The organism is Acinetobacter gerneri DSM 14967 = CIP 107464 = MTCC 9824 (assembly GCF_000368565.1).
Lineage (GTDB): Bacteria > Pseudomonadota > Gammaproteobacteria > Pseudomonadales > Moraxellaceae > Acinetobacter > Acinetobacter gerneri.
In genome coordinates this window covers 367994-425664 of sequence record NZ_KB849544.1, presented here as the reverse complement: position 1 = coordinate 425664, position 57671 = coordinate 367994, and the positions used below count along the sequence as shown (strand labels likewise).

Genomic DNA, 57671 nt, shown 5'->3' with positions numbered 1-57671 from the left:
AAACAAGTTCGAAAACGGCAGGGCAAAATCCAGCAATTGATAAACAAAAGTCTGAAGAGGAACTTTTTGTTGAAGGAAATTTGATCAAAGCACAGAAGAACCTAGAAGCAAATAGTAAGAAGGGTGAAAAATACCCCGGCACAATTCCAAATTCTTGGCAGTTGATGAAACGATCTCGTGATGGTCAAGTAACGCTGGTTAAAAAAGGCGTGATGAGTTTTGCGGTTAAAGATGATTCTATTTTATATTCAAATGGGAAATATCTGATTGAATTAAAATCAGATTTATCTGAAGAAAAACTGGTTGAAGCAAAATTAATTTCAAAAATTATTGTATAAACATCTGAGAGAGATCATTTTTAATTCAATGAGAGCTAAAGTATAGCTCTCATTTTTTTGAGTCTATTATTTTTTAACGACATTAAAACCATTAAAACTTTGCATCACTGGCATGAGTTCGATGCGGTTAACATTGACATGCTCAGGAAGCGCTAAAATCCAGTCTACGGTATTGGCAATATCTTCTGGTGATAACGCTTTAACGCCATCATAGACATTATCAGCCTTATTTTGGTCGCCGTGGAAACGTACCAAGGAGAATTCTGTACCACCACAAAGTCCCGGTTCAATATTGGTCACGCGAATATTATATCCAGCCAAGTCAGCACGTAAATTTAGACTAAATTGTTCAACGAAGGCTTTGGTTCCACCATAAACATTTGCACCTGGGTAAGGATAATTACCAGCAACCGAGCCCATGTTGATGATCGTTCCTTTATTGTTTTTTACAAAATAAGGCAAAAGAACATGGGTGATGGTCACTAGGCCTTTAATATTGGTGTCAATCATACGATACCAATCATCAAGGCTGGCTTTATCAGCACTAGCTAAACCTAGTGCTAAGCCGGCATTGTTGACCAATGCATCAATTTTATCAATTTTGAAATCTTCTGGAAGTGATTCAAGTTTTGTCGCGATCGAATCAAGCTCAGTCATATCGATTACGAGAGGATAAAATTGGTCTTTTAACTCATTTTTTAGTTCAGCTAGTTTATCTTCACGGCGCGCGACACCAATGACTTTGTGACCATGTTCCACTAACAATTTACTGATATGGTAACCAAAACCTGTTGATGCACCTGTAACAACCACTAACATGATGAATTCCTTTTGAAATTTTTATATCAAGATTATAAATCAAGTCTTAGACTAACATAAGAGCAGTTCAAAAAAGTGCTGATTTTTCGTATTTTGAGCTGCTTTTTAGTTGATTTTTACCTTGTTTTTCAATGTTTATTTGTACTTGGTGATGGCTTATTTTTTATTGAGTAATTTAAGTGATTTAAAGAAATATAGCTTCTCATTTTCAGCCGGACCGACGATACGTCCTTTATTTACTTCTAGTTTAAAATCAGCGAGAACTTTGCGTCCGACGTATTTGGGATCTATTTGTTCGCCACCACTATTTGGATCTTCTAAAAACCAATTTCCGCAAAGTTCTTGGCAATAGACATTATAGATTCTTTTCTGATCTTTGATTTCTAAGAAAGTATCATCGATACCGCCACCATGTACGATGGTGTATTCAGCAGGTTTGGCATAAGTCAGCGTTGAGCAAAGACCAAGTGATAAGGCTAGACTGATGAATTTAGTTTTCATTGTTTTCTCTATTTAGGTGGATTAAAGGAGTTTCATATATTTAATAAAATAGAATTTTTCATCATCCGAAGGACCGGCAACACGACCCTTATTCTGTTCAAATTTAATTTCTGCTTGAACTTTTTTACCAATATATTGTTTTTTTAGCGTTGATATTTCATCGTCTGGCTCAAAGCAATCACCGCATTTTGTATTGCAATATGCTGTATATTTTTTGGAATTTTGGTTTTGGAGGGTTAATTGCATATCATCATTTCCACCTCCAGATATGATTTTATAGGTCTCAATTTTGGCAAAACTTTGTGTTGAAATCAGCACAATGAATGTGCTGATTAATATGTTTTTTATCATTTTGGTTCCTCATTTATTATTAAATAATAAAAATATAGCTATCAATTAGATTTATAAGTTTTTAACGAGATAGAAGAAAATTTAACATAAAAAATCCCCACTGAGGTGAGGATTTTTATAACGATTTGATGTTTATTGCTGATCTAATACAGATTATGCAGAAATAAAATTGTCCAATGCCACGTTGAAATCATTTGGCAATTCAACATTTGAAATATGAGAAGCATTAATTTCAAACATTTCTGCATTTTCAATGCGATCAAGCATATATTGACCATCGACCACTGTTGTTACAGGATCTTGTTGACCTGCAACGATGAGCACTGGTACTGGGATCGTTTTAAGTTGTTCGCGTAAATCCGCTTTAGCCAAAGCTTCACAGCAACTTGCATAACCTTCGGAGCTGCCAGCTGCCAAATCGTTACTCATCGCGTCCACAACTGCTGCGTGGCTTTGGATAAAGGGTTCGGTAAACCAACGTAATGCTGCGGTTTCTGCAATCGGTTTTAGACCTTGTTCGCGCACAAGTTTTGCACGATCAAGCCAAGCTTGTTCTTGTCCGATTTTAGCTGCTGTATTGCATACAGTTACATGGTTAAAACGTTCTGGCTTGTTGATTGCAAGCCATTGTCCAGTTAATCCACCCATTGAAATACCACAAAAGTCAGCTTTTGCAATATTGAGATGATCTAATAAATTTACAACATCTTGACCAAGCTGATCAATACTATAAGGGCCTTTTGGAGCAGATGATTGACCATGACCACGTGTGTCATAACAGATCACAAAATGGTTTGTCTTAAAATAATCAATCTGTGTTTGCCACATACTAAATTTAGTGCCCAAAGAATTTGAAAATATTAGGGCAGGGTTGTGAGCATCACCAAAAGTTTGATAATTGATTTCGGCATCATTGGATGTAAATGTTGGCATCAGTATTCCTTTATATTTGATTCTTTAGTCATTCCCTTCTTTATGTAGAAGGGAATGACAGATAGGCTTTATACACGTTCAATAATCAAGGCAATCCCTTGACCTACACCGATACACATTGAACAAAGCGCATATTTTCCTTGAATCTCTTCAAGTTGATTTAATGCTGTAGTCACCAAACGAGCACCTGATGCGCCAAGTGGATGACCAATCGCAATCGCGCCACCATTTGGATTGACACGTGCTTCGCCATCTTGCAGTCCAAGATCACGTGTAACGGCTAGCGCCTGCGCCGCAAATGCTTCATTGAGTTCAATGACATCCATTTGCTCCAGTGTTAAACCTGTTTGTTTAAGTAGTTTTTTAATCGCAGGTGCAGGACCAAAGCCCATGATACGTGGCTCAACACCAACTGTAGTCGCACCGATGATTTTGGCACGGGCTTTTAAACCATAAGCTTGAACTGCATCATCAGAAGCAATCAATACGGCACAAGCACCATCATTGATTCCTGAAGCATTTCCAGCAGTCACTGTACCATCAGCCTTAACAACAGGTTTGAGCTTGGTTAAGCCTTCTAAAGTCGTTGAGGCACGTGGATGTTCATCTTGTGCAACAACGACAGCATCGCCTTTACGCTGTGGGATCGTAACTGGAATAATTTCCTTATCGAAAAAGCCACGTGCTTGAGCAGCTGCAGTACGTTGCTGGCTTGTCAATGCAAATGCATCTTGATCAGCACGATTGACATTGAACTGTTCTGCGACATTTTCAGCAGTTTGCGGCATGCTTTCCACGCCATACATTTCTTTCATTTTTGGGTTGATGAAACGCCAACCCATCGTGGTATCTTCGATTTTTTGTGTACGGCCAAAAGCGCCTTCAGACTTGCCCATCACATAAGGTGCACGTGACATCGATTCAACCCCACCTGCAATGATGAGATTTGCTTCACCGACTTTAATGGCACGAGCCGCCATCGCAACAGCATCAAGCGATGAACCGCATAAACGATTGACTGTGGTTGCTGGTGCTTGAAATGGTACACCCGCTAAAAGTGCTGACATACGCGCAACGTTACGGTTATCTTCGCCTGCTTGGTTTGCACAGCCATAAATCACATCGTCGACTTGTTCCCAGTTGACTGATGGATTGCGTTCGATCAAGGCTTTGATGGGTAATGCGCCCAAATCATCAGCACGTACAGGAGCTAGACCACCTGCATAGCGGCCAAATGGAGTGCGAATAGCATCGATGATATATGCGTTTTTCATTTCATATGTTCCATTTTATATATTTAAAGCTCCTCCCTTTTCTAAAGGGAGGTTGGGAGGGATTTTAAAATCTCCCTAAATCCGCCTTGACTTCCCCCTTTTTCAAAGGGAGACTTGCTCATTTGTGAGAAATGAGCTTTCCGATACATTTTGCATAAAGCCTCCCTTTCTAAAGGGAGCTTGGGGGATAATCCCCCTAAATCCATCTTTACTTCCCCCTTTATCAAAGGGGTTTTTAATCCCCCTAAATCCCCCTTTAAAAAAGGGGGACTTTGATATCTTCTAAAAGGAGGGACGATCCCTTATACTGTAGCGTCAGTCAATTTTGCACCTGTTAAGCTTTGCAATTCTTCAAAGCTTAAACCATCCACTTTTTCAATCACTTTTAAGCCATCAGCAGTCACATCAATCACACATAAATCTGTATAAATGCGGTCTACGCAATTTTTACCCGTAACGGGGTAGCTCAATTCCGCTACGATTTTAGGTTCACCTTTTTTAGTGACATGGTCTGTGGTGATAAATACTTTTTTAGCACCTACAGCCAAATCCATCGCACCACCAACCGCAGGAATCGCATCAGGCGCACCTGTATGCCAGTTCGCAAGGTCACCATTTTCAGCAACTTGGAATGCACCAAGCACTGCTATATCAAGGTGTCCGCCACGCATCATGGCAAATGAATCACCGTGATGGAAAAATGCACCGCCGGTAAGCATGGTGACAAATTCTTTACCCGCATTGATCAATTCTGGATCTTCTTGTCCTTTTTCTGGTGGTGGACCAAAAGCCAATAAACCATTTTCAGAGTGTAAAAATACGTCTTTGTCTGAAGGTAAATAGCTGGCAATTTTGGTTGGTAATCCAATACCTAAATTGACATAAGCACCATCTGGAATATCTTGGGCAACACGTTCTGCAATTTGATCGCGAGTCAGTTTGTTATAGCTCATTATGAATCTCCCAATCCAAATTATTGTGCAGGTTTTACAGCAACAACATGCTGAACGAAAATACCAGGAGTGATGATGTGTTCTGGGTCTAATGCACCGAGTTCAACCACTTCAGCCACTTGTGCAATGGTGCAATCGGCAGCCATCGCCATAATTGGTCCAAAGTTTCGTGCCGCTTTACGATAAACGAGGTTGCCCCAACGATCACCTTGCTCTGCTTTAATCAAAGCAAAATCTGCGCGAATTGGATTTTCCAAAACGTAATCTTTACCTTCAAAATTCAGCGTTGCCTTGCCTTCCGCCAATAAAGTTCCAAATCCAGTTGGAGTATAAATAGGACCTAAACCCATACCTGCAGCTTGGATACGGCAAGCAAGGTTTCCTTGTGGCACCAATTCCAATTCAATTTCGCCAGCGCGATAAGCTTCATCAAAAATATAAGAATCAGACTGACGTGGGAATGAACAGATAATTTTACGGACAGCACCAGCTTTAATCAGTTTAGCCAATCCATAATCGCCATTGCCTGCGTTGTTGTTGATAATGACCAAATCTTTTTTGCCCAGTTCAATCAACCCATCAATCAGTTCAGCAGGCTGTCCTGCTGTTCCAAACCCGCCAATCATGATGGTTGAACCATCCTTAATTTTTGAAAGCACTTCTGTTAATGAAGCTGAACTTTTATCAATCATAATCTTTCCTAATTAAACAGCGACCACATTTACGCTTCGTTAGAAGTGGATTGTGGTAATGGAATTGCTTGAGCTTTACGCTTGGTTAAAATTAAATGCGCAATGATCCCAATGCAAATTCCCCAGAAAACAGAACTTAAACCTAGAAAATGCATACCAGATGCAGTTGCTAAAAACGTGATCAATGCTGAATCACGCTGTTCATCACTTTTCATTGCCACGGTAATGTTGGTTGCAATCGCACCGAGTAGGGCAAGCCCTGCTAGTGCTGCGACCAGTTCCTTTGGTAGCATGCTAAATAGCATAACAATACTACCTGCAAAGATTCCGCCTAAAATATAGAACACACCGTTCGCGATTCCCGCAATATAGCGTTTCTCTTTAAGCTCATGTGCATGTTCGCCTGTACAAAGCGCAGCAGTAATCGAAGCCAAAACAATGGTAATCCCGCCAACACAAGCAACAGCTAAAGACGCAATACTGGTAATACTAATAATCGGTTTGGCAGGTACGTCATAACCGCTCAATTTGAAAATAGCCATACCCGGCAAAAACTGACCTGTTAAACTCACTAAAATCAGTGGAATTGCCAAGTTTAAAGTCGAACTCCATGTCCATTCAGGCATGATGAACTGTGGAATGGCTATACTGAAATCAACATTGACCGGATTCATTTTTCCAAAAATCAGGCTTAGAGCAACACCGCATACCAACACCCAAACCATGCTGTAGCGAGGTGAAAAGCGTTTTGCGATCAGAAAACACAACAACATGCCAAATACGATCATTGGCATGGTATCTGTGGCTTTAAAGAGTCCTAAACCAAATTGCACCAATATCCCAGCCATCATTCCCGCTGCAATATCATGTGGAATCCATTTCAATAATTTATCAAAATATCCAGAAATGCCGACTAAGAAAATAACAATAGCAGAGGTGATGTAAGCGCCCACAACTTCATTAAGGGAAATATGCGGAAATAATGTGACCAAAAGTGCCGTACCGGGTGCAGACCATGCGGTGATCACGGGCACTTTAAACTTGATCGAAAGGAAGATACCTGCGACAGTAGCACCGATTGAAATGCCCCAAATCCATGAGATCATCATGGCATTGGATACATTAGCTTTTTGTGCTGCTTGGAAAAAGATGATCAGTGGTCCTGAATATGAAATCAAAACCGCCAAAAAACCGGCCACTGTTGCTGAAAATGACCAGTCATCTTTTAATGTTTTTATCAGGTTTGCCATCTATTGCCTCCTTGCAAAGTCACCTGTTGTAACATAAAACCTTTAATGACTAAAAATCGAGGATTAACCTCGATCTCCGCCACCAACAGGAACAACAGTTCCAGTCATATATGAGGATTCATCTGAAGCCAAGAATGCAATCGCATTGACTTGTTCTTGGATGGTTCCATATCGTCCAAGGAATGTACTGTCAATGGTTTGATCAACAACATCTTGCATCCATTGTTTTTCATTTTCAGAAAGTGGGTTGTTATTTCTTTGCACTTTTCTTGGAGGAGCTTCTGTTCCACCAGTGGCAATGGCATTTACGCGGATATTGTCTTTGGCGTGTTCAAATGCCAATGAAACAGTCAGTGCATTTACGCCGCCTTTTGATGCGGAGTATGGGATTCTATTGATCCCTCGAGTTGCAATCGACGAAACATTTACAATCGTACCTTTCTGATTTTTGATCATTTCAGGTAGGACTGCATGGCAACACCAAAGTGTAGGGAAGAGTGAACGGTTAACTTCTTTGATGATTTCTTCTTCAGTAAATTCCTGAAAAGGTTTCATCCAAATTGCGCCACCGACATTGTTGATCAAAACATCAACTCGACCATAGCATTCTAGGGCTTTTGCAACGACAGCTTGTGCGCCTGCATAGGTTTCTAGGTCTGCATTTATCGTGTAGCCAGAGCCACCGTTTGCTTTAATTTCTGCAAGGACTTCTTCTACATAGTCTGAGCGATCAGCGAGGATGACTTGTGCGCCTTCTGATGCGACTTGTAGTGCAACGCCACGGCCGATTCCTTGGGCGCTACCTGTTACGATGATGATTTTGTCTTTAAATCTTTGGCGATCTGACATTTGTTCTCCATACTGTTATTTTAAGTCTATGGAATTTAACTCTACATAAACTTAAATAACGATGAGCAAGACGGTGTCTTAATAAGATATATTTTGATGTAGGTTTAACCTTCGGTTCGACCTACTTTTGTTTAAGTAAAATTAAACAAAACGCTTGTTGGACAGATGGACTACATCCTTGTAGCCCCTGTCCAACTTATCGGCATCCTGCCTTGTCGCGATAGTTTTTGATTGATCTAAGCTAATTAGTTAGCAGAGAATTTCTCAAATAAGAAGTTTTTCGGTTTCACGCCAGCGTTATCTAACCAACCACGTACAGCTTCTACCATTGGAACTGGTCCGCAAAGATAGATGTCAACTTCACCTGCATTTAACCATTCGTTATCGACATGACCAGTGACATAGCCTTTACGTTGATGTTGGCTGTCTTCATGTGCAACAACTGTGCGGTATTCAAACCACGGGAATTTGTCTTGAAGTTCGTTAAGTTTTTCAAGTGCAACCAAGTCAAAATCATTGGTCACGCCAAAGACTAAACGTACAGGATGTTCTGAACCTTTTTCTTCTAATACCTGCAGCATGGACATGAATGGAGCAATTCCTGTACCACCTGCAAGCATGAGAACTGGGCGAGTAACATCACGTAAGTAGAAGCTACCAAAAGGACCTGTAAATGTCATTTTGTCGCCAGCTTTGGCGTTTTTGCTTAAAAAATCACTCATTTTGCCGTTTGGAACATTACGAACCACAAAGCCAGTCAAGCGATTGCCTGGTTTTGAGCTAAATGAATAAGAGCGAGTTTCTTCTAAACCTGGGATTCCAACATTGACATATTGTCCTGCAAGGAAATGAATATCAGGTTGACCTTCATCTAACTGGATATCAAATGTAATGGTTGAATCAGATAAGTTTTCTACACGAGAAAGCGTACCTTCAAATTTGTGAATTTGAGTTTTACATACATCTGATGACGCTGCGATTTTAAATACAGCATCAGAAGTCGGTTTACATTGGCAAGCCAAAATAAAACCTTCTTCAGCTTCTTCAGGTGTTAAGGCATCTTCAATATAATTTTCTTCTGGCATATCATAACTACCAGATTCGCAGAAAGCACGACACGTACCACATGCACCATCGCGGCAATCAAGAGGAATATTGATTTTCTGGCGATATGCTGCATCTGAAAGTGATTCACCATCAGTAACTGATATAAAACGAGTAACGCCATCTTCAAATTGAAGTGCAACATTGTGGTTTGACATGGCTTTGTGTCCTACTAAAAAATTTGAAACTATATTTTGAGCTTCAGCACATATTCCTTATGCTGAAGCGTTTGCCTTTTTTGGGTTTATAAGTGATAAATATCAATAACTTGGTTGATATAATCGTTTTTAAGTACTACATACTTACTTAAAATTTTAGGTTGATCACCTGAAAAATCAATTTCATAGCGTGACATACCAAAATAGTTGTAAGTTGTTTTATAACGGAAGCTGAGTGTGCTCCAGTTAAAACGAACAGTTGCTTTGTCACCATTGATTTCAATGATTTCGATATTTGCAATATTGTGACTGGTACGTGTATCAGGCATAGTTGCTGATGAGCGTTCAGTTTTAATACGGAAAATACGATCTTCCAGACCTTGGCGGTCAGGGTAGTAAATCAATGAGATTTCAGCTTGTGGATCTTCAGTCAAACGATCATCATCATCCCAAGCAGGCATCCAAAAAGGTGCGCTTGGTGCATAACAATCTAACCAATCATCCCATTGTTCATCATCTAAAAAACGTGCTTCGCGGTAGAGAAACTGGCTAACTTTTTCGATGCTGATTTTGTCAGTTTGTACGACAGCATTCATGCAGTTTCTCCTGATTCAGCGACAGCTTGTGCAAGTTCTTTCTCTTGTGCGATGCCTTTTTTCACTGCTTTTAACCAGTATTGATGTTGAGCCAAATAAAGCCCTTCATCTTCTGTTTTGATACAGCTAATCAATGGTTTTAAACCGATTTCATTTGCAACATCGTCAGGACCTTGTACCCAGTGTTTTGAACCACGGCACATATCATTCCATTCGAGTTCGATACCAGCATAACCCGCTTGGCAAGCACGAAATTCTTCTAAATCATCAGGAGTTGCCATACCAGAAGCATTAAAGAAATCTTCGTATTGGCGAATACGACGAGCACGTGCTTCAGGTGCTTCACCTACAGGAGCGATGCAATAAATCGTCACTTCTGATTTGCTTGGTGAAATAGGGCGTACTACACGGATTTGTGAACCAAATTGATCCATGAGATATACGCTCGGATAAATACACAAATTACGTGAGCGCTCAATCATCCATTTAGACATTGCTGCACCATATTTTTCTGTATATTCATCTGCTTTAGGGAAGTTTGGACGGTCTTCTGGATTGCCCCATTGAGTCCAAAGGAGCATATGACCATTTTCAAAACCGTATGATCCACCACCTTGTTTACCCCAAGAACCTGCACTCATTGCGCGAACATTGTCACCAGCTTCTTTTTCTTTACGCTGTTGAGTTGTTGCTGCATAGTTCCAGTGAACTTGAGAAACGTGGTAACCATCTGCACCATTTTCTGCAGTAAGTTTCCAGTTGCCTTCAAATGTATAAGTTGAAGCACCGCGTAACACTTCTAAACCTTGATCAGACTGATCTACGATCATGTCGATAATTTTAGTGGTTTCACCTAAAAATTCTTCAAGTGAAGGTACGTCTGGATTTAAGCTACCAAATAAAAAGCCTTTGTAGCTTTCAAATCGAGCAACTTTTTTCAGGTCATGTGAACCGTCTTTATTGAAGCAGTCCGAATATCCGGCATCTGCTGGATCTTTAACTTTAAGTAATTTTCCAGAGTTGTTAAATGTCCAACCATGGAAAGGGCAAGTATAAGTTGCTTTGTTGCCACGTTTATAACGACAGAGCTGTGCTCCGCGGTGCGAACAGGCATTGATCATTGCATTGAGTTCACCATTACGGTTACGAGCAATGACAATCGGCTGACGACCCATATAAGTGGTGTAGTAATCGTTATTATTTGGAATTTGGCTTTCGTGAGCAAGGTAAACCCAGTTGCCCTCGAAGATATATTTCATTTCAAGATCAAATAAAGCTTGATCGGTAAATACTGAGCGATGAAGTTTAAATTCACCAGTTTCATAATCATCTACAAGTAATTCGTCAATACGATCTAAATGGCTTGTATTAATCACAGGAATTCGAGGCATGTCCGTTCTCCGAGTTTCCAATGTTTGGGGAAGTCCCCAAGACTTACGTGACTAAGTCTTGGTTCCTAAAATGTACTGACTTTACAATTATGCGCTAGCGCGACGGCGGTCTACTTCGCTTGTTGGCGCAGCAGTTTTGTCTTTAACAAGCTCAACATTGAATGTGATGTGTTTGAATGCTTTATCTACACCACGACGTGCAATTTCAGCTTCATCAGCAACATCAACAGCAGTAGCAACTAAGCCATCACGAGTTGCGAATGCAAAATCGTCCCAAAGGTATTTGTCACCTTCGATATTGAACTGAGTTGTCAATTTACGATAGCCAGGCGCTGAAACGAAGTAATGAACGTGAGAAGGACGGTTACCGTGACGACCCAATAAGTTAAGAACAAATTGAGTTGTGCCTTCAGGAGGGCAACCATAACCTACAGGCATCGTTGTTTGAGCAACATATTGACCATTTTCATCGCTTAAAATCGTGCGGCGAAGGTTAAAATCAGATTGTGATTTATCAAAGAAAGAGTAGTTGCCTAGGCTGTTTGCATGCCAAACTTCAACTTTTGCGTTTGGAATGATGTTGCCATCAGTATCTGTTACTTTACCTTCGATGAATAAAGTATCAACGTGGTCAGATTCAGAACCATCATCCATACGAGCGAAACCTACTGATTCAGGTGCGCCAGCTACATATAATGGACCTTCGATGGTACGTGGAGTACCGCCAGTGATACCTGCTTTAGCGTCAGCTTCATCAGCACGAAGATCAAGATAATGCTCTAAGCCAAGACCAGCAGCTAACAGACCAAGCTCATTTGCTTTACCCGCATCAGCAAAATACTCAAGACCTTTCCAAACTTCAGTAGAAGAAAGATCTAGATCTTCGATTGCTTGAAATAAATCCCCAAGTAAACGTACTACAACTTGTTGGATACGTGGATTTACTTCACCTGTAGCGGTGTCCACGTTCATTTGTTTTACTAATTTATCGATTTCTTGACGGTTCATACTATTGCTCCTTAAGTATGAGAGGTTTTGTACATGGTGGACTATGCTTGCGTTTGCTAGCTCCCGCGCCCACCCGTTTCCTTGTTTCAAATGTCCAAAGTCATTTTGGACAATTTGTCGATTTACAATTACAAAAAGAAAATTTACTGCTTAATGATCAACTGTCATCTTCACGAACAGAAGAAGGGTGACGGTTGAGTGCCATTACTTCCATATTCATATATGGATAAAGTGGCAGTCCTTGCAAAATGTTGTGCAATTCTTCATTACTTTCTACGTCGAAAATACTGATATTTGAATATTGACCAGTGATACGCCAAATGTGACGCCATTTGCCTTGACGCTGTAATTCCTGTGAATATGCTTTTTCACGAGCTTTGATCTCGGTAGCAGTTTCTACTGGCATATCCAGTGGAATGTTGACGTCCATGCGAACTTGGAAAAGCATGACTTGCTCCTTGTTTATTTACGGCGTAAGTTGTCGATTTTATCTTCGTCTAATTCGATCCCTAGACCAGCTCCAGTTGGGAGTACTAGTTCAAAGTTTTCGTAACGAAGAGGCGTTTTTAAAATTTCTTGAGTCAGCAATAATGGTCCGAACAACTCAGTGCCATACGCTAGGTTTTCAAAGGTTGAGAATGCATGTGCAGATGCGATCGTTCCAACAGGACCTTCGAGCATCGTACCGCCATACAAATCAATCCCTGCAAGTTTTGCGATATTGGCAACTTCACACGCTTCATGTAGACCAGCAGATTGCGCAATTTTGATTGCGAAAACTGATGCAGCACTACGTTTTGCGAGCTGGTATGCACTTTGAGGGCCGGATAATGACTCATCAGCCATAATTGCGATATCAAACTTTCGTGTAAGACGTTCCATTGCATCAATGTTGTCTAGGGCACAAGGCTGTTCAATCAGGTCAATACCACCGTCTTGCAACATTTGAATGCCACGAATCGCTTCAAGTTCAGACCAAGCACGGTTGACATCAACACGAATTGAAATGTCATTGCCTAAAGCTTTTTTGATCGCCAATACATGTTCAACATCTGCTTCTACAGGGTTAGAACCGATTTTGAGTTTAAATACGTTGTGGCGTTTTAACTCGATCATCTTTTTCGCTTCAGCGATATCTTTTTCTGTATCACCAGAAGCCAGTACCCAAAGAACTGGGACACCTGTGCGTAGACGACCACCTAGCAATTCACTGAGTGGTAGACCCAAACGCTGCGCTTGAATATCAAGAAGAGCCGTTTGAATTGCACATTTTGCAAAACGGTTGCCATTGATCGTTTTACGAATCAATTTTAACGTTTGTGCAACGTTTAGATTTTTAACAGAAGTGAGCAGTGGTGCGAAATACGTATCGATGTTAGTCTTTACGCTTTCTGGGCTTTCTTCGCCATAACTTAAACCACCGATCGTGGTTGCTTCGCCCCAACCAACGATGCCATCCTCTGTTGTCACTTTAATCAGAACAACAGTTTGCGTTTGCATCGTCGCAACAGATAGTTTGTGCGGGCGAATCGTAGGAATATCTACGAGTATAGTTTCAACTGATTTATACATATTGATGCTTTGCAGTCTTGATTTCCGTTTCTCTTACCTATACCTTAAAAGAATGATTGGACGCTGTCTAAGATCAAATTAGCATTTTTTTATACTTTTAAGGTATGGTGTGGTCATGGAACTCAGACATTTAAGATACTTTGTTGCCGTCGTGGAAGAGCAAAGCTTTACCAAAGCGGCAGAAAAGTTGTTTATTGCACAACCACCATTAAGTCGCCAAATTCAAAATCTAGAAAATGAACTAGGAATTCAATTATTTGAGCGCGGAAGTCGACCACTGCAAACAACGCAAGCAGGACAATTTTTTTATCAACACGCTGTTAAACTTTTGTCGAATGCCGAAGAAATCAAAGCTATGACAAAACGTGTCGGTACAACTGATCGTGTCATGCGGATGGGCTTTGTTGCTTCACTTTTATACGGTTTATTACCCCGTATTACTTATTTATTTCGTCAACAACAACCCAATTTAAAAGTTGAATTGATTGAAATGAGTACAAAAGATCAGATTCAAGCATTAAAAGAAGGGCGTATAGATGTAGGATTTGGACGATTACGAATTTCAGATGCTGCTGTACGGCGGGTTTTACTTCGTGAAGAACCTTTGATGGTCGCAGTGCATAGTAGTCATCCATTTTCCAATAAAACAGAAGGCGTATATTTGGCAGAGATCGCCGAAGAAAACATGTTCTTCTATCCGACGACATCAAAACCTAACTTTTCGACGCAAATGCAAAGTATATTTTCAGAGCATGGTTTAGAGCCTCGATACTCTAAAGAAGTCCGTGAAATACAGTTAGCACTAGGTTTGGTTGCCGCAGGAGAAGGGATTTGTGTCGTGCCAGATAGTGCGAGAACGATTCAATTTCCACATTTAAAATATATCCCATTGCTAGATGCCGATGCCTTTAGTCCAATTTTCTTGGCAACACGAAATCTGGATGAAAGCGAGGATATTCATGCTTTATTTGATTGTATTTATCAAATCTATGATTTAGAAGCGATTAAATATGACCGTGCAGGCTTCTAGCTGAGTATTTTTAATGTGAAAAGCTAATGTAAATGTATGGACTAAACACAGTACAAACAATTTACAATAGCTTTAAAAATAAATGAGTTATTCGTTAACTCATTTATTTTTTTAACGAATTTTTTCAAATTGCAAAGAGTGTGGTTTTCTCTAAAAAATGTTGAATTTCACGGCTAAATTTAACTGGTTCAGTCAATAATGGCGTATGACCAGATCGCTTAAATATAATGGTTTCAGCATTTTTTAAACTTTTAGCAATCTTTTTTTGCCCCTTAGATGGGTACAAGCTGGATTGTTTACCGATAAAAAAAGTCGTAGCACATTCAAGCTCACTAATGGCTTGGCGGTAGTCTTCGTTGTGATTTAGATAATTGTCGATATACCACGTAAGATAATCTAAGCGATAAATTGGCAGGATATGTTTTTGTAATTTAGGCTGTTTTAAAGCCAATTTAAATAAAATCGGAGTAATTTTATTGCTGCCTTGTAAGCGAATAAAGTCTAACCAAAGATTAACTAATTTTTCGCGTGAATCTTCTGGTAAATCTTCAACTAAATTGTAATCAGAATATTGATGTAAAAAAGTCGATAATTTATTTAATAATCCTTTGAATCTTTCATATTTTGATCCAAATAATCCATAGTCCCAAGTATCGTCTGTCGCGATTTTAGGTGTTTGATCAATATGCAAATAGGCTTTCAATTTATCTTTTAGATTTGAATATTGCATACCATGCATGGAAGTGGTCGCACCCATAGAATACCCAATAAGTATAAAATCATTGAGCTCTAATTGATCAATCAAACTTTCTACATCATTCCAGTGGCTGTGTATGGCATCCATATTTTCAGGAATTTTACAGCGACGTGAACCACCAAAACCACGCCAATCAGGGATAATGAACTTATATTTTTTAAAATTTGGAAATAGAAAAGGGATCCATTGCCAGCTTTGCATGCCAAGACCGGATAACACTAATACAGGTTCACCTTGACCTATTTCACGAACAAATAATTGTTCACCATCTGGCATCGTATATCGTGGCATAATTTTTTACCTTTTATTCTTTAAATTTTTTAAATTGGGGAATCGCAGCTTCTAACCAGTTAATCCAGCCGATTTCCAAATCTATACCCAATTGTAAAACCATTTTATGAATAATTAATGTTCTATCATTGTTATCTTTTTCATTAAAATCTTTTGAGTAAATTTCTTGATAAGTTGCGAGATTTTGACGATGAATTTCAAGATGTTTTTCCAATTCATCTATGATCTTATTGCCCCCCAATTGTGCCTCCGCCCGCATTTTTACCATCAATTCAGAGCGAAAATCAGAAGGTGGTTGTTGCGTGCTCATCCATTGGGCAAGTTCCTGTCGTCCTAGGGCTTCAACTTGATAGGTTTTTTTTCGACTTGATGAATCAGCGTCTTCAAGTGTTGAAACCCAGCCTTTTTTGAGCATGGCGGCCAATTCACGATAAATTTGTTGATGTGTCGCTGACCAGAAAAATCCCATTGAACGGTCAAAACGACGAGCCAAATCGAAACCTGTACTTGGTTTTTCTAGTAGGCTGGTCAAAAGTACATGAGATAAAGACATCTCGATTCCATTTAATTTTGTTTGAATGATTTATTATGCAACATGTTGCATTAATTTCAAAATTGAATTATAAAACTATGCAACAAGTTGCACTAACTTTAAAAATAACAGCAAGCAGTCGCGAGCTCAGGAGCAAGTATGTCTAACTATCCACATTTGTTAGCACCTTTAGATTTAGGATTTACTACATTAAAAAATCGCGTTTTGATGGGTTCAATGCATATTGGGCTTGAAGAAGTTGAAAATGGCTATCAACGTATGGCTGCTTTTTATGCTGAACGAGCCAAAGGGGGTGTTGGACTGATCGTAACAGGTGGTATTTCTCCTAATGATGCCGGTCTCACTTTTATGGGGGGAGCGAAACTCGATACGCTTGCTGAAGCTGAAAAACATAAAGTTGTAACGCAAGCTGTGCATGATGCAGGCGGCAAAATTGCTTTACAAATTTTACATACAGGCCGTTATTCTTTTCAGCCAAATAATGTTGCACCTTCGGCGATACAAGCTCCAATCAATCCAACCAAACCGCATGCTTTAACTTCTGCAGAAGTCATGCAAACCATTAGCGATTTTGCAAATTGTGCGAAACTTGCTCAGCATGCTGGCTATGATGGTGTGGAAATCATGGGCTCGGAAGGTTATCTGATCAATGAGTTTATCGCACAGCGTACCAATCATCGTGACGATGAGTGGGGTGGTAGTTATGAAAATCGTATTCGTTTACCGATTGAAATTGTAAAAAGAACCCGTGAAGAAGTAGGTGAAAATTTCATTATCATCTATCGACTTTCGATGTTGGATTTGGTTGAAGGGGGCTCTACTTTTGAAGAAGTCGTACAACTTGCCAAAGCCATAGAAAAAGCAGGGGCAACGATTATTAATACAGGGATTGGCTGGCATGAAGCTCGTATCCCGACGATTGCGACCAAAGTTCCTCGTGCTGCTTTTACTTGGGTGACTAAAAAACTCAAAGGTTTGGTCAATATACCTTTGGTCACATCAAATCGTATCAATACGCCAGAAATGGCTGACAATGTCATTGCAAAAGGCGATGCTGATATCGTATCTATGGCTAGACCGATGCTTGCAGATGCACATTTTGTTCAAAAGGCAATCGAAGGACGCAGTGATGAGATCAATACCTGTATTGGTTGTAATCAAGCCTGTCTAGATCAGATTTTTTCTATGCAAATCGCCAGTTGTTTGGTCAACCCTCAAGCATGTTATGAAACTGAATTGATCTTTAAGCAAGCAACGCAAAAGAAAAATATCGCTGTGATTGGTGCTGGACCTGCAGGTTTAAGTTTTGCGACTTATGCAGCAGAACGTGGACATCAAGTGACTATATTTGAAGCTTCAAATCAAATCGGCGGTCAATTTAATATCGCAAAAACCATTCCTGGAAAAGAAGAGTTTTATGAAACATTGCGCTATTTTAAACGTCAAATCGATTTACAACCCAATATCACTCTACAACTCAATCATGCTGCAACTTATCAAGAATTGTCATTACAAAAATATGATGACATTGTAATTGCAACTGGGGTAACACCACGTAAATTAGACATTCAAGGGATTGATCATCCGAAAGTTTTATCTTATATCGACGTGTTGCGTGATCGTAAAACAGTAGGTAAAAAAGTTGCAATCATAGGTGCTGGTGGTATTGGTTTTGATACAGCAGAGTTCCTTTCTCATGAAGGTGAAAGTGGTAGTCTAAATCCAGAAAAATTCTATGCAGAATGGGGAATTGATACTGAGTTTGATCATGCCGGTGGTTTAAAACAGCCAAGCCTAGAGTCATCAACACGTGAAATTTATCTACTACAACGTAAAGCAAGTTCAGTCGGTGCGGGTTTAGGAAAAACTACAGGCTGGATACACCGTACTGGCTTAAAACATCGCGACGTCAAAATGATCGCAGGCGCGACATACGACAAAATTGATGATCAAGGCCTACACATCACTGTGGCAGATCAAAGCTCTATTTTAGATGTTGATCATGTCGTCGTGTGTGCAGGGCAAGAATCTTTTACTGCCTTTTATGAGCAGCTCAAAGCCGATGGAAAAAATGTCCATTTGATCGGTGGTGCCAAAGAAGCAGGTGAATTGGATGCCAAACGTGCGATACGTCAAGGTGCAGAGTTGGCAGCAGTACTTTAAGTAAATCTCATGTTTAAGGAAATGTTGTATTTATTTTAGGAAAAGGTTTGATGAGTTTTGTTGACAATCCATTCAGATCTTTTCTTAGGATGAACATAAATGTTCATAGTAAAAATATTTTAAAAGGATACTCAAATGAGCTATAGCAATACTGAGGCAGCGCTTCAAAAATGGCATGATATGATTGAATCACGTGATATGTCTATTTTAAATGACTTATTGGCAGATGATGTTGTATTTCGTTCGCCTGTTGCGTTTAAAGCCTATGAGGGTAAGCCAGTTGTCACATTTATTTTGTCTAATGTGATTCAGGTTTTTGAAAATTTTACCTATCACCGTCAGTTTTCGACTGAAGATCAACAAAGCATTGTTCTAGAATTTTCTGCCAATGTTTCAGAAAAGCAACTAAAAGGAATCGATATGATTCGTTTTAATGAAGAAGGTAAAATTGTTGATTTTGAAGTGATGATTCGTCCATTGAGTGGGTTAAATGCTTTGGCTGCACAAATGGGTGAGAGAATTAAACTGTTTAATGCAGGTTAATATTTTCTATTGCTTAAGTGTTATGGCTAAAAGGGATATTCATTAGAACCATCTTATTTTAGCCATATCCTAACTCAGTTCTCAGATGCACATGATCTTTTATAGAGGATCAACTCATGTTTTTAAAACTCTCAACTTTGGCTTTGCTTCCAGTACTGATCGTGCAAGGCAATAAAGTGAAAAAGAACACACTTCGTTTAGCCGAACCTGTTGGAGAGCGGACAGGACAAATAGGTCAGGGGCAAGCGCTTTCACTTTTGATCCTCGGTGATTCATCTGCTGCAGGTGTGGGAGTGGATTCTCAAGATGATGCTTTGTCTGGTGCGATTATTACAGAGTTGAAAGATCAATATCATCTCGATTGGACACTTCAAGCAAAATCTGGTGATACGACGAAACAAGTGCTTCACGCTGTCAAAAGTTTAGATGCTCGAAATTATGATGTTGTCATTACCTCTATGGGGGTCAATGATGTAACCAAACTGAGTTCGGCTCAGTCTTGGATGAAATTGCAAACGCAATTATTTGAACAGATTCAACAAAAATTCCAGCCGAAATTGATCATTGTTTCAGGTGTACCGCCTATGCAACATTTTCCAGCATTGCCAAATCCTTTGACTTGGTTATTTGGAAAATATGCAGCGCAAATGAATCGCCATTTAGAACACTGGGTTACAACTCAAGATCAATTTAGATTTATCCAATATGATATAAAAACATTTCAGGCACTCAATTTGCCTATGGCTCGTGATGGTTTTCATCCGAGTAAAGAGATTTATGCAATATGGGGAGAAAAGGTTGCCAGCTTCATTAGAGCGGCATTTAAGAGTGAGTAATGTGTGGAGATGTTAATGAATATGAAAGCCTTAAATAAAATTAAAGCATTAAGTTCACAAGTATTTGATTCGGTTATTGGTGCTGAAAAGCCAAAGCTATATTTTAATCGTTCTGGCACATTTGCGGATATTCAAAATCAATTGTTGCTCTTACAAGATAAATATCGCCCTACGCCTTATCTCAGCAATACCCATGCACATTTATTGTATTTTGATTTGATTAAAAAACGCAGTGTAAAACTGCAATATGATCATGTTGATCAAATCACAATGCAAGATGGCGGTATTACAGCGATTAGTTGGTATGGTTATGATCTTCCAGAAGATACCCCGACCATTGTTGTTATGCATACGATTAAAGGCACACCACAAAGTATGCGTGAAATCGTACGAGATTTGCATGCATATACGGGCTGGCGCATTGCATTATGTGTAAGACGTGGGCATGCAGGACTGCCAATGCCAGTACCCCAAATGTCAATTTTTGGTTCAGTCGCTGACTTACGTGAACAAATCAATTTTATTCAAACTCAATTTCCTTTATCGAGTTTATACGCGGTAGGCAGTTCGGCGGGTACGGGTTTGTTGGTCAGATATTTGGGCGAGCAAGGTGAAAATACCCCATTTAAAGCAGCTTTTGCACTTTGTCCGGGCTATGACACAGAGTTGGGTTTTAAAAATGTGCACCCTTTTTATAGCAAAGTCATGACCAAGCAACTCTTTAAAGCCTTTGTCTATCCGTATCAAGAAACATGGAAATCTGTGGATTCAGTGCAAGCGGTATTATCCAGTAAAACTTTGACTGAGTTTCAAGAGCGTTATTATGAAATGGCGGGCTTTCAAGATTATCAGTCTTATACTGAAGCAACCAATCCAGTTTATGTGTTTGAAAATATTAAAATTCCACTCATGATTTTAAATGCTGAGGATGATCCAGTTTGTCATATCCGCAATTTTGAACCTTTTAAAGAGAGCATTGAGCAGATGCAAAATGTCATTGTGGTCACGACCAAAAAAGGCAGTCATTGTGGTTTTTATGAGGGATGGAAAACTGAATCGTGGTCTGCAAAATTAATATCTGACTTTCTAAAACTTTATTAGATGCTTGGAAATATTTTACATTAAATAAAAAAATGCCAGTCTAAAACTGGCATTTTTTTATTTGGATGAAAGCATAGGCTTAGTTTTTAAGTGCAGGGGTTGCAGCAGCAATCGCAGCAGCGACAGCATCATCTTCTGACTGAGCAGATTTAGGCTTTGCTGGTCTAGACTGTGCGCTATCACCATTATTTTGCAATGTAGACTCAGCTTTTGGTTTTACAGATTCAGCTTTAGGCTTCACGTCTTCACGCGCAGAAACTTGCTCTGCACGTGGTTTAGCATCGTCATGTTGCTCAGACGCTGAATCATGGTATTCACGGCGAATGGTTGTCGTCGTGTTATTGGTTTCTTCATGATCCACTTCAACACGTGTAGGGATAGAATTATCTACAGGTTGTTGAGGGTGTTGTTCGACTTCTTGCAGATTTTCAAATTTAGCAGGCTGCTCAGTTTGTTGCTGAGTTTCTACTTTTTCTTGTTCATCTTCTTTCGGGGTTTCTTTTTTGACACACGCAGTTAAAAGCAAACCGCTAGCAATGAGGCCACAAAGTAAAAGTTTTTTATTCATAATTTACACAAATTACAGATTAATCGGAGTCAAACTATTATAACAACAATTTTACAGATAAAAATCATCTCAAAAAGAGTTAATTTTTTATTGGAAATGCTGATAAAATAGTCAATTGTTTATTGTTCTATGAATTGATGTCGATTGACTTTGCTTTCTGGGTGCAGAGTAAAGTAAAATCGCACAACATTGTAGGCCAATTTAGGCTCCATTGTACGAGAAACTTAATGACCCATTTTATTTTCGTTACTGGTGGTGTAGTTTCATCACTAGGTAAAGGTATTTCAGCTGCTTCAGTTGCTGCACTTTTAGAAGCCCGTGGTTTAAAAGTAACCATGGTCAAAATGGATCCATATATCAATGTCGATCCAGGGACTATGAGCCCATTCCAACATGGTGAAGTTTTTGTCACAGAGGATGGTGCTGAGACTGACTTAGACTTGGGTTATTACGAACGTTTCTTACGTCGTGCCAAAATGACCAAACTCAATAACTTTACTTCTGGCCGTGTATACCAAGATGTTCTAAACAAAGAACGTCGTGGTGACTACTTAGGCGGTACAGTTCAAGTTATTCCTCATATTACGGATAATATTAAAGAACGTGTACTTCGCGCTGGCGAAGGTTATGACGTTGCTATTGTAGAAATCGGCGGAACAGTAGGTGATATCGAATCACTTCCATTTATGGAATCTGTACGTCAGTTGATGGTAGAACTCGGTCATAAGCGTACTATGCTTATGCATTTGACTTTGTTGCCATATATCAATTCTGCAAAAGAGTTAAAAACCAAGCCTACTCAGCATTCTGTAAAAGAATTACTTTCTATTGGTATCCAACCAGACATTTTGATCTGTCGTACAGAGCATGATGTGGATTCTGACACTACACGTAAAATTGCGTTATTTACTAACGTAGAAGCGCGTGCAGTTGTAATTTGTAAAGATGCTAAATCAATTTATCAAATTCCTCGTACATTCTACGAGCAAGATGTCGATGATTTGATTTGTGAGCGTTTCGGTTATAACAACTTACCAGAAGCTGATCTCGGTGATTGGGATCACGTGGTTGAAGCGTTATTAAATCCTGAATACACTGTTCGTGTTGCAATGGTCGGTAAATATGTTGAACTTCCAGATGCTTATAAATCTGTAAATGAAGCACTTTTACATGCAGGTATTCAAAATCGCGTAAAAGTTCAAATTGACTATGTCAATGCAGAAGAACTTGAAAGCCAAAATGTGGCAGAAGTATTGAAAGATGCTGATGCAATCTTGGTTCCAGGTGGTTTTGGTGAACGTGGTACTGAAGGCAAAATGAAAGCAATCCAATTTGCTCGTGAAAACAAAGTTCCATTCTTGGGTATTTGTTTGGGTATGCAATTGGCTGTAATCGAATTTGCACGTCATGTTGCTGCTATGCCAGAAGCGACTTCTACAGAATTTAACCGTTCAACTAAATTCCCATTGATTGGTCTGATCACTGAATGGTTAGATGAGCGCGGTGAAATTCAGCATCGTAGCGTCAATTCAAATCTTGGCGGAACGATGCGTCTAGGTGCTCAAAAATCAGAATTGGTTGAAGGTACGAAGACTCGTGAAGTTTATGGTAAAGCTGAGATTACAGAACGTCATCGTCATCGCTATGAAATGAATGATCGTTTTATTCCTGTGATCGAAGAAGCTGGTATGAAAATTTCAGGTTATTCAGCTGATCAACATTTAGTTGAAACTGTAGAAATTCCTGAACATCCTTGGTTTATTGCTGTACAATTCCACCCAGAATTTACCAGCTCGCCACGTGATGGACATCCATTATTTGCTGGCTTTATTGATGCTGCAAAAAAGCAATACCAAAAAACCAAATAAGTTTAGTGAAATAAACTAGGAAGTTTAAATGTCACAATTAAAACCACAAGAAATTGTACGTTTAGGCGATATACAAATGGCAAATCATTTGCCATTTGTATTATTCGGCGGAATGAACGTACTTGAGTCTAAAGACTTAGCTTTTGAGATTGCAGAAACTTATGTTGATATCTGTACCCGTTTAAATATTCCTTATGTATTTAAAGCCAGTTTCGACAAAGCCAATCGTTCAAGCTTGCATTCATTTCGTGGTCCAGGTCTTGAAAAGGGCGTCGAGTGGTTAGCGGACATTAAAAAACATTTCAATGTGCCAATTATCACCGATGTGCATGAACCTTATCAAGCCGCGCCTGTAGCAGAAGTCGCTGATATTATTCAGTTACCTGCTTTTTTAAGCCGTCAAACTGATTTGGTTGAAGCAATGGCAAAAACTGATGCCATTATTAACATCAAAAAAGCACAATTCTTAGCGCCACATGAAATGCGTCATATTTTGCATAAATGTTTGGAAGCTGGAAATGACAAATTGATTCTTTGTGAGCGTGGCTCAGCCTTTGGTTATAACAACTTAGTCGTTGATATGCTTGGCTTTGACATCATGAAAGAAATGAATGTGCCTGTGTTCTTTGATGTGACTCATGCTTTACAAACACCGGGTGGTCGTGCTGATTCAGCAGGCGGTCGCCGTGCTCAAATTACCACACTTGCTCGTGCGGGTATGGCGACTGGTTTGGCAGGTTTATTCCTAGAAGCTCATCCTGATCCTGAACATGCTAAATGTGATGGACCTTGTGCGCTTCGTTTGTCACAGCTTGAGCCGTTTTTGGCACAAATTAAAGAATTGGATACTTTAGTTAAAGGATTCAAAAAGTTAGATACTCATTGATGCAATTAAAAGCATCTTGTTATTCATTCAACTGAGGAATTATTCATGAGCCAAATCGTTGACATTCGTGCACGTGAAATTTTGGACTCTCGTGGTAACCCAACCATCGAAGCAGACGTAATCTTAGATTCTGGCGTAGTTGGCCGTGCATGTGCACCATCTGGTGCTTCAACTGGTTCTCGTGAAGCTTTAGAACTTCGTGACGGTGACAAATCACGTTACTTAGGTAAAGGTGTTCGCACTGCAGTACAAAATGTAAATGGTTCAATCAAAGATTTATTGGTTGGTCAAAACGTTTTTGAACAAAAAGCGATTGATGACAAAATGATCGCGCTTGACGGTACTGAAAACAAAGAAAAATTAGGTGCTAACGCAACTTTGGCTGTATCGCTGGCTGCTGCTCGCGCTGCAACTGCTGAAAAGAAAACTGAACTATTCCAATATATCGCTGATTTACGTGGTCAAACAACTTTGACTATGCCTGTACCAATGATGAACATCATCAATGGTGGTTCGCATGCAGATAACACTGTAGATATTCAGGAATTTATGATTGAGCCTGTAGGTTTCACATCTTTTGCTGAAGCTTTACGTGCAGGTGCTGAAATTTTCCATTCACTAAAATCTGTACTTAAAAAACAAGGTTTAAATACAGCAGTTGGTGATGAAGGTGGTTTTGCACCTAACCTTCGTACAAACGAAGAAGCGATTACGGCTATTCTTGAAGCGATTGGACAAACTGGCTATAAAGCCGGTTCTGACATCATGCTTGCTCTTGACTGTGCATCTTCAGAATTTTACAAAAATGGTCAATACATCTTGGCAGGTGAAGGTAATAAATCTTTCACTAGCAACCAATTTGCTGACTATCTTGCTGGTCTTGTAAATCAATATCCAATTATCTCTATCGAAGATGGTTTGGATGAATCTGACTGGGAAGGCTGGGCTTACTTGACTTCTATCCTAGGCGATAAAATTCAGTTGGTTGGTGATGACTTGTTCGTTACAAATCCGAAGATTTTACAACGTGGTATTGATGAGAAAATCGGTAACTCGATTTTAATCAAATATAACCAAATTGGTACATTGTCAGAAACTTTAGATGCAATCTACCTTGCTAAAGCAAATGGTTACACTACTGTTATCTCTCATCGTTCAGGTGAAACAGAAGATTCTACAATTGCAGATCTTGCTGTTGGTACTGCTGCGGGTCAAATCAAAACTGGTTCACTTTCACGTTCTGACCGTATTGCTAAATATAACCAATTGCTTCGTATTGAAGAGTTGACTAAAGCTGCTTATCGCGGTAAAGCTGAATTTAAAGGTTTAAACTAAGTTCTTAGACATGGATTTCATGTCAAAACTTAATTTTAAATAGTGAAACTTTATGTAGCAAAACGATCCCTCTAAATAGAGGGATTGTTTTTTTAGCCTTATTTAATTAGGCTTTGTTTGATTGATATATAGGTCGTAATTTATGTTATTTCTAATGTGAATGAGTCGTTCATTTAACTTGAATATTTCAAAGAAATTATGGCATAAGATCTTATCAAGATTTATTTTACAAAGAATGTGATGTGTGCAGTATTTGAAAGTATAAGACCAGAGCAGATCGAGGCTCTAAATTTACCTGTCTTTAATCTTGAATATGAGCAAGAAATTTATCCAAATTACCAGACACCTTTACTATTTAAGTCAGAACAAGGACTAGAATGGCGAATGGTCAATTTCGGTATGGTGCCAAAATGGGCTGAAGATAAGGAAATCGCAACGAAAACTTATAATGCACGTAATGAAACTTTACATGAAAAGCCTAGTTTTAGAGATGCATTTTTGAAATGTAAATTTGCAGTCATTCCAGTTTCAAAGTTTTATGAAATGAAATATATCAATGGTAAAGCACAGAGGTGGGGAGTGCAGCGTAAAGATGGTCGGGCATTTTATGTTGCGGCTTTATACGAGATTACCAAACAGCAAGATCAAATTATACGTTCAGCGACCATGATTAGCTTAGATGCCAATGAGCATGAGATGATGAAAGAGTTTCATGAACCGAGAACAGATAAGCGCTGCGTAATGATTATTCCACACGAGCGTTTAGATGAGTGGTTATCGCTACAACAAGCGGATATATCGACATTTGTAAAAGGATTTCCTGTTGAGGAATTTGAATGTTTTTATGCTCCAAAGAGTAAAAAAGATTCAAATCGCCTGCAACTGGATATATTTGAGTCATTAATGTGAAAGATTTCTAAAAATATGTTTTAGACTTTCCATTAATTTTTCAATTTGAAGCGGTGTTAAACCCTCAAATGATTGTTCAAGTACAACCCCCATGAGATCATTGATTTTACTCGTCATTTGACGACCAGCCTCAGTGAGTTTGACGCGTGTAATACGCGCGTCATTAGGGCATGAGTAAGTTTCTACATATCCTTCATCTTTCAAACGATAAACAATCTTCGTTGTCGTTGACATCTTAGATACGATCATTTCAGATAGCTCAGAAACACTTGCATCAGGCTTGGTTTCAAGTGCCACCAACAATCGTCTTCTTGAGTTATCAACACCGAATTTTTTCAAAACATGATCCACATTCAATACGTATTGTGCATGCACTTGCGTAATCCAGTAGAATGGAAAATCATCTAAATTAAAATCTTCGGAAGATGGAAGAAATTTGGCATATTTTTTGGTCATAAACATAGTCCCAATATTTTTTTAATTATTGCAAAGCAAAAAAAGGTAAAACAAATAAATGAATCAATATGTGATCATTATAATAACAGAATAGCAATAATAACAAGATTTAAAAATAGGCTAAAAATAAAATTCTGAGTTTTTATACGAAGTTGGTAGTGACTTTATTTGTCAAAGGTCAAAATAGCCAACGTTTATGCAGTTGGAAACTGAATGAAAATAATCGACTTTATTACTGCAATATTCCAGTATTTGTTAAGATGATTTTTTTCCATACTATAGTAAAACTAAAGTATTCCAAAAAATATTTTTATGAGTGTTATACAAATTGTATATCGCTGCTATAGGCTTGATCGTGATTTTCTTATGAACTTTAAGCGAATCATCGAGTTAGTTTGTATTGAAGTAGGATGCATTACAAATGATTTCCCACTTGGATGGATGTAGTAAAAAATAATTTTTAACAAACAGTAAAAAAAGAGTAATGATTTTTTTCATGTTAAGCATAGTTGTATCATTCTACTAGAAATAGAAGAAGGCTTTTGAAAAAGATGTAAATGCAAATTATTTACAAATATAGTTAATATAAAACAAGTAATAAGACCTAAAAAAAATCGAAAATTTAGTTGATTTTGTAAAATTTATATATATATAAATTAAATATTAATTAAAATTAAAATTAGAGCAGTTTCATGTAACATTATTTTAAAGAGAAATTGTGATAAAAATAACATGATTTAAAAGTGTAACAGTTGATATTCATTATCATTTTACTCAATTTTTATCGTAAAAATTATCGTTAAAATAAGATGAAAATATTTTACATAGGATGTTTATTTGTCTATTTTTTGAACTGTGTTTCTTGTTTTTTGAGTCTGCTTTTACGGTTTTACCGCTTGGAAGCCTTTATATATCATTAAATTAAATAATCTACTTTTACATTAATTAGTTATGTTGATAGTAAGAGGGTGAAATTGGAACAAAATAATTTTATTGTAAAATTTAGACGAAAATTCATTACAAATCTGTGTTTTTGTGCATAATCAATGAGTCTATATTGAAAAGGTAATTCTTAAATGGATCCATCGCCGTGTTGGATTAGTACTTGTATTTCTTCTATAAATTTACCGTATACGTGTAAAGGAGGCTAATAATGGAATTTTTATTAGATCCGAGTATATGGATAGGACTACTTACATTAATCGTATTAGAAATTGTCCTAGGTATTGATAACCTTGTTTTTATTGCAATTCTTGCAGATAAACTTCCTCCTGAACAGCGTGATAATGCTCGACGTATAGGTTTGATATTAGCCTTATTGATGCGTCTTGGCTTGTTGTCTGTCATTTCTTGGTTGGTTACTTTGACCAAACCGCTTGTTGAAATCTTGAACTGGACATTCTCTGGGCGAGATTTAATCATGTTATTTGGTGGACTATTTTTACTCTATAAAGCAGTAACCGAATTACATGAAAAAATGGAAGGGAAACCTGAGATAAAAAGCACTTCCTCAGTTGCCTTTGCTAGTTTTTGGGCTGTAGTCGCACAAATTATCGTCCTTGATGCGGTGTTCTCTTTGGACTCTGTGATTACTGCTGTGGGTATGGTTGATAATATGTATGTGATGATGGCTGCTGTCACTATCGCAGTTTTGGTGATGTTAATTGCATCAAAACCATTAACCAATTTTGTCAATCGTCATCCGACTGTAGTGATTCTGTGTTTGAGTTTCTTGATGCTGATAGGTGTCAGTTTGATCGCAGAAGGTTTTGGTTTCCATATTCCTAAAGGTTATATTTATTCGGGTATTGGCGTCGCGATTTTGATCGAGGCATTTAACCAATATACCAATCGTAATGTTGAAAAACATCAAGCTAAGATTCCACTTCGTCACCGTACAGCAGATTCGATTTTGAAGTTGATGGGGAGCCGTCTTGAGACGAGTATTTCTCCAACTGCACAAGAGTTGGAAGCAAATCGTGAGTTTGGTGATGAAGAACGCTATATGGTTGGTGGTGTTTTAACGCTTGCTGAGCGACCAGTTGCTTCGATTATGACACCACGAACACAGATTTCATGGGTCAATATTGAAGATGATTTGGAAAGTATTCGTAGCCAAGTTCTGTCTGTACCGCATAGTTTATTTCCAGTTTGTCGTGGTCAGCTCGATAAAGTGATTACGATCGTGCGTGCGAAAGAATTGATTGATGCTTTGGATCATCCTGAACAATTTGAATCTTTACTTAAACGTCAGCGTCCAATTATTATTTTTGAAAAAATGAAAGTCATTGACGCTATTCCAACATTGCGTGCATCAAAAGGTTCGTTGGTTTTGGTCAGTAATGAGTTTGGTAGTATCCAAGGTTTGATTTCACCCCTTGACGTATTTGAAGCTATTGCAGGTGAATTCCCAGATGCGGATGAACACTTAGAAGTTGAACGTTTAGATGAAAATACTTGGAAAGCTTCAGGTATGTTTGATCTATATCAGCTAGAACTTGAACTTGGAATGCTGGATTTAGTCGAAGAGGATGCCAATTACTTTAGTGTCGGCGGGTTGATTTTGGACAAAACACAAGGACATGTCCAAGTCGGTACAGAGATTAATTTCAAAGAAATTAGTTTTGAAGTTTTGGAAATGGAAGACAATCGAATCAAATCGGTGAAAATTGTACGTCCACAATATTTATCATAATTTTTTCTTAAATATTTCAGTTTTAAAAATGGAAAATGCCTCATCCCAATGGGGCATTTTTTTGTAAAAATTTTGCTTGTTTTTGTTACTTTGAATATTTGTGGGGCTATAAAAAAAGGCATCTAAACAGGATTACGTATTTAGATGCCCAAAACAGCAAATTGAAAATTACAAACAGATCCTATTCATTATGCAGCGATATGTTGTTCTAAAAGTGGCCAAATATCTTGATGAGATTTTCTAAACATCAACATATGACCAATGGCTTTATGACCAAGTTTTTCGGGATTTAGCTCAAACATTGAGGTTGTCGCATTTGGATATAGGCGAAGTAAATCTTTCACATTCACTTCAGTTGCAATTTCATCATCACTAGACCAAATGGCTGTGATCGGGCAGTGGATATCTTGATGAAAATCTTCAAAAACGGTTTTACCAATAGCATTGGCAATATAACCAGGTTTATTACAAAACTCTGCCCATTGTTTAGCAACGTCTTTCGGCAGATTTTCACCCATACCAACAGCTTTAGTTGGACCATAACCTTTGATGACACGTGCAATCGGGAAAATGACTTTAAACATTACAGGTGCGAGGATCTTTGTACGACCTTTTAAACCTTTTTTATGACCTGAAGAGCCTGAAACGGCAAGTACTTTTGCAACTTTTTGATAATTTGGAACGATTCCCAAGAGCTGGCCACCTGCGCTATGTCCCACTAATATTACTTGATCTTTTTGAGTTAAAGTGAGCAACATATCAATGGCGGCAGGTATATCAAGTTGTCCCCAATCTTGGATACTCGCAGTAGAGTCTTTCAGTTTTCCGTGTAGAGATTGTCCGATTCCACGAAAATCAAAACACAGTACATCATAGCCTTGCTTGCACAACCACAGTGCAAAAGACTGATAAAACTCTTTGATAATCCCTGTTGCAGGGCACAAAAGTACAGGTAATTTATCTGTTTCAATCTCAGCTTTATAAAAATTAGCAGCTAGGCTGTAGCCATCCTGACAAATAATCGTCTTATTTTCGATGTTGCTCATGAAAGATTTCTATTTCTGAAACGATAAATCCACTTTACATTAGTTCCAAAAAGAAACTAATTAAATAAATGACTGCGCAGATCACATTTTCAAACTGTTATTGTATAGACTGCAAGTCAAGGATTTTGACTGCTCAGTGAATAGCATACAAAGAAGAAGGAAATCAATAAAATGGATCATTTGGTTTTAAGCGCTTCAGTTCAACTGGCTATAGTATTTAGTGGTATCTATTTATGGGTTGGGATGCTGACTGGAGTTTGGAAATATTATCAAATTAGCCGATCTACTCAAGCGCGTGCACATTATTATGTTGATATCGCTCATCGTAGTAGTTTGCTCTATGCGCCAGCGACTTTGATTTTGGCAGTGCTTGCATATTTTTCAGTTTGGAGCGAAAGCCTTAACTATATTTTTGTTTCGATTAATTTGATTTTCTTCAGTTTTTCGATATTAAGTTATATCTTACATGGCTTTTTGAAAGATACGACCAATCAATTTAAACAACCACACCAATTGGGACGGTTTCATTTACCCAAAATACTCATGCGACTGGCGATGCTACTTTTGGTTCTTGCGGAAGTACTTGGAACTGGTGCATTGTTGCTGGGGGTGATTTTAAGATTTTATGCTTGATTTATAAAGAATTCTATTTCCTTTAAATAGGGTAAGGATCATTTGATAAATGAATATGATACAAAACCTGATGTATAGATAAGTTTAGTTCACAATATTATTTACATGAGTTAGGTTTGTTGAATGCTTGGATTTTAAGATAAATCTAATGCTCAAAATTTAATGGATATATTTTAATTCAGTGTGAATCTATTATTATATAGGTGAGGAAATTGATAGTGTGATATATATTTGAAATAAAAGAAAATTTTAATATATAAATTTAGCTATAGTATTTAATTTTTTATTATGTTCTACATTTTACAGATGGATGACTGAGTCATCCATCTGCTATTCTTGTTCGAAGTGAGACTTTTCTATGGGACGGAATTTGTGATCAACAATAGCCCAGACCCAAAAGGCTAGAGATACGATAACGGCGTATAAAAAGAATTCGCCTTTAAGGTTACCTTGTATAGAACATTGTAAAAGCAACGTCAGCATCAAAGCGACAGTGGTACTAAAATAAGTTAAAAAATTTGTATTTGCCTTCAGAGCGTTAATGAAGACTTGCTTGTTGAAATGTATTGATAACATCTCCATCACTCCCATATGGTGACTTAAACTGTATTGTTTTAGTCAGGTTAGATAGTCAGTTTTACCACAATTTTTGTATATTTCAAGAGCGAATAGCACTATTTTATGAAATTATTATGACAAAACAGCAAAAAATATGAAATATTTGCATTTTTGTATAAAAAATTACAAAAAATGTGATGCTAGCATCAAAATTAATGGTAATTCGAGATTTATACAGCATAAAAAATCAGTGAAAATGATGCGATAAATCTTGTTATGTTAAATGCAATTATTGTTCCATATTTATAAAATAAGCTTAGAACAAATTAAATTGTATAGATATTCAACAAAAGTTGAATTTAGACGGAAGTATTATATTTTTTTTGAGAATTGAGAATTGAGAATTGAGAATTGAGAATTGAGAATTGAGAATTGAGAATTGAGAATTGAGAATTGAGAATTGATTGACGCCATGCCAGCATGTTGAAAGTCGCAAACAATAAAAGTCATTGGGTAAATGGACGATTATTGATTACATAAAATTAAATCTGGGTAAAATTTAATTTTATCGACTTTATTCAACAAAGCTTATTTTTTGGCTTTATCAATGATCATCGCAACGATGAGTACGAGCACGGATGGGATAAGCCATGCAAGGTTTTGTTCATTTAAAGGTAAATTTTGGATCACAGCAGGCAAGCTGTCTTTAAAGCTGGTTACTTTGATTCCTTCGATAATACCGAAGATAAATGAAACAGCAGTTACAGGTGCGATCACAAGCGCAGGATTATTAAAGCGTTTCCAGAAGAAACTTAAAATAATAACCACGATAGCAGGTGGATAAATTGCACTTAAAACGGGGACAGAGAATGCAATCAGTTTAGTCAAACCTAGATTTGAAATCACCAAAGAGAATAAAACTAAAATAATCACTAAAATTTTATAAGGAATTTTTGTGAGTTGAGAGAAATATTCTGCGCAGGCACAAGTCAAGCCAATTGCAGTTACCATACATGCAAGTGAAATCAATACTGTAAGGAATAATGATCCAAGATTGCCGAATGCATGTTGCACATAAGCATGCAAGATCACAGCACCATTTGCTGCATTTGGAGCAACGTCATGGCTGCCTAAACCAAGTTTAAATAAGCTGAGGTAGACAAGGGTTAAGCCTACACCTGCGATTAAACTCGCAATAATGGCATATTTTGTGACCAATTTAGAATCATATACGCCACGTGAATGGATCGCATGAATAATCACGATACCAAAAACCAAAGCGCCAAGTGTGTCCATGGTCAAATAACCACTAACAAAACCTTCAGAAACTGGGCTTGTGACATAATTGTTGATTGCAGGAGAAATTGAACCTGTTGGAATTAAAAATGCTGCAATACCTAAAATCGCGAGTGCAATGATTTTTAATGGTGCGAGGACATGTCCAACGGTATCGAGTAATTTATTTGGATAAAGTGAAACTAAAGTCACAAATGCAAAATAAACCACGCTATAGATAAATAGACTGCTACCACCATTACCGAAGTAAGATGAGAAACCGATTTCATAAGAAACAGTTGCAGTACGAGGGGTTGCAAACAGAGGACCGACTGATAAATAACAAACAACAGTTAAAATCAAACTTGCAACTTTACCTAAGGGTGAGCTTAAAATTGCAATCGAACCTTCTGTTTTAGAAAGTGCCATAATGGTGAGTACAGGTAAACCCACAGCAGTAACCAAGAAACCTATTGCTGCAAGCCAAACGTGTTCACCAGCTTGTTGAGCCACAATGGGTGGAAAGATAATGTTGCCGGCACCAATAAAGAGTGCAAAGGTCATAAAACCTAAGGCAATAATATCTCTGATACGAAGACTAGTCATATTAAAAAAAGGGAGAACCGAAATTCAAAGTAGCTGATTTTAGTCCATATATCTGTGCTTTTGTATTATTTTTTATACATCATATTAAATATTTTTATATAAAAATACTATTTATACGAAACTTTTAGTTATGAGTTGTGATAAGTTTTTGAATTAATTGATTTATAAATTTGGCATTTTTTAGGATAAAAATGCTGTATTCATCTGTTTGTCCAATTAACATGCAATAATTAAAACAATTCAAACAGCATTGTTATGTACTTCATTTTATTGATATTCTTTTTTCATCAAGGATTTAACGGGAAAAGTGATGTACTTAACATTTAATCCCAATTTCTACATTCGGCTTAAAAGGCATATACTAGCCCAATTGAAAAAGAGGACTGACAAATGAAAGCTTCTGCTATTACACTTAAAACCGAAAATGACATAGAAAAACTTAGAGTGTCGGGGCGATTAGCTGCTCAGGTTTTAGAGATGATAGGGGAGTATGTCAAGCCGGGCGTTTCGACAGAATATTTAGATGATATTTGTAATGATTTTATCGTCAATAAACTAAAAGTAATTCCAGCAAATGTTGGATATTACGGCTATACCAAAACCACCTGTATCTCACCGAATGAAGTCGTATGTCACGGTATTCCGTCTCCAAATACCATTTTAAAAGATGGCGATATTATCAATATCGATGTAGCGATCATTAAAGATGGCTATTTTGGTGATACAAGTCGGATGTATTTTGTAGGTAATGTTAGCCCTGAAGCTAAAAAGCTTGTGGAGACTACATACGAAGCGATGGTTGCAGGTATACATGCAGTTAAACCGGGTGCGACTTTGGGTGATGTTGGTTTTGCGATTCAAAATGTTGCGCATCGTGAAGGTTATAGTATCGTCCGTGAATATTGCGGACATGGGATTGGTAAGGTTTACCATGAACAACCGAATGTTTTACATTATGGTCAACCAGGTCAAGGTTTAAGACTTAAAAAAGGCATGGTATTTACCATTGAGCCTATGGTCAATGCTGGTAAACCTCGTGTCAAAGAGTTAAAAGATGGCTGGACAGTCGTAACGACAGACCATTCTTTATCTGCTCAATGGGAACATATGGTTGTGGTTACAGATACAGGTTTTGAGTTGTTATCGCCTTGGCCAGAAGGTACTGGAACTTATCCAGCGATTTAATATTTTGATCTTGAATTTTTAAATGATTCACACAAAAAGAGTGACACTGTGTCACTCTTTTTTTGTTTATTGATATTGGATATAAATGAAAATTAACGTTGAGCCAATTGTTCCACCAAGTAATCAATAAATACACGCACTGCAGGCAGTAGACCACGACGTGATGGATAAACTGCGTGAAATATACCGTGTTGTGCTTTCCATTCAGGTAATACATGAACCAATTCACCTGATTTTAAATACTCAGCAGTGATTGAGTCAGGTAATAGCGCAATACCACAATTTTGACTCGCCAACTGAGCTAACATACGTAAATCAGAGCCCATGACCATGGGTGTGATTTTGATTTTACGGTGGTGATTCTGTCCGTCATATAAGACCAAATGTTGATCCAAATGCTCATCAGCCATACTTAAAATGCGGTGTTCACTCAATTCTTCGGGCTGTTTTAAGATCCCAAATTCATTTAAGTAAGCTTGGCTCGCCACCAAGTGTTGCTCGATATGTTCAAATTTTCGGATCACCAAACTCGGATCATCATCCAAATTATCACGGACACGTAAAGCGACATCGATGCCTTCATTAATCACATCAAAACGTCGATTGCTGACGATGAGTTGAACTTTGACTTCGGGATATTTTTTGAGGAAAGCAGGTAAAATTCTGGCAATTTCGTTTTGTGCGATCGAAACAGGAATACTGACTTTAATCACACCGCGAGGCTGGATACTTAAATGGTCGACCAAATCATGTGCAGCTTGTGCAGCATTCATCATCACTTGAGCATGACGATAAACATTCATACCGATTTCAGTCACAGCAAAATGTCTAGAGCTACGTTGAATCAAACGAACACCTAAATGCTCTTCTAGATTGTAGACACGACGACTCAATTTTGATTTTGGGATATCAGTTGCACGTTCCGCGGCACTAAATCCACCATGCTCTACGACCAATGCAAAACAATAAAAATCATCCAAATCAGAGAGCATTCTACTTTCCATTTTTGCAACAAAAATGCATTTTTAGCTGATGTTGTTGCATTTTGTCAATTTTATTCTTGTGAATAATACCGCAAAATTTGCAAAAATATTTAGCCAGTAATCAATATTTGTCGGACTTGACGATATTCTTCTAAACGGAGTAAATCTTTGGCTGTTGGATGTTTAATGCGTGATAAATCCATATTATCCGCGATGTCTGCGAGTTTAACCATTCTTGCAATAGGATTTTTGACTGCTCGATAGGCCGCTTCGATACGTGATTCACCTTTATGTTTGGTGAGTGCAACAACCGCATCAATAATTTCTTGGCTAAACCCAAGCGAAATGAGATCGACAACTGTGGTATCTGTATCTTCGAGGATATCGTGCAAAATCGCTACAATTTGCTGTTGTGTTGTTTTCATTCTAAACATTAAGCGTAATGGGTGAAGAATATAAGGTTGCTCACCTTTGTCCAGTTGACCGGCGTGTTTTTTTGCTGCGAGTGCAATCGCTTTTTCAATGGTAGACATAATATCTTTTATAAATCTCAATAATTTTTTAATTCTTCCGCTGAATTAATCATAATAGTTCGTTTACAATAACATTTTTTATATTATCTAAAAATTATGGCTTTTCAACTGATTCGTCTTGAAAATCATCAAGAAAATGTTTCATGCCCATTTTGCCAGCACGACATTATTGACTGGTCAGAAGAGCAATATGTTCAACCTTGCGCACATACATTGTTCGTGGCGATGGATTTGGGTTTTGAGTACGTCTCAGATGTATTTGAATCAAGCTTGTCACGTACTGTTGATGAAATACATGCTGAACCTGAAATCAATGTTTTAGCTGAGCTAGAGAGTAGCAGTTTGCAAGATTTCCAAGTTCTGCAAACAGATCTCGGTGTAGAAAATATGTATCGTTATATTGGAGTGAGTCCAAAAGCGATTGTTTGATTGTATTAAACAATCGTGATTATTGAGGGGCTTGTCGTTGTTGGGTTAATCCTGCTTCATATTCTAACCATTGCACAAATTTTTCAATAAGTGGGGCATTTTGTTGCTGTTCAGAGTAAACAAAATAATAGCTCCGTGAAGCTTTAAGTTTGATATGTGAAGCAATGACCAACTCTTTTGATGAGAGTTCTTTTTCTAGTAGCATTTGTGGAATCAGTGCAACACCCATATGATGTGTGGCTGCAACCGCTAACATTGAAAATAACTCATGTCGTTGACCATCCATCGCATAGGGATGGTCATATCCTACTTTTTCAAACCATTCTTTCCATATATATGGGCGGGTCGTCTGTTGCAATAAGGGCAAAGTCGCGATTTGTGCCGCAGTTAATGAACCATTAAAAGGCCCATTTTCAGGTCTAAGTTCTGGAAAATGTTTATAGATCATTTCAGGTGAGCAGACTGGGACGACATCTTCTGACATCAGAAAATGAACTTTTGTGCCTGGCCAATTTTCAATTTGTGCATTTGTTCCCGTATAAATCGCTGCATCGAAAATATGATCGCTAAATAAAAAAGGTTTGGTGCTGGTTTCAAGATGAATGGTTATTTCTGGATTGATTTGATTAAATTTATATAAACGTGGCAATAGCCAGCGTGTTGCAAAAGTTGGCACAACACCGAGTTTTAATGTTCCTCCCAAACCTTTGTGTGACATAAGATCAAGAGTACTTTGCTCGATACTGAGCAGATGCGATTTGATATTTTTAAAATATTGTTCGCCTGCAAAAGTCAGTTCTACGCCGTGACGAGTTCGGTTGAACAAAGCTAAGCCCAAAAACTCTTCCAATTGATGAATTTGCCGAGAAACAGCACTTTGAGTGATATTGAGCTCCTGTGCTGCATAAGTATAACTACGATGTTTTGCAGCGGATTCAAAACATATTAGTGCCTGTAATGATGGAATCATTCGGCGCATATTTTCATCCCTTATCTTTAAGTTATTTGAAAAATACATATTTGTATAACTACAGTATTTAAGAAAATAATCGGTATCGTGTCAATTGTATGGTTTTTTTATTATTTAAACAGATATCCGAATAAGATATGAGTTTTATGCATAACTCTGTGCAATTAAATCGTTTGTGCAATGTTCAAAATATACATAGGATCAGTGAATACAGCTAAAATTAAAATGCTTAAATTTTAAAGTTAAACATCGGTAAAGGAAGCGGTGCACATGGCAAATTCAAAAGTACAATTTAACTGGCAAGATCCATTTTTATTGGAACAACAATTAACATCTGAAGAGCGCATGATACGTGATGCTGCACATGCGTATTGCCAAGATAAACTCGCACCTCGTGTTTTAGAACAATTTCGTACTGAAGGTGTAGATAAATCTATTTTCCGTGAAATGGGCGAACTTGGTTTATTGGGACCAACGATTCCTGAACAGTATGGTGGGGCAGGTTTGAATTATGTAAGTTATGGTTTGATCGCTCGTGAAATTGAATATGTTGATTCGGGCTATCGTTCTATGGCAAGTGTGCAAAGTTCGTTGGTTATGGTTCCTATCAATGCATTTGGTTCTGAACAACAAAAACAACAATATTTACCAAAATTGGCAACGGGTGAGTACATTGGTTGCTTCGGCTTGACTGAGCCAGATCATGGTTCTGATCCGGGTAGTATGGCGACCCGTGCTAAAAAAGTTGAGGGTGGTTATCGCTTAACAGGTTCAAAAATTTGGATTACCAATAGTCCGATTGCAGATGTATTTGTAGTTTGGGCAAAAGAAGTATCAGCCGAAGGTAATGTAGGTGCAATCCGTGGCTTTATCTTGGAAAAAGGTTGGGAAGGGCTTTCTGCACCTGCGATACATGGCAAGGTTGGGCTGCGTGCTTCAATTACTGGTGAAATCGTGATGGACAATGTATTTGTCCCTGAAGAAAACGCATTCCCAGAAGTACGTGGTTTGCGTGGCCCATTTACTTGTTTGGATAGTGCTCGCTTTGGTATCGCATGGGGTGCAATGGGCGCAGCAGAGTTTTGTTGGCATACTGCCCATCAATATGTGATGGATCGTAAACAATTTGGACGACCATTGGCAGCAAATCAACTTGTGCAAAAGAAACTTGCGGATATGCAAACTGAAATCGCACTTGGTCTACAGGCAGCGCTACGCTTCGGACGTATGAAAGATGAAGGGATTGCTGCAGTTGAAGGTACATCATTAATCAAGCGCAATAACTGTGGTAAGGCTTTGGACATTGCTCGAGTAGCACGTGATATGTTGGGTGGAAATGGCATAAGCGATGAATTTGGTATCGCAAGACATTTGGTCAATCTTGAAGTCGTCAATACTTATGAAGGCACACATGATATTCATGCCTTGATTTTAGGTCGTGCGCAAACGGGCATTCCTGCCTTTGCCAATTAACCCTTGCAAATTGGGTTTATAAAGCGCCTAAAACGTTCAGAAAATTAATTCAATCAATAAAATAACTTAGATGTTCATACGTGAGCATCTATGGGGTGCTTTTGTCTAAAAAATATAGAGATTCATTGCATGAGCTTTACGTTCTAGGTTTTATTTTCAGACCAAATAAAATTAAACAAACAACTTTGAAAATGATGCTAGATAAAATCTGCAATGACTCATTTGGGAAAATGAGGTGGATATTAATGAACAATGAAGTTCACAACAATAGTACATTGGCTGTAAAACTTCCTGCAAATGTGGGAACTTACGAAAAAATTGGTGCAAATACTTGGAAATGGGCGCTGCTTTTTGCTTATTTTGCCATGGTTGTCGATGGCATCGATATCATGCTGCTGTCTTATAGTTTGACCAGTTTAAAATCAGAATTTGGGCTTTCAACTTTTCAAGCAGGCGCATTGGGCAGTGCGTCACTTGCGGGTATGGGGATTGGTGGGATTTTAGGTGGATGGGCATGTGATAAATTTGGACGTGTTCGAACGATTGCAAACTCAGTTACTTTCTTTTCTATAGCGACTTGCTTACTTGGTTTTACCCAAAGCTTTGAACAATTTATGGCTTTACGATTTATTGGTGCTTTGGGTATTGGTGCCTTATATATGGCTTGTAATACCTTGATGGCAGAATATGTGCCTACAAAATATCGTACTACCGTGCTGGGTACATTACAGACAGGGCAAACGGTCGGATATATCGTAGCAACCTTAATGGCTGGAGCGATTATTCCTGATCATGGTTGGAGAACATTATTTTTTGTGACCGTTATTCCAGCCTTTATTAATGTCTTTTTACAGCGTTTTGTACCTGAGCCTAAATCTTGGCAATTGACCAAAATTGATCAGGCAAATGGTGTAGTAGAACCTGAAAAAGTGACTGAACCACAACAGAAAAGTGGCAGTATTTATAAGCAGATCTTTGCCAATTTCAAGCATCGGAAAATGTTTTTACTTTGGATGACTACGGCATTTTTTCTGCAATTCGGTTATTACGGGATCAATAACTGGATGCCAAGTTATTTGGAAACCGAAGTGCATATGGACTTTAAAAACCTCACCAGTTATATGGTTGGTTCATATACAGCAATGATTTTAGGCAAAATATTGGCAGGCTTTTTGGCTGATAAATTTAATCGTCGTAGTGTTTTTGTCTTTGGTACGATTGCGAGTGCGATATTTTTACCGATCATTATCTTCTTTAACACGCCTGACAATATTTTATATTTATTGATTACTTTTGGCTTTTTATACGGTATCCCATATGGAGTCAATGCAACTTATATGGCGGAATCTTTTTCTACGGATGTGCGCGGTACTGCGATTGGTGGAGCTTATAACATTGGGCGAGTGGGTGCTGCGATTGCGCCTGCAACAATCGGATGGCTGGCTTCAGGTGGCACATTTGTTATGGCTTTTATCGTCATGGGGGCTGCCTATTTCATCGCTGGCGTATTACCGGGATTGTTTATTAAAGACCGTCAATATGATCCTCAAAAACATTAATTTGCACGTAAATACACTGTATAAATCGCTTAAATATAATGTGAATAGTAATCAGATATTCGCATAAATAAAGAAAAGGAAATAACATGGGTGCATTACAAGGAATACGCATTTTGGATCTAAGCCGTGTGTTGGCTGGTCCGTGGTGCGGGCAAATCTTGGCAGATTTGGGTGCTGAAGTGATCAAAATTGAGCGTCCAGTGACGGGAGACGATACTCGTCTTTGGGGGCCGCCGTGGATGCTCGATCAACAACAAAAAGCCACCAAAGAAGCGGGCTATTATCAATGCACCAATCGCAATAAATTTTCGGTCGCTGTGGATATTGCGACTGAAGAAGGACAAAAGATCATTCAAGATTTGGTGAAAACGGCTGATGTGGTGATTGAAAACTATAAAGTTGGATCATTGGTCAAATATGGACTGGATTATGCAAGTTTAAGTCAGCTCAACCCTCAACTAGTGTATTGTTCCATCACAGGATTTGGGCAAGATGGTCCACGTGCTGCCGAACCGGGTTATGACTTTGTACTTCAAGGTATGTCTGGCTTGATGAGCATCACAGGTGAGGCTGATGCAGGTGCACAAAAAGTCGGGGTAGCAGTCGTCGATTTGCAGACAGGTTTGTATGCCACTGTTGCGATACAAGCGGCTTTATTGGCACGTCAGCATACTGGGCGTGGTCAATATATTGATATGTCATTGCTAGATGTACAAGTTGCAGGTCTGGCAAATCAAGGCATGAACTATTTGACCACAGGTATATCGCCGCAGCGTATGGGAAATGCTCATCCTAATATTGTGCCTTATCAAACCTTTAGGGCAAAAGATAAGGAATTTATTATTGCCTGTGGCAATGACAAGCAATTTGTTGATTTATGCCATGCTATAGGCAAATCAGAGCTATTAGCCGAGACAAAATTTCTAAAAAATCCTGATCGAGTAAAATATCGTGAACAATTGATTACGATCTTGACTGAGCATTTTATGACGAATACTGCTCAATATTGGGTAGATGCGATTCATGCTCGAAAAGTGCCAGTAGGCGTGATTAACTCAATCGAAGATGCGCTAAATGAACCACAGATTCAACACCGACAAATGGTGGTCAATCTGCCGCATGTACTCAATCCTGAGTTTAAAATGATTGCTTCGCCGATGAAACTGTCAGATACACCTGTCGAATATCGTCATGCACCACCATTGTTGGGTGAACATACTCAGCAAATTTTGCAGGAAATTCGAAGTCAGGATGAGATTTTAAAATTGCAAAATCTAGGAATTGTGCAAGCTTAAAAATATGCAGTGAATCGCATGGTTATTTTGTTCAGTGTGACTGATCAATGGATTGTTTGAAAATGAAGGCAAAGTCAGAGCGGATGAATCCACTGTGACTTTGTCATTAAAATAAAAATCAAACTTTGTTTAAAGCATCAGCGTGTAAGACTTTCATCTTGAGCTGCATGGAATCTATATCAAATTTATTTAAATCATAGATATAGTATAAATATCCATGATTGGGTACGTTTTGATATCCAATCGTGGGTGCGACATAATCATAGGCTTTTAAGGCATTGATAATCTTTTCTGCATGCGTGCTGGCTATCGTTTTTGTTCCCTCTACAAGAGCTAGACCTTGATCAAGAACATCGTTCACAGCATCATAAATATTGTCACTTTGTTTAAAAATTTTCATAAATTATTTGGTTCCGTTGTTATTGTAAAATATCTCGTTCATATTATTTTTGTTTTTAAATTTAGTCTATATAAATCAATAAATTGTTAAAAATGATAAATAATCTTACAGATTTGGAAAATATATTTCTTAGTGCTTTTTAAAGGCTATCGTTGCTGAAGATAACAATGATATGGGTTATTGGATGTTCCTTCTTCCTTTGGGAGAAGAAGATACGCCATTGTGAAACTTCATTTTAAACTAAATTCTACTTATGCAATTTATCTGTTATGACGAAAACAAAGGCAGAAAATACTGCCTTTGTTTAGGGTTTTTGATATTTTAAATTGGATGATTTTAAAACCATTAAGCACTCGGAATAATCGTTCTTTCATCCATAAGTTTTTGCTGCGCGATATAAGCCTCTTCACCCTCTGCAGGTGAAATTTGATGCCATTGATCTTGCTCATCTAGTCGCCATGCACGGGTATTGTCTTGTAAGTAACTCAATAAACCATCATTGATAATTTGCTTACGTAGTTTTTTATCTTCGATAGGGAAACAAGTTTCAACCCTTGAAAATAGGTTACGTCCCATCCAGTCCGCACTCGCGCAATATAGCTTTACATCACCATCATTATGAAAATAGTAGACACGGGTGTGTTCTAAGAAACGTCCAACGATAGAGCGTACATTGATATTTTCAGACAAGCCTGCAACTTGAGGTCTTAGACAACAAATTGAACGTATGATCAGATCAATTTTAACGCCAGCCTGAGATGCACGATATAAAGCAGCGATAAGTTTAGGTTCAGTTAAAGCATTTACCTTGATAATAATTCGGGCTTCTTTGCCATTCATGGCATTTTGAGTTTCGAGCTCAATAAAATTTAGAAGTTGAGCATGTAAGGTAAAAGGGGCATGAAATAGTTTTTTTAATTTTGCCATGCGTCCCATACCTGTCAATTCTTGGAAAATTTTATGAACATCTTCGCAAATATCAGGATCAGTTGTGAGTAAGCCATAATCTGTATACATTTTGGCATTACCCGCATGATAGTTGCCTGTGCCAAGATGGACATAACGCTTTAATTTTTCACCTTCACGACGCACGATCAAAATCATTTTGGCATGAGTTTTATAGCCAACAATCCCGTATACGACCACGGCACCTGCTTCTTGTAAAATATTGGCAACTGTTATATTAGATTCTTCATCAAAACGAGCACGTAACTCGATAATAGCGGTTACTTCTTTACCATTTCGCGCTGCTTCTGCCAAAACCTGCACGATTTCAGAATCTGGACCACTACGATATAAAGTCTGCTTAATCGCCAATACATTAGGATCAGTTGCTGCTTCTTTGAGTAGGTTGATCACTGGCGCAAATGAATCGAATGGGTGATGGAGAAGTACATCACGCTTACTCAGTACATCAAATGTTTGATGAGGATTGCGTAATGACTTTGGAATGATCGGTTGATAGGGTTTAAAACGAAGTTCTGGAATATCAAAATTGGCAAACAAACGTGCGAGATTGACTGGACCTTGAACTTGATACAAATGAATTGGGTCTAAATCAAATTGTTCGAGTAGATAATCATTGATAACGTTTGGACAATGGTGCGCGATTTCTAGTCTAACAGCACGTCCAAAGCGTCGTGAAGAGAGTTCATCTTTTAAAGCCACAGCCAGATCATCGACATCTTCAGCAAGCGTCAAATCAGCATTTCGTGTCACACGGAATTGGTAGCAACCCGTAGCACTCATCCCCGGAAATAAGTCATCGATATGTTGTTGTATGATCGCTGACAGTAAAATGTAATGTTCCTGGCCATTGGTCAACTCATCTGGTAATCGAACCACACGAGGTAAGGATCTTGGTGCAGGCACAATGGCTAGATCGATATGACGACCAAAAGCATCTTTTCCTTCTAAAGTCACGATAAAATTCAAGCTTTTATTGACTAGACGAGGAAAGGGGTGAGCTGGATCTAAGCTGATCGGCGTAACGACTGGCTGAACTTGTTTAAAGAAATAATTTTTGATCCATTCTTTATGTTTTTCTAAAATATCCTGAAACTGGATGAAACGGACACCATAGCTTTGTAGTTTCGGTAAAAGTGTATGATTTAGAATATTATATTGTTCATCTACAGCTAAGTGCGCGGTTTCAGAAATTTGTTTGAGCACCATTTCATTTGGAATAGCATCAGGGGCCGTCGTTAGGGTATTGAAGTCAATTTGCTTCATAAGACCAGCAACACGAATTTCAAAAAACTCATCTAAATTGCGAGAAAAAATAATTAAAAAATTCAATCTTTCTAAAAGAGGATGATTTTCATCTTTTGATTGAGCCAACACACGCTTATGAAATTCTAAAAGAGAAAGTTCACGATTGATGTAAGTCGCTGAACTATGCTGAAAATCTGTTATTTGTGTTGTTAGAGATGACATTGAAATCACTACGTGTTTTGACTGTGTCTATTATACTAGTTTTGTAATATGACATATTTGTTACAATGTAGCTTAAATGTTTGAAAATAATTAAATTTAAACTTGTCATATATGAAGTTTTGTCATGATATTTAAATATAAAATATTAGAGCTTATTTGTGGATTGAAAAATATACAATAATTTAACATTTTATAAAAATGAGTCCTTGAATATTCCTTGTCATTTAAAAAGTTCAAAATATTTGGATTAAATTTTGAAACACGAACGCTATTCAAAATAGCCTAAGCAGGTGGCAAATCTGGCGTATTGAAAAATAGATCGCCTTATTATTTAGTTTGATCCTAATAAAAAATCATCAATCCCTAGTAAAATAGTTTAGAAATTTCAAACTTCCTGTCATACTAGGCAGTTATTGAAATGGAAACTTTTTTGCTGAGGTAACACAAGTGATTACTGTAGGAATCGTGGGCGGTACAGGCTATACGGGCGTTGAATTATTGCGTCTTTTACTACGACACCCAAATGTTCAAGTTCAAGTACTCACTTCACGTACTGAAGCAGGGAAGCCTGTAGCAGATATGTTTCCAAGCTTGCGTGGACAAACAGAGCTTGCATATTCTGATTTAGATATTGAAGTATTAAAAAAATGTAATGTGGTATTCTTTGCTACGCCGCATGGTGTTGCGATGAAACATGCCGCTGAGCTTGTTGCTGCAAATACTAAAGTAATTGATTTGGCAGCTGATTTTCGTTTGCAAAATCTCGAACAATTTGAAAAATGGTACGGTTTAGAGCATGCCTGCCCAGATATTTTAAAAGATTCTGTTTATGGGCTTTCAGAGCTTAATCGAGACAAAATCAAAAATGCTCAAGTGATTGGTAACCCGGGCTGTTATCCCACTACAGTTCAACTGGGTCTCGCGCCATTATTTAAGACAAATGCAACTTTAGTGAAACCTGAAAGCATTATTATTGATGCAAAATCAGGTGTATCGGGCGCTGGTCGTAAAGCAAGTCTAGGCATGATTTACTCTGAAAATGCGGACAATTTTAAAGCCTATGGTGTCGCTGGACATCGTCACCATCCTGAAATCGTAGAGGCTTTAGAAAATATTTCGGGTCTAAATGGTGTGTTCGATCATATTTTATTTGTACCGCATTTAGTACCGATGATTCGCGGTATGTTAAGCACGATTTATATCGATTTGACTGATGAAGGCGATGCATTAGAACTACAAAAATTGTATGAAGATTTTTATGCAAATGAGCAATTTGTCGATGTAATGCCAGCAAATAGTTCACCTGAAACGCGAAGTGTACGTGGTGCAAATCAGCTCCGCATCGCACTTTACAAGCCTCAGCCTAAAAAATTAGTGGTTTTATCCGTACAAGACAATTTGGTCAAAGGTGCAGCAGGACAAGCGGTTCAAAATATGAATTTAATGTTCGGTTTCGCTGAAGATGCAGGTTTGCAGGGTATTGGATTATTACCATAAAAAAACGATTTAATACTTCCCACACATTCAAATTTAGATTTAAATGTGTGGTCTGTTTCAATTTAATAAATTCGAGAAAACGATGTATAACGCAGAAACAAATGATTCCCCAAATTCGGCTCAATCTAGTAAAAAGCCAAGCATAAGAGGCAATAAACCGCTGATTATCGGTGGAGTTGTGTTGTGCGTTGGTAGTCTGTTACTCGGATATACGGTTGGACATCGACAAGGCTTAAGCGTTGTCGGTTATGATGCAGATGCACAGCAACTTGTAGATGTTGTCGATAAGCAGAAAGCAGCGATTGCAGCGATGAACAAAACGCTCAATACTTCTGTTCAGGAACGTGATGTAGCGATCAGCAATTCCAATGACTTATTAGAAAAAGTGAATACATTGCAAGCTGAAAAAGAGCAGACCTTGAGTCAGGCTTTGATGTATCGTGAAGTATTGCGTTTGCGTGGTGGTTTGAGTTTAACCGTGCAAAACCTTGCAATTAAACCTTTGCCTGAAAATGCTTATGAATATCAAATTGATTTGCTTCAGGTCAGCCCTGCACATCGCCGTGCTGCGGGAACGGTTGAAGTGAGATTGATCAGTGGTACTGAGGTTCTCACTGTACCAATGGAAGATAATAAATATAATTTTGAAGATTATGCTCGTCTAACAGGTCGTTGGACGATGCCTAAAGGCTTCAATCCACAGTTTATTGAAGTTCGCTTGAATGGAGGGACACCTGTGGTAAGACGTTTTAGTTGGTCGCGTGGTAAACCTGTTGAAGCACCAACCTCGATTATTTCAGAAATTCCTCAAGCGGAAGCAAACTCTCAGTAATGAAAAAACAAATGTTTATACGTAATGCTAAAAAGAAGTCACTTTTAAATGATCTTAAAGCTACATTTCATCAAACAGGCTATGTGGATTGGCATATCAATCCACGCTTAAGTACAGCAGACGATGAACATCCAGAAGGCGATGTGGTTGTACAAACTGCACCACCAGAAATTAAGCGTCCTCCGATGTATGCTGTCGTTTTAATGAACGATGATTACACGCCAATGGACTTTGTAATTGAAATTTTACAACAATACTTTGCAATGAATCTTGACCAAGCCACTCAAGTAATGTTAACAGTACATTATGAAGGAAAAGGTGTTGCTGGCGTCTATCCAAGAGACATTGCGGAAACAAAAGCAAACCTAGTAAATAATTATGCTCGATCTCAAGGTCATCCGTTACTTTGCCAGATTGAGCCAAAAGAATAAGGGGGTCTCATGCTCAGTCGTCAATTAGAAGTCTCTTTACGTTTGGCTGTTAGCATGGCTCGTCAAAAGAGACATGAGTTTCTCACAGTTGAACATTTACTACTGGCTTTACTAGACAATGATTCTGCTGTTAATGCGTTAAAAGCATGCGGAGCAGATATCGTGAGCTTGCGTAAAGAATTAGAAGAATATGTAGAACAACATACGCCGAAGCTAGGGGAAAATAGTGATCAAGCCCCACATCCTACTGAAAGTTTTGATCGAATTTTACAAAGAGCTATTTTCCACGTTCAATCCAGTGGTGGTGACCGTACTGTAGAAGGTGCGGATGTTTTGGTTGCAATGTATTCTGAGCGTGATTCATTTGCGGTTTATTTGTTGAAACGTCATCAAATTAATCGTTTGACTTTGACTCAATATTTATCTCACGGTACGCGTAAAGATGAAATTCAAGTTGAAGAAGAAAATGATGATATTGAAGGTGAGTCAAATGCTTCTGCAAATGCAGGACCACTTGAGTTATATACGGTCAATCTCAACATTGAAGCGCAAAAAGGCAAAACCGATCCATTGATTGGGCGTGAAAAAGAAATTGAACGTACAGCGCAAATTTTATGTCGTCGCCGTAAAAACAATCCTTTATTGGTCGGTGATCCGGGTGTTGGTAAAACATCGATTGCTGAAGGATTGGCGTGGCTGATTGTTAACGGTAAAGCACCTAAGCCACTTGCAACAGCTGAAGTCTATAGTCTAGATATCGGTTCTTTGGTTGCAGGCACAAAATATCGTGGTGATTTCGAAAAGCGTTTAAAACAACTTTTAAATGCATTAAAGAAAAATCCAAATGCGATTTTATTTATCGATGAGATTCACATGATCATCGGTGCAGGTTCAAGTATGGGCAGCACGATGGATGCGTCCAATCTGATCAAGCCTGCATTGGCAAATGGTTCATTACGTTGCATTGGTTCAACGACATTCCAAGAATATCGTCAAGTTTTTGAAAAAGATCATGCATTATCACGTCGCTTCCAAAAAATCGATGTCAATGAGCCAACTATTTCTGAAAGCATTGATATTTTACGTGGCTTGAAATCTAAATTTGAAGATTTCCATCACGTTGAATATGACGATAAAGCACTGGTATCTGCAGTTGAACTTTCTGCGAAATTTATCAATGATCGTTTCTTGCCAGATAAAGCAATTGACGTCATTGATGAGGCAGGAGCACAGCGCCGTCTTAAAGCTGAAAAAGAAGGCACTTTGATTACGGTTGAAAATATCGAAGACATCGTTTCTAAGATCGCCCGTATTCCACCTAAAACTGTATCTAAAGATGATAAATCGGTACTTGAGCATCTAGAGCGTGATCTTAAACGTGTAGTCTTTGGTCAGGATGAGGCGATTAGCGCATTATCTTCAGCGATCAAATTGTCACGTGCAGGGCTTAAAGCGCCAGATAAACCAGTGGGTAGCTTTGTCTTTGCAGGTCCAACGGGTGTGGGTAAAACAGAAGTCACTAAGCAATTGGCAAAATTACTTGGTGTTGAGCTAGTACGTTTTGATATGTCTGAATATATGGAACGTCATGCTGTTTCTCGTTTGATCGGTGCACCTCCGGGTTATGTGGGCTATGATCAAGGCGGTCTATTGACTGATGCGATCCATAAAAATCCACATTGCGTATTGTTACTCGATGAGATTGAAAAAGCGCATCCAGATGTCTTTAACTTGTTATTGCAAGTGATGGATCATGGATCGTTGACAGACAATAATGGTCGTAAATCTGATTTCCGAAATGTGATTATTGTTTTGACTACCAATATTGGTGCAGAAAGTATCTCACGGACCAGTATCGGTTTCACTGAGCAAGACAACTCTAATGACAACCAAGAAGCAATGAAACGTGCCTTTGCTCCAGAGTTTCGTAACCGTCTAGATGGTGTGATTCAGTTTAAAGCATTGCCGACAGTGGTGATTGAGTCCGTGGTGGATAAATTCTTAACTGAGTTGCAAGCACAGCTTGATGATAAGAAAGTCGTGCTTGAAGTGGATCAAAGTGCTCGTGACTGGATGGCTGAAAATGGCTATGATCGTTTGATGGGTGCTCGCCCAATGCAACGTCTCATCCAAGAGCATTTGAAGAAACCGCTTGCTGAAATGATTTTGTTTGGTGAGTTAGCTGATCATGGCGGAAATGTCGCTGTATCAGTGAAGAAAGAAAATGGTAAAGCTATCGGACTAAAACTTGAAGTTTTTGAAGATGAAACTGCTGAACCTGCATAATCAGTCCTAAAATGAATAGCCCGTGTTATGCACGGGTTTTTCTTTTGTTCAGGGTAAAAAATGGATATCCAATTCACAAAAATTTTCACGACATTTTTATTATTTTTTATCACAGCAATTTTTGAAATTCTTGGCTGTTATTTTCCGTATTTGATCCTAAACCAAGGTAAATCTCATTGGTACTGGATACCCACTGCATTGTCTTTGGCCGTATTTGTTTGGTTGTTAACGCTTCATCCAGCCGCGTCTGGGAAAATCTATGCGGCTTATGGTGGAATCTATATTTTTACCGCCTTGATGTGGCTACGCTTTATTGATCAGATGCCTTTAACACGTTGGGATCTATTGGGTGGTTGCATCGTATTGGTCGGTGCTGCGGTTATTATTTTACAGCCACAAGGATTGCTCCGTTAATTTTTAGTTTTTTTGTTTGGGTAGATCTAAGTTACCTTGCATACTGCTGCATAATGGTGGATAAGCTTTTTGATTTTCCTCATAATCTAGTTGATATTGTTTAAACCAATTCTGATAGTTTGGATTTAAGCGTAAATTGGCTAGATTCCTCTCTTTAGCAATCGTTTCAGGACTTGCAGCATCTACATTGGTAACATCGTATTTGCTGAGATAGTAGAGCGCTTTTTGCGGTTGATTAAGCAAGGCATAAAACTCTGCTAAAAATTGATATTCACGCTGTGTGTTTTGTTGTTGAGTATTTACATAATTTTCAATCTTATTTTTATGTGAAATCAGCCATTGATCCGCTTGTTTGGGATTTTGGCTATATAGGTATTTGTAATATTGCTGCACTAAAATAACAAAGTTACCTGAGTCATAGTTTTGCTTAGGATTGTTCAATATTTTAAATAATGGCGTTTTTAGAATATCAATCAATCGCTGCTGTTCATCTCGCTGATTTGCTTTTGTTTGAACGATATCCAATTGTTCACTTAAAATCGCATAATAATCATTGCGATACTGTTCATTCTTTGGATATTTTTGATAGTTGGGATAAAGGGTTTCTTCAGCGAGTTTAAGCAGGCGGTAGCGTTCATTATTGTTTTGATCTTTGCGATAAGATGTTGATGTTCTGGCATAAAAAAGCGCTAAGTTGTAACGCACATTGCGATCATTGGGCTGTTGTTTGAATAGAAATTGATAAATATTTTCAGCTTGCTTTTGTGCGTCGATTGATTCGGGTCTACAGTGTATTTCTATTAGATATTCTGCATAAACACTTTTTAAAATGGCGTAATTCAGTACATAGCGTTGTTCGTTAGTATTCAATTGCCTTGAGGTTTCAATGAGCTGATCTACTGAGCGTTTGTGCCAATTCATGGTACTTAGAATGAGTTTTTCATGACCGTGCATTTTTTTAGAGTTGAGGTTGTCATTTACAACTTCAGCAAGTTGATTGTAGTTGGGATCGTTAGACGCATGATTTTGAAGTGAAAATGTTGCTAAACAAATGCATAGGATCAATTTTTTCATTTTTGTAGTCCGAATTACCAATATGTAATTTTTAAAAAGGGTAATAAAAATAATGGTTTATAAAATGTTTAGAGCAAAAAATAAGATTAAATGTGCTTTTACAACGATCTGTAATAAAGTGATTGATTGATCAATCACTTTATTTTGTGTGCTTAAATCTAGGATTTTTATAAATATTTAAGCGAAAATTAATTGAAATTACATTCTTTGCTATTCAATTTAATCTGATAATGATGTTGTTCACTGCTCAGATTCATTGCAACATAATATGGGTTTTTGCGTTGAAATTCATGTTCGAAAATCTGTTTGCAGTTTTCTAAAACGTTGCGATGCAATAATTTTTTAACCTCATTTTCACCAATACTATTTTCAAATTGAGTGAAATCAGGTGTAGTAATAATGCCTTGTATTTCAATATGATCAGGATAAAGTCTAAGCTTTTCTATAATGGTATTTTGATCAATTTGTAAGGGTAGTGTTCTTGAGTCTTCGTCACTTAAGTAAAAAAGCACATCTTTCAGTGCGGCTGGATTTTTGATTTTGTAGCTTGAATCGATGATCTGTTTTTTGATCAAATACTGGTCCAATTCAGTTTCCGCTGCTGAGCTAAAGCTTGCACAAGTTAAACCGAGAAAAAATAGAGAAAAAGCTTTTAAATTCATAGATTTTAGTCACGTATTGATCTTATATTTTGATTATACGGAGTATTTTTAGATTACAAAGGATTGATACTAAATTTTACATCTTTTTTAACGTGAAATTTTTCATATTCAATCTAATTTATTGAGTATTTAAACTTTTTTATACCTTAATTGAACTTATAGTTGCAATAAAAAGCCCAAATTTCTCATTTTAAAAATGATCCATTTGGGCTTCGATTTCTAACTCTTTCTTGAGAAAGACTTTAGATGATATTTGAATAGATAAAAGACTTATTTCAAGTTTTCATTAATCAAAAATTCAACCAATGCTTTTTGAGCATGTAAACGGTTTTCTGCTTCATCCCAAACTACGGCATTTTTGTAGTCGAGCATTGTTTCAGAAATTTCTTCGCCACGGTGCGCAGGCAAGCAGTGCATGAATAAGCAATCTGGATGAGCCAAGCCGATTAATTTCTCATTGACTTGATAATCAGCAAATGCTTTTTCACGGATTTTCTGTTCTTCTTCTTGCCCCATGCTTGCCCATACATCAGTAACGATAAGGTCGGCATTTACTGCTGCATCTTCAGCAGAATCGACAAGTTCAACACAGTGTGCAAATTCAGATAAAAACTCAGGCTTAGGTTCATAGCCTTTTGGTGAAGCTATTTTCAATTTAAAGCCCCACATGTGCGCAGCTTCAATATATGAATTACACATATTGTTGCCATCACCGATCCATGCAACCGTTTTACCTTCGATAGAACCACGATGCTCAACAAAAGTTTGTACATCAGCAAGGAGTTGGCAAGGGTGGTGATCATCTGTAAGAGCGTTGATGACAGGCACTTTTGAGTATTCGGCAAAACGTTCAACGATGTCATGACCAAAAGTACGAATCATCACGATATCAAGCATGCTTGAAATTACACGAGCTGAATCTTCAACCGGCTCGCCACGACCCAATTGAGAATCACGTGAAGAAAGGAAAATTGCACTTCCACCAAATTGGCTCATACCTGCTTCAAAAGAAACACGGGTACGCGTGCTCGATTTTTCAAAAATCATTCCCATTACTTTACCAACGAAAGGTTGGAAAACTTCGTTGTTGTGTTGCATTCGTTTGAGTTCTTGCGCTCGTTCGATAATGCGGTTTAATTCAGCGGTAGAAAGATCACGTAAAGTAAGAAAATGTCGTAGAGCCATGGTTACTCCACAATAATTGCTGTCAATAAAAAAATTGACCAACAATTAATTGTTGGTTGGTAAATAAAAAAGAGATTTAAATTGGTTTTATTAAATGTTCCGCAGAACAATTAACAATCCACTAATATACTATAAGATGTGTGAATTGCAAAAAAACTAGACTTTTTGGTGACCGTCTAAGAAGCGATCAACGCAATAATTGATGTATTCGATCATTTCTTGATCTGTTAGCTGTGCATCAAGTCCCATCATGATACGCCATTCGGTATTTCTCAAAATACCGAAATAAAACATCGCTGAATATAGTGGGTTAGGACAGTTTAATTTTCCAAGCTCGACTGCACGACTTAATGTGTTTGCAATCGTCATTTGAATAAATTTTGGACCTTTTTCATGTAAGTATTGTGCAAGGTCTGGACTGCGCTGAGTTTGCTCCATAATCAGTCGCATAAAAGCGGTATGTTTAGGATCTATAATATGACGATAAAAATTATATAAAGTATTAACTAAATATTCACGTAATTCACTGACTTCTGGATCGAAAGGTACACAAATATCTTTAAAGAATAGTTCTCGGTGATAATCACAAATTGCGACAAATAAACCTTCTTTATTGCCAAAATATTTATAAATAGAAGCCTTAGAACCGCCTGCATGATTGACGATATCATCGAGTGATACAGCATCGTAACCACGATCCAGAAATAAATCATTTGCACTTAACAATAAGGCTAGGCGTCGTTCATAGCCACGACGTGTTTGCGGAGAGTCGCATCCATCAGTGCCAATATTTGCTAAGTTCTTAAACATAACTGAATAAAAAGAATGAGTTAATAAAACAGGAGTTATCATTATAACAAAATAAACTTAAGGTTTCTGAATTAGCGCAAAATTAACTTTCGATTTGTCTTAAATGATAAAAAACTTTCGTAATTTGTATTTGCTTTGATTTTATTTCTTATATGATCTCAATTGTTTAAATCATTTTGCTATGTGCAATATTGATGTGCGAGTTTTGTTAAATACGATAATTCAATCGTAGGAGTCGAGGGACTTTTGCTATCTAAGCTTTATATCTGATAGAAAATTTCAGTTATTATGTCAATTGGGCAATATCAAAAGTATCGATAGGGTTTGTGAATTATAATTTGCGATAATTTTATAAATTTAATTATTTTTCATTGGGTTATATTTGTTTTAAATGGTAAAAAAATAAGCGTAAATTGTTAAATATGCAAAGCTTAAACAGTGTTTTAATGGATTGGGGCAAGAAAATGATTTGCTATAATTTATCGAGATTTAATTTTATTTGATCACAGCATAATTTAAAAATGATCAAGGTGAATAGCGCATTGGGGAATGCAAATTATATGGAACTTTGTTGATATTTCATGAATTGATAATGATTTTTTTTCATTATTTTAAAGTTTAGTTTGAAATGTTAAACAAGACTCCTTGCCGCATCTGTTTTATTTTAATTGTAGGGGGAATTTATGTCAGATCACCAATTAGGACCTTTTGAGTCAGTACAAACTCAAGGTCATCAACCTTTGCCGATTTTTGAGAATACCGTCTTGGCTTATCAAGGCAAAAAGGAAACAGAGGATGGTACGACATACGATTTGCCAGAACATTATCCTTATAAAACACGAATGACGCGTCAAGTTTATGAAGCTCAAAAAAAGCTGGTTCAAATTGAATTGCTGAAAGTGCAAAGTTGGGTCAAAGAAACGGGGCAGCGTATTGTTTGTCTTTTTGAAGGGCGTGATGCAGCAGGAAAAGGCGGAACCATTAAGCGTTATATGGAACATCTCAATCCACGCGGTGCACGTGTAGTTGCACTTGAAAAACCTAATGATGTTGAGCGTGGTCAATGGTATTTTCAACGTTATATGAAAGAGTTACCTACAGCTGGTGAAATGGTTTTTTTCGACCGCTCTTGGTATAACCGTGCGGGTGTTGAACGTGTTATGGGCTTTTGCGAACCGCATGAATATCTGCAATTTATGCGTCAAACACCTGAAATTGAGCGGATGTTAGTCAACTCGGGTATTCATTTATTTAAATTTTGGTTTTCTGTGAGTCGTGAGGAGCAATTGCGTCGTTTTATATCTCGTCGTGATGATCCATTAAAACACTGGAAGCTTTCACCAATCGATATTCAGTCTTTAGATCGTTGGGATCAATATACTGAAGCCAAAAATCAAATGTTCTTTCATACACATACTGCCGATGCACCATGGACGATTATCAAGTCTGATGATAAAAAACGGGCACGTTTGAATTGTATTCGTCATTTTTTACATCAATTGGATTATCCAAATAAAGATTTAACCCATATTAAAGTGGATGAAAAACTAGTACATGTGCCAAATCATCTGTTTAAAAGTAGTTTTGATATAGAAGCCTAATCGTATTTTGAATTAAATTTTCTCGATGAAAGGTCTTGGCTTTGTTTTATATTAAAAGGCAAAGACTGTGAAATGAAACCCGCAATACATTTGTATAATGTATTGCGGTATTTTTTTATTTGAGGGTTGTTTTTAGTTCATCTTTTCAAGTTGAAACTAAGTTTATCTTTTCTTAGATTTATATTATGGTTGCCATTTACCACTAAAATAATTCATCTTTATTCAAAGCTATCGGGAAATTTTATGAAAAAAATCATCGTTGGGACTCTATTATCCGTTTTTTCTAGTGTGGTCTTGGCGGATGATTTGAAATGTGAAAATAGTTACTCGATATTTAGGGAAATGACTCAGCAGAGAATTGATATCGAGCAGAGTGGCACAGCAAAACAATATAAAGAATATTTAGAAAAAACTGATTATAGTTATTTATTCAAAAACAATCATCCAAATCAAATCTACTGGGCTAAGCGTTGGAATGATGTTGAATCATTTATCAAAGCGTCTAGTTCTTCTATACAAAAGATTCAAAGTGAAGGTTATAAAAACTATTATTTTAAAATGGGGAAGCCGAAAGCCAATTTTATTTCAGCACTTGGTGAGATGTGCACAGTTCCTTTGATTTCTAAAGATTATTTTAAAGGAATTGATGTTTATAGTACTTTTGATGTTGTTTATGTTCGAGATTTAAAAACCAATGAGTGGCGTAAATTTATGTACTATGGGGTCGAGGATAGACAATATTTGCGGGAATTTTTCTCTAATGATTTAAGACGCTTAAATTTAAGTATGGGTATTTTGAATGGGATGGCATATGACGATTTTATCAATGATATGGCTCATAAAGAACTAGAAAAGGAAAAAATTGAGAAAGAGCATTAAAATAAAAAATGGATAGAAAATAGAAATGCTTAAATTCTCAAAAATTTCCTCAAATAAATGATGATATTATGATTCGAATGTTTTTTTACTTAGTGATCAGGAGTACAGGGTCTTCACTTGTATATCCTGTCTCTTCAGGGAAAGCCAGATATTTGACTGCAACCACAGCCATGTTGTGTGCGGGAACCGTGTAGTATTGGCTAATTTTTAAATAAGGTTTGTATGCAACGGCTGTCTGAGTTTGGCTAAGCATATTTTTGCTAGAAATATTATATTTGTAAGTATATTGAGTAATTTTCCATTCATTATCTTGTGGATGGGGGACTTGTTTCTTTGTTGTGCTTAAGATTTGGATTTTGGCGGTAGCTGCATTAGCAGCTTTGAGTGGCTTAAGTCTGGATTTTATTTTTTTAAGTTGTTGTTCAAAATATGGATTTTCTGAATATTTTTCAACTTTCTTTGTTTTAGGATCAATGTAGATAGAATTGACGCTAATGAGCTTTGGAGCTTGTGTTTGGTTGAGTTGGTAATAGTAGAGTTGAGGTAGGCGACCACTTTCATCTCCATAATAGCGTAATAAATATACTTTTTGTTCTTTGGCTTCATAACCTAAAAACTCGATACTTTGTTCACCACCCACTGTGGCAAAAGTTTGAGTAGAGCATACACTGATGATGAGTGTAGAAATAAGATAGTTAAGATTTTTCATAGATTCCCCTTTAAATTCATGACCTATTATTTAGGGTCTGTTGACATTTCACAACTGAATTGCGTTGTCAGCTAAAATTGAGCAGGCAAGGCACGAAATGTAGAGAATGGCGAGACCATTTTCAAATTTC

General features: G+C 37.7%; 56 protein-coding genes (1 of these 56 cut by a window edge). 24 read left to right on the top strand and 32 right to left on the bottom strand.

Translation table 11 applies throughout. The features are described from left to right. Positions 1-338: the end of a hypothetical protein gene (locus F960_RS13285; RefSeq protein ID WP_004865978.1), read on the top strand. It extends 835 nt beyond the left edge of the window; the window shows 338 of its 1173 coding nt (coding positions 836-1173); the start codon falls outside the window, past its left edge; its stop codon occupies positions 336-338. 66 nt (positions 339-404) lie between these two features. Here F960_RS13285 and F960_RS13280 read toward each other — a convergent pair whose 3' ends face one another. The 15 genes from F960_RS13280 to F960_RS13210 all read right to left on the bottom strand — a co-directional run bounded on the left by F960_RS13280 (position 405) and on the right by F960_RS13210 (position 13789). Continuing rightward, complete coding sequence (locus tag F960_RS13280; RefSeq protein ID WP_004865976.1) at positions 405-1157, bottom strand: SDR family NAD(P)-dependent oxidoreductase; 753 nt, start codon at positions 1155-1157, stop codon at positions 405-407. 156 nt (positions 1158-1313) lie between these two features. Next, entirely contained in the window at positions 1314-1658 is a 345-nt protein-coding gene (locus tag F960_RS13275; RefSeq protein ID WP_004865974.1) for a hypothetical protein, read from the bottom strand. 21 nt (positions 1659-1679) lie between these two features. Next, on the bottom strand, positions 1680-2009 hold the full coding sequence (locus tag F960_RS13270) for a hypothetical protein (protein ID WP_004865972.1): 330 nt from the start codon (positions 2007-2009) through the stop codon (positions 1680-1682). A 153-nt stretch (positions 2010-2162) separates the two neighbouring features. Further along, positions 2163-2942 carry a 3-oxoadipate enol-lactonase gene (pcaD, locus tag F960_RS13265; RefSeq protein ID WP_004865970.1) on the bottom strand — a complete coding sequence of 260 codons (780 nt, stop codon included), beginning with the start codon at positions 2940-2942 and terminating at the stop codon, positions 2163-2165. A gap of 68 nt (positions 2943-3010) precedes the next feature. Next, positions 3011-4216: a 3-oxoadipyl-CoA thiolase gene (pcaF, locus tag F960_RS13260; RefSeq protein ID WP_004865968.1), complete on the bottom strand. Its 1206-nt coding sequence runs from the start codon at positions 4214-4216 to the stop codon at positions 3011-3013. Between the two features lie 302 nt (positions 4217-4518). Continuing rightward, on the bottom strand, positions 4519-5169 hold the full coding sequence (locus F960_RS13255; protein ID WP_004865967.1) for a 3-oxoacid CoA-transferase subunit B: 651 nt from the start codon (positions 5167-5169) through the stop codon (positions 4519-4521). Between the two features lie 20 nt (positions 5170-5189). After that, a complete protein-coding gene (locus F960_RS13250; RefSeq protein ID WP_004865965.1) occupies positions 5190-5861 on the bottom strand; it encodes a 3-oxoacid CoA-transferase subunit A in 672 nt (223 codons plus the stop codon). 29 nt (positions 5862-5890) lie between these two features. Next, positions 5891-7111, bottom strand: coding sequence for a benzoate/H(+) symporter BenE (gene benE, locus F960_RS13245; RefSeq protein WP_004865964.1), 1221 nt, complete (start codon positions 7109-7111; stop codon positions 5891-5893). Between the two features lie 63 nt (positions 7112-7174). Then, positions 7175-7960 (bottom strand): benzoate diol dehydrogenase BenD, encoded by a 786-nt coding sequence (benD, locus tag F960_RS13240; protein ID WP_004865963.1) that lies wholly within the window; start codon positions 7958-7960, stop codon positions 7175-7177. A 245-nt stretch (positions 7961-8205) separates the two neighbouring features. After that, positions 8206-9222 carry a benzoate 1,2-dioxygenase electron transfer component BenC gene (gene benC / locus F960_RS13235; RefSeq protein WP_004865962.1) on the bottom strand — a complete coding sequence of 339 codons (1017 nt, stop codon included), beginning with the start codon at positions 9220-9222 and terminating at the stop codon, positions 8206-8208. 86 nt (positions 9223-9308) lie between these two features. Then, positions 9309-9818: a benzoate 1,2-dioxygenase small subunit gene (benB, locus tag F960_RS13230; RefSeq protein ID WP_004865961.1), complete on the bottom strand. Its 510-nt coding sequence runs from the start codon at positions 9816-9818 to the stop codon at positions 9309-9311. After that, on the bottom strand, positions 9815-11209 hold the full coding sequence (gene benA, locus F960_RS13225) for a benzoate 1,2-dioxygenase large subunit (RefSeq protein ID WP_004865960.1): 1395 nt from the start codon (positions 11207-11209) through the stop codon (positions 9815-9817). The genes benB and benA overlap by 4 nt, the downstream gene beginning before the upstream one ends. A gap of 87 nt (positions 11210-11296) precedes the next feature. Further along, the gene (gene catA, locus F960_RS13220; RefSeq protein WP_004865958.1) at positions 11297-12217 is read right to left on the bottom strand and encodes a catechol 1,2-dioxygenase; all 921 of its coding nucleotides are present in this window, start codon (positions 12215-12217) and stop codon (positions 11297-11299) included. 157 nt (positions 12218-12374) lie between these two features. Further along, positions 12375-12665, bottom strand: a complete 291-nt coding sequence (gene catC, locus F960_RS13215; protein WP_004865956.1) for a muconolactone Delta-isomerase — start codon at positions 12663-12665, stop codon at positions 12375-12377. A 14-nt stretch (positions 12666-12679) separates the two neighbouring features. Continuing rightward, on the bottom strand, positions 12680-13789 hold the full coding sequence (locus tag F960_RS13210; protein WP_004865955.1) for a muconate/chloromuconate family cycloisomerase: 1110 nt from the start codon (positions 13787-13789) through the stop codon (positions 12680-12682). A gap of 115 nt (positions 13790-13904) precedes the next feature. On the opposite strand from F960_RS13210, the gene F960_RS13205 reads away from it, so the two are divergent. After that, on the top strand, positions 13905-14819 hold the full coding sequence (locus tag F960_RS13205) for a LysR family transcriptional regulator (protein ID WP_004865953.1): 915 nt from the start codon (positions 13905-13907) through the stop codon (positions 14817-14819). 124 nt (positions 14820-14943) lie between these two features. On the opposite strand, the gene F960_RS13200 is transcribed toward F960_RS13205, so the two are convergent. Both F960_RS13200 and F960_RS13195 read right to left on the bottom strand, forming a co-directional pair. Then, entirely contained in the window at positions 14944-15867 is a 924-nt protein-coding gene (locus F960_RS13200) for an alpha/beta fold hydrolase (RefSeq protein ID WP_004865951.1), read from the bottom strand. 13 nt (positions 15868-15880) lie between these two features. Continuing rightward, positions 15881-16420 (bottom strand): PadR family transcriptional regulator, encoded by a 540-nt coding sequence (locus tag F960_RS13195; RefSeq protein ID WP_004865949.1) that lies wholly within the window; start codon positions 16418-16420, stop codon positions 15881-15883. A gap of 138 nt (positions 16421-16558) precedes the next feature. On the opposite strand from F960_RS13195, the gene F960_RS13190 reads away from it, so the two are divergent. The 4 genes from F960_RS13190 (at position 16559) to F960_RS13175 (ending at position 21063) form a co-directional block, all read left to right on the top strand. Further along, complete coding sequence (locus tag F960_RS13190) at positions 16559-18583, top strand: NADPH-dependent 2,4-dienoyl-CoA reductase (protein WP_004865947.1); 2025 nt, start codon at positions 16559-16561, stop codon at positions 18581-18583. Between the two features lie 135 nt (positions 18584-18718). Next, the gene (locus F960_RS13185) at positions 18719-19126 is read left to right on the top strand and encodes a nuclear transport factor 2 family protein (RefSeq protein ID WP_004865945.1); all 408 of its coding nucleotides are present in this window, start codon (positions 18719-18721) and stop codon (positions 19124-19126) included. Between the two features lie 116 nt (positions 19127-19242). Continuing rightward, positions 19243-19962 (top strand): SGNH/GDSL hydrolase family protein, encoded by a 720-nt coding sequence (locus tag F960_RS13180; protein WP_004865943.1) that lies wholly within the window; start codon positions 19243-19245, stop codon positions 19960-19962. Positions 19963-19977: 15 nt separating this feature from the next. Further along, complete coding sequence (locus F960_RS13175) at positions 19978-21063, top strand: YheT family hydrolase (protein ID WP_004865941.1); 1086 nt, start codon at positions 19978-19980, stop codon at positions 21061-21063. A gap of 79 nt (positions 21064-21142) precedes the next feature. Here the strand turns inward: F960_RS13175 and F960_RS13170 are convergent, their stop codons facing one another. Continuing rightward, a complete protein-coding gene (locus tag F960_RS13170) occupies positions 21143-21634 on the bottom strand; it encodes an internalin (protein ID WP_154650763.1) in 492 nt (163 codons plus the stop codon). 224 nt (positions 21635-21858) lie between these two features. Between F960_RS13170 and pyrG the strand changes: the two genes are divergently transcribed. The 4 genes from pyrG to F960_RS13150 all read left to right on the top strand — a co-directional run bounded on the left by pyrG (position 21859) and on the right by F960_RS13150 (position 26629). Next, positions 21859-23499, top strand: a complete 1641-nt coding sequence (pyrG, locus tag F960_RS13165) for a CTP synthase (protein ID WP_004865937.1) — start codon at positions 21859-21861, stop codon at positions 23497-23499. 28 nt (positions 23500-23527) lie between these two features. Continuing rightward, complete coding sequence (gene kdsA, locus F960_RS13160; protein ID WP_004865935.1) at positions 23528-24385, top strand: 3-deoxy-8-phosphooctulonate synthase; 858 nt, start codon at positions 23528-23530, stop codon at positions 24383-24385. 45 nt (positions 24386-24430) lie between these two features. Then, a complete protein-coding gene (gene eno, locus F960_RS13155; RefSeq protein ID WP_004865933.1) occupies positions 24431-25720 on the top strand; it encodes a phosphopyruvate hydratase in 1290 nt (429 codons plus the stop codon). Between the two features lie 240 nt (positions 25721-25960). Then, on the top strand, positions 25961-26629 hold the full coding sequence (locus F960_RS13150) for an SOS response-associated peptidase (RefSeq protein WP_004865931.1): 669 nt from the start codon (positions 25961-25963) through the stop codon (positions 26627-26629). Here the strand turns inward: F960_RS13150 and F960_RS13145 are convergent. Then, the gene (locus F960_RS13145) at positions 26621-27085 is read right to left on the bottom strand and encodes a MarR family winged helix-turn-helix transcriptional regulator (RefSeq protein WP_004865929.1); all 465 of its coding nucleotides are present in this window, start codon (positions 27083-27085) and stop codon (positions 26621-26623) included. The genes F960_RS13150 and F960_RS13145 overlap by 9 nt on opposite strands. A 1153-nt stretch (positions 27086-28238) precedes the next feature. On the opposite strand from F960_RS13145, the gene F960_RS13140 reads away from it, so the two are divergent. Then, positions 28239-29780 (top strand): TerC family protein, encoded by a 1542-nt coding sequence (locus F960_RS13140; RefSeq protein ID WP_004865927.1) that lies wholly within the window; start codon positions 28239-28241, stop codon positions 29778-29780. Between the two features lie 188 nt (positions 29781-29968). Here F960_RS13140 and F960_RS13135 read toward each other — a convergent pair whose 3' ends face one another. Continuing rightward, positions 29969-30826, bottom strand: a complete 858-nt coding sequence (locus F960_RS13135) for an alpha/beta hydrolase family protein (RefSeq protein ID WP_004865925.1) — start codon at positions 30824-30826, stop codon at positions 29969-29971. A 171-nt stretch (positions 30827-30997) separates the two neighbouring features. Between F960_RS13135 and F960_RS13130 the strand changes: the two genes are divergently transcribed. Next, the gene (locus F960_RS13130) at positions 30998-31459 is read left to right on the top strand and encodes a hypothetical protein (RefSeq protein WP_004865923.1); all 462 of its coding nucleotides are present in this window, start codon (positions 30998-31000) and stop codon (positions 31457-31459) included. A 330-nt stretch (positions 31460-31789) separates the two neighbouring features. On the opposite strand, the gene F960_RS23005 is transcribed toward F960_RS13130, so the two are convergent. Together F960_RS23005 and brnQ are read right to left on the bottom strand one after the other, a co-directional pair. Further along, entirely contained in the window at positions 31790-32035 is a 246-nt protein-coding gene (locus F960_RS23005) for a hypothetical protein (RefSeq protein WP_004865921.1), read from the bottom strand. A 570-nt stretch (positions 32036-32605) separates the two neighbouring features. Further along, on the bottom strand, positions 32606-33898 hold the full coding sequence (gene brnQ / locus F960_RS13120) for a branched-chain amino acid transport system II carrier protein (RefSeq protein WP_004865919.1): 1293 nt from the start codon (positions 33896-33898) through the stop codon (positions 32606-32608). 390 nt (positions 33899-34288) lie between these two features. On the opposite strand from brnQ, the gene map reads away from it, so the two are divergent. Continuing rightward, positions 34289-35083, top strand: a complete 795-nt coding sequence (map, locus tag F960_RS13115; protein WP_004865917.1) for a type I methionyl aminopeptidase — start codon at positions 34289-34291, stop codon at positions 35081-35083. A gap of 92 nt (positions 35084-35175) precedes the next feature. Here map and F960_RS13110 read toward each other — a convergent pair whose 3' ends face one another. Both F960_RS13110 and F960_RS13105 read right to left on the bottom strand, forming a co-directional pair. Beyond that, positions 35176-36075 (bottom strand): LysR family transcriptional regulator, encoded by a 900-nt coding sequence (locus F960_RS13110; RefSeq protein WP_004865916.1) that lies wholly within the window; start codon positions 36073-36075, stop codon positions 35176-35178. A 101-nt stretch (positions 36076-36176) separates the two neighbouring features. Continuing rightward, positions 36177-36599, bottom strand: a complete 423-nt coding sequence (locus F960_RS13105) for an HD domain-containing protein (RefSeq protein WP_004865914.1) — start codon at positions 36597-36599, stop codon at positions 36177-36179. Positions 36600-36695: 96 nt separating this feature from the next. Here F960_RS13105 and F960_RS13100 point away from each other — a divergent pair, with 96 nt between their 5' ends. Next, positions 36696-37028 (top strand): hypothetical protein, encoded by a 333-nt coding sequence (locus tag F960_RS13100; protein ID WP_004865912.1) that lies wholly within the window; start codon positions 36696-36698, stop codon positions 37026-37028. Positions 37029-37047: 19 nt separating this feature from the next. On the opposite strand, the gene F960_RS13095 is transcribed toward F960_RS13100, so the two are convergent. Further along, positions 37048-38007 (bottom strand): LysR substrate-binding domain-containing protein, encoded by a 960-nt coding sequence (locus F960_RS13095; RefSeq protein WP_004865911.1) that lies wholly within the window; start codon positions 38005-38007, stop codon positions 37048-37050. 261 nt (positions 38008-38268) lie between these two features. Here F960_RS13095 and F960_RS13090 point away from each other — a divergent pair, with 261 nt between their 5' ends. From F960_RS13090 to F960_RS13080, 3 genes are all read left to right on the top strand, one after another. Next, positions 38269-39471 (top strand): acyl-CoA dehydrogenase, encoded by a 1203-nt coding sequence (locus tag F960_RS13090; protein ID WP_004865910.1) that lies wholly within the window; start codon positions 38269-38271, stop codon positions 39469-39471. Positions 39472-39716: 245 nt separating this feature from the next. Next, positions 39717-41030, top strand: a complete 1314-nt coding sequence (locus tag F960_RS13085; RefSeq protein ID WP_004865908.1) for an MFS transporter — start codon at positions 39717-39719, stop codon at positions 41028-41030. A gap of 86 nt (positions 41031-41116) precedes the next feature. Beyond that, positions 41117-42325 carry a CaiB/BaiF CoA transferase family protein gene (locus F960_RS13080; protein WP_004865907.1) on the top strand — a complete coding sequence of 403 codons (1209 nt, stop codon included), beginning with the start codon at positions 41117-41119 and terminating at the stop codon, positions 42323-42325. 118 nt (positions 42326-42443) lie between these two features. Here F960_RS13080 and F960_RS13075 read toward each other — a convergent pair whose 3' ends face one another. Together F960_RS13075 and ppk1 are read right to left on the bottom strand one after the other, a co-directional pair. Then, positions 42444-42725 (bottom strand): hypothetical protein, encoded by a 282-nt coding sequence (locus F960_RS13075; RefSeq protein WP_004865906.1) that lies wholly within the window; start codon positions 42723-42725, stop codon positions 42444-42446. Positions 42726-43070: 345 nt separating this feature from the next. Further along, on the bottom strand, positions 43071-45161 hold the full coding sequence (ppk1, locus tag F960_RS13070) for a polyphosphate kinase 1 (protein WP_004865905.1): 2091 nt from the start codon (positions 45159-45161) through the stop codon (positions 43071-43073). A gap of 447 nt (positions 45162-45608) precedes the next feature. On the opposite strand from ppk1, the gene argC reads away from it, so the two are divergent. The 5 genes from argC (at position 45609) to F960_RS13045 (ending at position 50621) form a co-directional block, all read left to right on the top strand. Further along, positions 45609-46658: an N-acetyl-gamma-glutamyl-phosphate reductase gene (gene argC, locus F960_RS13065; RefSeq protein WP_004865904.1), complete on the top strand. Its 1050-nt coding sequence runs from the start codon at positions 45609-45611 to the stop codon at positions 46656-46658. 82 nt (positions 46659-46740) lie between these two features. Further along, positions 46741-47490 carry a DUF6776 family protein gene (locus F960_RS13060; RefSeq protein ID WP_004865903.1) on the top strand — a complete coding sequence of 250 codons (750 nt, stop codon included), beginning with the start codon at positions 46741-46743 and terminating at the stop codon, positions 47488-47490. An 11-nt stretch (positions 47491-47501) separates the two neighbouring features. Then, on the top strand, positions 47502-47921 hold the full coding sequence (gene clpS, locus F960_RS13055) for an ATP-dependent Clp protease adapter ClpS (RefSeq protein ID WP_020846727.1): 420 nt from the start codon (positions 47502-47504) through the stop codon (positions 47919-47921). A 9-nt stretch (positions 47922-47930) separates the two neighbouring features. After that, positions 47931-50207 (top strand): ATP-dependent Clp protease ATP-binding subunit ClpA, encoded by a 2277-nt coding sequence (gene clpA / locus F960_RS13050; protein WP_004865901.1) that lies wholly within the window; start codon positions 47931-47933, stop codon positions 50205-50207. Positions 50208-50267: 60 nt separating this feature from the next. Further along, positions 50268-50621 carry a YnfA family protein gene (locus F960_RS13045; protein ID WP_004865900.1) on the top strand — a complete coding sequence of 118 codons (354 nt, stop codon included), beginning with the start codon at positions 50268-50270 and terminating at the stop codon, positions 50619-50621. A gap of 3 nt (positions 50622-50624) precedes the next feature. Here the strand turns inward: F960_RS13045 and F960_RS13040 are convergent, their stop codons facing one another. From F960_RS13040 to F960_RS13025, 4 genes are all read right to left on the bottom strand, one after another. Next, the gene (locus F960_RS13040) at positions 50625-51695 is read right to left on the bottom strand and encodes a hypothetical protein (RefSeq protein ID WP_004865898.1); all 1071 of its coding nucleotides are present in this window, start codon (positions 51693-51695) and stop codon (positions 50625-50627) included. A gap of 188 nt (positions 51696-51883) precedes the next feature. Then, a complete protein-coding gene (locus F960_RS13035; RefSeq protein WP_004865896.1) occupies positions 51884-52357 on the bottom strand; it encodes a hypothetical protein in 474 nt (157 codons plus the stop codon). Between the two features lie 270 nt (positions 52358-52627). Next, positions 52628-53542 carry an ornithine carbamoyltransferase gene (gene argF / locus F960_RS13030; RefSeq protein WP_004865895.1) on the bottom strand — a complete coding sequence of 305 codons (915 nt, stop codon included), beginning with the start codon at positions 53540-53542 and terminating at the stop codon, positions 52628-52630. A gap of 156 nt (positions 53543-53698) precedes the next feature. Next, on the bottom strand, positions 53699-54352 hold the full coding sequence (locus F960_RS13025) for a TetR/AcrR family transcriptional regulator (RefSeq protein WP_020846728.1): 654 nt from the start codon (positions 54350-54352) through the stop codon (positions 53699-53701). Between the two features lie 683 nt (positions 54353-55035). Here F960_RS13025 and ppk2 point away from each other — a divergent pair. Both ppk2 and F960_RS13015 read left to right on the top strand, forming a co-directional pair. Beyond that, positions 55036-55953 carry a polyphosphate kinase 2 gene (gene ppk2, locus F960_RS13020; RefSeq protein ID WP_004865891.1) on the top strand — a complete coding sequence of 306 codons (918 nt, stop codon included), beginning with the start codon at positions 55036-55038 and terminating at the stop codon, positions 55951-55953. 243 nt (positions 55954-56196) lie between these two features. Further along, a complete protein-coding gene (locus tag F960_RS13015) occupies positions 56197-56832 on the top strand; it encodes a hypothetical protein (protein ID WP_004865888.1) in 636 nt (211 codons plus the stop codon). Positions 56833-56917: 85 nt separating this feature from the next. On the opposite strand, the gene F960_RS13010 is transcribed toward F960_RS13015, so the two are convergent. Continuing rightward, complete coding sequence (locus tag F960_RS13010) at positions 56918-57541, bottom strand: hypothetical protein (protein WP_004865886.1); 624 nt, start codon at positions 57539-57541, stop codon at positions 56918-56920. Between the last annotated feature and the right edge of the window lie 130 nt (positions 57542-57671).

What these genes read in the sequence shown, in the direction of transcription:
- pcaD (WP_004865970.1), bottom strand. Translation starts at nt 2,942, where the DNA reads ATGCCAACATTTACATCCAATGATGCCGAAATCAATTATCAAACTTTT.
- kdsA (WP_004865935.1), top strand. Translation starts at nt 23,528, where the DNA reads ATGTCACAATTAAAACCACAAGAAATTGTACGTTTAGGCGATATACAA.
- F960_RS13105 (WP_004865914.1), bottom strand. Translation starts at nt 36,599, where the DNA reads ATGTCTACCATTGAAAAAGCGATTGCACTCGCAGCAAAAAAACACGCC.
- F960_RS13150 (WP_004865931.1), top strand. Translation starts at nt 25,961, where the DNA reads ATGTGTGCAGTATTTGAAAGTATAAGACCAGAGCAGATCGAGGCTCTA.
- F960_RS13195 (WP_004865949.1), bottom strand. Translation starts at nt 16,420, where the DNA reads ATGTCTTTATCTCATGTACTTTTGACCAGCCTACTAGAAAAACCAAGT.
- F960_RS13015 (WP_004865888.1), top strand. Translation starts at nt 56,197, where the DNA reads ATGAAAAAAATCATCGTTGGGACTCTATTATCCGTTTTTTCTAGTGTG.
- map (WP_004865917.1), top strand. Translation starts at nt 34,289, where the DNA reads ATGAAAGCTTCTGCTATTACACTTAAAACCGAAAATGACATAGAAAAA.
- brnQ (WP_004865919.1), bottom strand. Translation starts at nt 33,898, where the DNA reads ATGACTAGTCTTCGTATCAGAGATATTATTGCCTTAGGTTTTATGACC.
- F960_RS13255 (WP_004865967.1), bottom strand. Translation starts at nt 5,169, where the DNA reads ATGAGCTATAACAAACTGACTCGCGATCAAATTGCAGAACGTGTTGCC.
- benC (WP_004865962.1), bottom strand. Translation starts at nt 9,222, where the DNA reads ATGTCAAACCACAATGTTGCACTTCAATTTGAAGATGGCGTTACTCGT.
- F960_RS13035 (WP_004865896.1), bottom strand. Translation starts at nt 52,357, where the DNA reads ATGAATTTAAAAGCTTTTTCTCTATTTTTTCTCGGTTTAACTTGTGCA.
- clpS (WP_020846727.1), top strand. Translation starts at nt 47,502, where the DNA reads ATGTTTATACGTAATGCTAAAAAGAAGTCACTTTTAAATGATCTTAAA.
- F960_RS13175 (WP_004865941.1), top strand. Translation starts at nt 19,978, where the DNA reads ATGAATATGAAAGCCTTAAATAAAATTAAAGCATTAAGTTCACAAGTA.
- F960_RS13110 (WP_004865916.1), bottom strand. Translation starts at nt 36,075, where the DNA reads ATGCTCTCTGATTTGGATGATTTTTATTGTTTTGCATTGGTCGTAGAG.
- F960_RS13270 (WP_004865972.1), bottom strand. Translation starts at nt 2,009, where the DNA reads ATGATAAAAAACATATTAATCAGCACATTCATTGTGCTGATTTCAACA.
- F960_RS13080 (WP_004865907.1), top strand. Translation starts at nt 41,117, where the DNA reads ATGGGTGCATTACAAGGAATACGCATTTTGGATCTAAGCCGTGTGTTG.
- F960_RS13190 (WP_004865947.1), top strand. Translation starts at nt 16,559, where the DNA reads ATGTCTAACTATCCACATTTGTTAGCACCTTTAGATTTAGGATTTACT.
- F960_RS13280 (WP_004865976.1), bottom strand. Translation starts at nt 1,157, where the DNA reads ATGTTAGTGGTTGTTACAGGTGCATCAACAGGTTTTGGTTACCATATC.
- F960_RS13145 (WP_004865929.1), bottom strand. Translation starts at nt 27,085, where the DNA reads ATGACCAAAAAATATGCCAAATTTCTTCCATCTTCCGAAGATTTTAAT.
- F960_RS13200 (WP_004865951.1), bottom strand. Translation starts at nt 15,867, where the DNA reads ATGCCACGATATACGATGCCAGATGGTGAACAATTATTTGTTCGTGAA.
- F960_RS13095 (WP_004865911.1), bottom strand. Translation starts at nt 38,007, where the DNA reads ATGCGCCGAATGATTCCATCATTACAGGCACTAATATGTTTTGAATCC.
- F960_RS23005 (WP_004865921.1), bottom strand. Translation starts at nt 32,035, where the DNA reads ATGTTATCAATACATTTCAACAAGCAAGTCTTCATTAACGCTCTGAAG.
- clpA (WP_004865901.1), top strand. Translation starts at nt 47,931, where the DNA reads ATGCTCAGTCGTCAATTAGAAGTCTCTTTACGTTTGGCTGTTAGCATG.
- F960_RS13210 (WP_004865955.1), bottom strand. Translation starts at nt 13,789, where the DNA reads ATGTATAAATCAGTTGAAACTATACTCGTAGATATTCCTACGATTCGC.
- benD (WP_004865963.1), bottom strand. Translation starts at nt 7,960, where the DNA reads ATGTCAGATCGCCAAAGATTTAAAGACAAAATCATCATCGTAACAGGT.
- F960_RS13140 (WP_004865927.1), top strand. Translation starts at nt 28,239, where the DNA reads ATGGAATTTTTATTAGATCCGAGTATATGGATAGGACTACTTACATTA.
- F960_RS13205 (WP_004865953.1), top strand. Translation starts at nt 13,905, where the DNA reads ATGGAACTCAGACATTTAAGATACTTTGTTGCCGTCGTGGAAGAGCAA.
- F960_RS13010 (WP_004865886.1), bottom strand. Translation starts at nt 57,541, where the DNA reads ATGAAAAATCTTAACTATCTTATTTCTACACTCATCATCAGTGTATGC.
- ppk2 (WP_004865891.1), top strand. Translation starts at nt 55,036, where the DNA reads ATGTCAGATCACCAATTAGGACCTTTTGAGTCAGTACAAACTCAAGGT.
- F960_RS13185 (WP_004865945.1), top strand. Translation starts at nt 18,719, where the DNA reads ATGAGCTATAGCAATACTGAGGCAGCGCTTCAAAAATGGCATGATATG.
- pcaF (WP_004865968.1), bottom strand. Translation starts at nt 4,216, where the DNA reads ATGAAAAACGCATATATCATCGATGCTATTCGCACTCCATTTGGCCGC.
- F960_RS13045 (WP_004865900.1), top strand. Translation starts at nt 50,268, where the DNA reads ATGGATATCCAATTCACAAAAATTTTCACGACATTTTTATTATTTTTT.
- F960_RS13060 (WP_004865903.1), top strand. Translation starts at nt 46,741, where the DNA reads ATGTATAACGCAGAAACAAATGATTCCCCAAATTCGGCTCAATCTAGT.
- eno (WP_004865933.1), top strand. Translation starts at nt 24,431, where the DNA reads ATGAGCCAAATCGTTGACATTCGTGCACGTGAAATTTTGGACTCTCGT.
- F960_RS13040 (WP_004865898.1), bottom strand. Translation starts at nt 51,695, where the DNA reads ATGAAAAAATTGATCCTATGCATTTGTTTAGCAACATTTTCACTTCAA.
- benA (WP_004865960.1), bottom strand. Translation starts at nt 11,209, where the DNA reads ATGCCTCGAATTCCTGTGATTAATACAAGCCATTTAGATCGTATTGAC.
- F960_RS13085 (WP_004865908.1), top strand. Translation starts at nt 39,717, where the DNA reads ATGAACAATGAAGTTCACAACAATAGTACATTGGCTGTAAAACTTCCT.
- argF (WP_004865895.1), bottom strand. Translation starts at nt 53,542, where the DNA reads ATGGCTCTACGACATTTTCTTACTTTACGTGATCTTTCTACCGCTGAA.
- catA (WP_004865958.1), bottom strand. Translation starts at nt 12,217, where the DNA reads ATGAACCGTCAAGAAATCGATAAATTAGTAAAACAAATGAACGTGGAC.
- F960_RS13130 (WP_004865923.1), top strand. Translation starts at nt 30,998, where the DNA reads ATGGATCATTTGGTTTTAAGCGCTTCAGTTCAACTGGCTATAGTATTT.
- F960_RS13135 (WP_004865925.1), bottom strand. Translation starts at nt 30,826, where the DNA reads ATGAGCAACATCGAAAATAAGACGATTATTTGTCAGGATGGCTACAGC.
- F960_RS13025 (WP_020846728.1), bottom strand. Translation starts at nt 54,352, where the DNA reads ATGTTTAAGAACTTAGCAAATATTGGCACTGATGGATGCGACTCTCCG.
- F960_RS13075 (WP_004865906.1), bottom strand. Translation starts at nt 42,725, where the DNA reads ATGAAAATTTTTAAACAAAGTGACAATATTTATGATGCTGTGAACGAT.
- F960_RS13100 (WP_004865912.1), top strand. Translation starts at nt 36,696, where the DNA reads ATGGCTTTTCAACTGATTCGTCTTGAAAATCATCAAGAAAATGTTTCA.
- F960_RS13180 (WP_004865943.1), top strand. Translation starts at nt 19,243, where the DNA reads ATGTTTTTAAAACTCTCAACTTTGGCTTTGCTTCCAGTACTGATCGTG.
- F960_RS13090 (WP_004865910.1), top strand. Translation starts at nt 38,269, where the DNA reads ATGGCAAATTCAAAAGTACAATTTAACTGGCAAGATCCATTTTTATTG.
- ppk1 (WP_004865905.1), bottom strand. Translation starts at nt 45,161, where the DNA reads ATGTCATCTCTAACAACACAAATAACAGATTTTCAGCATAGTTCAGCG.
- F960_RS13275 (WP_004865974.1), bottom strand. Translation starts at nt 1,658, where the DNA reads ATGAAAACTAAATTCATCAGTCTAGCCTTATCACTTGGTCTTTGCTCA.
- benE (WP_004865964.1), bottom strand. Translation starts at nt 7,111, where the DNA reads ATGGCAAACCTGATAAAAACATTAAAAGATGACTGGTCATTTTCAGCA.
- benB (WP_004865961.1), bottom strand. Translation starts at nt 9,818, where the DNA reads ATGAATGCTGTCGTACAAACTGACAAAATCAGCATCGAAAAAGTTAGC.
- catC (WP_004865956.1), bottom strand. Translation starts at nt 12,665, where the DNA reads ATGCTTTTCCAAGTTCGCATGGACGTCAACATTCCACTGGATATGCCA.
- F960_RS13250 (WP_004865965.1), bottom strand. Translation starts at nt 5,861, where the DNA reads ATGATTGATAAAAGTTCAGCTTCATTAACAGAAGTGCTTTCAAAAATT.
- pyrG (WP_004865937.1), top strand. Translation starts at nt 21,859, where the DNA reads ATGACCCATTTTATTTTCGTTACTGGTGGTGTAGTTTCATCACTAGGT.